Raw genomic sequence first — 54562 nt, forward strand, 5'->3', positions numbered from 1 at the left:
CCTATAACGGCACGTCCTGCCCGGCCGTGGTGGAACTGGAGACCTGGTATAACGCCGCGACTCCGGCACCGGCACCGGCCCCTGCGCCGACTCCGACCCCGGCACCGGCACCAGCCCCGACGCCCGCACCGGCCCCTCAGCCCGCTGGCGGATGCCCGACCTGGGCGCAGCCTGGCCAGATGGTCTACATCACCGGTCAGCAGCTCTACAGCCCGACCAGCTACAACGTGCAGGCCGGTGGCAACACGAACATCTCGTCCTGTGGCGTTGGTGGTCGTGGCTATGCCTATCCGACCCCGCATTATTCCTACATGCTGTCGGGAATGGAGGGCTATGGCCGCCTCGAGATCGAAGTGACCAGCGCTTCCTGTGACACCACGCTTCTGGTGAACACGCCGAACACCACCTGGTATTTCGACGATGACAGCCGTGGCAACCTGCAGCCGCTGCTGAACATCCCGTCCTCGGCGTCGCTGAACGGTCGTCTGGATCTTTGGGTGGGCACCTATAACGGCACGTCCTGCCCGGCTGTGGTGGAACTGGAGACCTGGCACAACGCCGCGACTCCGGCACCGGCACCGGCACCGGCACCTGCGCCGACCCCGGCACCGGCACCAGCGCCCGCACCCACTGGCGGATGCCCGTCCTGGCAGCAGCCCGGTCAGATGATCTACATCACCGGCCAGCAGCTCTACAGCCCCACGAGCTACAACGTGCAGGCCGGTGGCAGCACCAACATCTCGTCCTGTGGCGTGGGTGGCCGTGGCTATGCCTATACCAACCCGCACTACTCGTTCATGCTGTCCGGTATGGAAAGCTATGGCCGCCTCGAGATCGAAGTGACCAGCGCGTCCTGTGACACCACGCTTCTGGTGAACACGCCGAACACCACCTGGTATTTCGACGATGACAGCCGTGGCAACCTGCAGCCGCTGCTGAACATCCCGTCCTCGGCGTCGCTGAACGGTCGTCTGGATCTTTGGGTGGGCACCTATAACGGCACGTCCTGCCCGGCTGTGGTGGAACTGGAGACCTGGCACAACGCCGCGACTCCGGCACCGGCACCGGCACCGGCACCTGCGCCGACCCCGGCACCGGCACCAGCGCCCGCACCCACTGGCGGATGCCCGTCCTGGCAGCAGCCCGGTCAGATGATCTACATCACCGGCCAGCAGCTCTACAGCCCCACGAGCTACAACGTGCAGGCCGGTGGCAGCACCAACATCTCGTCCTGTGGCGTGGGTGGCCGTGGCTATGCCTATACCAACCCGCACTACTCGTTCATGCTGTCCGGTATGGAAAGCTATGGCCGCCTCGAGATCGAAGTGACCAGCGCGTCCTGTGACACCACGCTTCTGGTGAACACGCCGAACACCACCTGGTATTTCGACGATGACAGCCGTGGCAACCTGCAGCCGCTGCTGAACATCCCGTCCTCGGCGTCGCTGAACGGTCGTCTGGATCTTTGGGTGGGCACCTATAACGGCACGTCCTGCCCGGCTGTGGTGGAACTGGAGACCTGGCACAACGCCGCGACTCCGGCACCGGCACCGGCACCGGCACCTGCGCCGACCCCGGCACCGGCACCAGCGCCCGCACCCACTGGCGGATGCCCGTCCTGGCAGCAGCCCGGTCAGATGATCTACATCACCGGCCAGCAGCTCTACAGCCCCACGAGCTACAACGTGCAGGCCGGTGGCAGCACCAACATCTCGTCCTGTGGCGTGGGTGGCCGTGGCTATGCCTATACCAACCCGCACTACTCGTTCATGCTGTCCGGTATGGAAAGCTATGGCCGCCTCGAGATCGAAGTGACCAGCGCGTCCTGTGACACCACGCTTCTGGTGAACACGCCGAACACCACCTGGTATTTCGACGATGACAGCCGTGGCAATCTGCAGCCCGAGCTGAACATCCCGTCTTCGGCGTCGCTGAACGGCCGTCTCGACCTGTGGGTGGGTACCTATAACGGCTCAACCTGCCCGGCCGTGGTCGAGCTGGAGACCTGGTACAACTAAGACCGGACCGAATAAGGGGAGGGCCGCCAGAATCGGGCGGCCCTTTCCACCTCTGACACCCAATCACCGTGCGCCCCCGGAATTGACCCGACCGGCGCCAATCCCAGAACCGGAGCGTGTTTGCTTGCGCTTGCCAATATCCGGAGATTTACCGTGAAACCTATTTTCCTTTCCGCAGCACTGATGATGTCCGCCGCCGCCGCGGCCCAGGCCTGCCCCGACTATCGCCTCGGGGGGGATGTCGATTACAGCTATACCGGCGATATCCTACTTCGCGAGAGGGAGTATTCCGTTCAGATCGGAACCGATTATTCCCTTGTGGGCTGTGGCTACCAATATCCGGGCTACGTGTCCGCCGCACCTACCACGTCCTTCCGGCTGGCCCGGATGGACCACTACCCGTTGGAGATCAGGGTCGAAGCGCCCTGCGATTCGGTGCTGCTCGTCAATGCCGCCAACGGAGACTGGTACTATAATGATGATGGTCCTTACGGCCATAATCCCCAGATCAATCTGCGCGGTTCGGCCACTCTCAACGGCCGCGTGGACATTTGGGTTGGCAGCTATGATGGCCAAAGCTGCTTTGGCGATCTGATCCTTGAAACGGAGCGCTGACAAAAAAATCGCCGGATCACCAAAAAAAGTGTAGACATGACACTAAGGTTGATCTAAACAGACTGTGCATGACACATTAAGGAGTTATCAAAATGCGCACTATCCTTTCCGCCTTCCTAGTATTGATCTCGTTGACGGCAGCCGCCTCGGCCTGTCCGACCATTACCCAGGGCCGCCAGTCCTTTTCCGTGACCGGTCAGTACCTCTACACCCCCCGTTCCTACGGCGTTGTCGCAGGTGGTGGCCAGTACCTGCGGAACTGTGGGTTCAACCACACCGGTTACGTGATCTCGCAGCCCGACTTCTCGTTCTACACCTCGGGCATGGCCCCCTATGGCCGTCTGGAGATCGAAGTGTCCCAGGCTGCTTGTGACACCGTCCTGCTGGTGAACTCGGCCAACGCCTCCTGGTTCTTCGACGATGATTCCGGCGGCTACCCGAACCCCCGCATCAACCTCTACGGCACCTCCAACACCCAGGGCCGCATCGATGTGTGGGTTGGCACCTACGGTCCGTCGACCTGCTCGGCCACGCTGGAAATGGAAACCTGGTACAACTAAGTCAGGTTCCGATCTGAGACGACAAGGGAAAGGCCGTCACGCTGCGGCCTTTCCGCTTTCCCCGGCCCCGGCCTGCCCACGGCCCGGCCCCTTTTCCGAAGCCCCGTTCACTGCCGATATGGGAGTTCCCCGCCATGAAAACTCTTCTGACCTCTGCCGCCATTCTTCTTGCCGGAAGCGCCGCCGCGCTGGCTTGCCCCAGCTTCATGCAGCCCGGCCCGTCCTATGAATTCACCGGCGACATGCTGACCACGCCGCAGACCGCCCCGACCATCGCTGGCGGCCAGTTCTCCGTTCAGGCCTGTGGCCTGCCCGGACTGGGCTATGCCAGTGCCGTGCCCGCCTATTCGCTGATCCTGAGCGGTATGGACAACTACGCGCTTGAAATGAGCGTCGTGTCCGAATGCGATGCGACCCTTCTGGTCAACACCGTCAACACCACCTGGCTGTTCGACGACGATTCCAACGGCAACCTCGACCCCCGCCTGACCGTGTCCGGGGCCGAGAACCTGAACGGCCGCGTGGATGTCTGGATCGGCACCTATAACGGCACCAGCTGTAACGCGCAGCTGACCATCCAGACCATGCCCGTCGCAGGTGGCGCAGCCCCCGCACCGGGTGGCGGCTTTGCCCCGACCGATACGCCTGCTCCGGCCCCTGCGCCCGCTCCGGCACCCGCGCCTGCACCGGCACCCGCGCCTGCACCGGCACCCGCGCCTGCACCGGCACCTGCGCCCGCTCCGGCGCCTGCACCCGCTCCGGCACCTGCACCTGCACCCGCTCCGGCCCCTGCGCCTGCGCCCGCTCCGGCACCCGCGCCTGCACCGGCACCCGCGCCTGCACCGGCACCGGCACCGGCCCCTGCGCCTGCTCCGGCACCCGCTCCGGCCCCTGCACCGGCACCTGCTCCGGTGGACGACGGCAAGTAAGCTCGCGCGCGCCAAACACATGGAAGGCCCGTCCCGAAAGGGGCGGGCCTTTTGCTTTGCCTGACATCATTGCACATAAAAAAACCGCGCCCCGAAGGGCGCGGTCATCACTGTCCCCGAAAGGGGGTACGGATCAGGCCTCTTCCGAGCCTTCTTCCGATTCGTCAGCGGCGGGGGCTGCGTCGCCCTCGTCATCGTCCAGGGCGGCAGATCCGATATCGTCGAACAGTTCGGCGATTTCGAAATCGGCAGCGGCTTCCGCTTCGGCAGCCAGTTCCTGGATCGACTTGCCGGAGGCCTGAAGCTCGGCTTCTTCGACCGAGCGGGCCACGTTCAGTTCGATCTCCACCACAACCTCGGGGTGCAGGTTCACCAGAACGGTGTGCAGACCCAGTTCCTTGATCGGGCGGGTCAGGGCAACCTGCTTGCGGTCCAGCGAGAAGCCGGACTCGGTGGCGGCATCGGCGGCGTCACGGGTGGTGACGGAGCCGTAAAGCGCCCCGGAGTCGGAGGCCGAGCGGATCACGATGAACTGCTGGCCAGCCAGACGGCCCGCCAGATCCTCGGCTTCCGCCTTGGTTTCCAGGTTGCGCGCTTCGAGCTGCGCTTTCTGGGCCTCGAAGGCGTCGATATTGCTTTGGCTGGCGCGGAGCGCCTTGCGCTGCGGCAGCAGGTAGTTGCGCGCGTAGCCTTCCTTGACGGAAACCACATCGCCCATCTGACCAAGCTTGGCCACGCGTTCCAGAAGGATAACGTCCATTGGTCAGTTCTCCTTACTTGACGGCGTAGGGCAGCAGAGCCAGGAACCGGGCGCGCTTGATGGCGCGGGCCAGTTGACGCTGGTTCTTTGCCCCTACGGCGGTGATACGGGACGGCACAATCTTGCCACGCTCAGAGATGTAGCGCTGCAGCAGACGGGTGTCCTTGTAGTCGATCTTCGGCGCGTTCTCGCCCGCGAACGGGTCGGTCTTGCGGCGGCGGAAAAACGGTTTTGCGGCCATTTTGAAAGTCCTTCCCTATGGGTTAGCGGCGCTCGCGGCGACCATCACGGTCGTCCCGCTTCTGCATCTGGGCCGAGGGGCCCTCTTCGTGGGCGTCGACCTTGACGGTCAGGACGCGCATCACGTCGTCATGCAGGCGCATCAGGCGTTCCATTTCCTGAACGGCGGCCGACGGGGCGTCGGTGCGCAGGAAGGCATAGTGGCCCTTGCGGTTCTTGTTGATCTTGTACGCCATGGTCTTGACGCCCCAGTATTCGGAATCGACGACAGAGCCGCCATTGTCCGACAGGATTGCGCCAAAATGTTCGATGAGCCCTTCGGCCTGCGTGTTGGACAGGTCCTGACGCGCAATCATCACATGCTCGTAGAGAGGCATGTCATCTCCAGTCTTGTTTCAAGGCGTGTTTCAAAGGCCGGGGCGTTGTCCTCCGCCCCCCGGACCACGAGAGACCACGCCGGTGCATAGGCAACGGCGGAGGAAGCCCGCCTTATAGACGGTTGGGGCAGGGGATCAAGGGCAAATCCACTTGCGGACCTAGCCGGGCAGAGACGGCCGGTGCCGACACGCCCTGTTGCGCGGATCAGGCCCGGAATGATCACGCTGTTGTCTAAAATACACCCAATTTCAAGCGCATATCGGCCGCTAGCGTTTTATTGATCGTAGTTGGCTCAGATCATGTTGTGCCTGAAACAGTTTGCTCGCAACGAGGGTGGTGCCGTGACCGTGGACATGGTGCCGCTCATATTTGTGGGTGTGGCCCTGTCATTGGTCGTGTCTGGCCAGATCATCTCCGGCGTGGCCGACCTCTCTCAGGACTCTGCTGATCATCTGGACGGAAATTCGATCATCGTGGTCTCTTTCAACGATACGCCCGACGATGAGCCCGGTGGCGGCATCGATGGCATCGATGACATCACCGAAACCAACGATGATGTCGAAGGTGACGAGTCCGATGCGGAAGATGATGGATCCGAGGATGAGGACGCCACCGGAGAGGATGAAGACGCCACTGGGGGGAGCGACGACAACCAGAGCGACGATCGGGACGATGGCGAAGACCGCGATGACGGAGATGAGGCTGACGATCGGGACGACCGGGATGACGGTGACGACCGGGATGACCGGGATGATGGCGACGACCGGGACGACCACGACGAGGGTGACGACCGGGACGACCACGACGAGGGTGACGACCGGGATGACCGGGACGATGGCGACCACAGCGATGACCGGGATGACGGTGACGACCGGGACGACCGGGATGATGATGACGACCGGGACGACCGGGACGATGATGACGACCGGGACGACCGGGACGACCGGGACGATGGCGAAGATAGGGACGACCACGATGAGGGTGACGACCGGGATGACCGGGACGATGGCGACGACAGCGACGACCGGGATGATGATGACGACCGCGACGATGATGACCACGGCTCGAGTGGCAACGGCAATGGAAACTCAAACGGGAACAACGGCTTCGGCAACGGGGACCAGGATGCGCCGGGGAATTCGGAGTACAACAACAATGCTGAGAACGCCGGTGGCAATCATGATGGAACCTCGGAACAGGGCAACGGCAATGCCAATGGCAGCCTGATCATTACCGATGACTCCGAGGATGATGGTGACGATACGGGACTGACCATCACCGAAAATTCGAGCGGGTCCGGTAGCGGTGGATCCGGGGTGATCCTGACGATCGAGTCCAGTGATGACCAGAACGATCAGAATGAAGATGGCGCGGTGCTGATCATCACCGGCGGGTCCGCCGGAGACGGGAACGGCAACAGCGGCAACGGAAACGGCAACAACGGCAACGGGAACGGCAACAACGGCAACGGGAACGGCAACAACGGCAACGGGAACGGGAACGGGAACGGGAACGGAAATAACGGCCATGGCAATGATAGCGATGGTTGTGATGCCTCGAACCCTGGCAATGCGCCTCAATGTGCCGGGGACACCACGGATGATGATGGTCCCGCAGGCAATGGGAACGGTGGTGGCAATGGCAATGGAAACGGCAATGGAAACGGCAATGGCCGAAACTGATCTGCCCGTCCGGGCGGGTCCGCCGCATTCCTTCATTGTATGACAGCGAGTCGTCCGAACTGCGGGCATTCGGGCTTTTCCCCTCCAAAATCAGTGCAACACAACCGGCATCATTTACATTTTCCTGAATTGACCTAAGGTAAACCTTGGGGAGCGTCGGAGTTTCTTTTGACGTGGCTAAGGAATTCCTTACCTTCGGGGGGTAAAGACATGGGGCCGGCGGCGATGCTGGATTGGACTCAGACGAAGCGACTGGCGCGCAGCCTGAACTTGCCGAATGTTCACGAAGGCATTCGCAGCGATGGGTTGTGCTGCCTTTATGCCCATGACCGCCTGTGGACCTGGTGGGACAGCCGGGTGGATGCGCCCGGGTTTCGCCTGCCCGCCGGGGAACGCGACTTCCTGATCGCCGCCGATCCCGAAATCTTCTTCGTGACCGAGGCGGAGGCGCCGTTCAACCATGTTCTCGCAAATCCCGCGCGGGTCAGCCCGCGATGGATTCTCGGCAATCTGAGCCTCAGCTGGCGCGCCCTCGCACCCTCGATCTTCGTGCAGCTCTTTCCCGGCGAGGGGCCTCCCGTTCCCCATTTCATGGAACATTAGCGATACCTGCCGGGAGCTTGGCAATTGCGCCGGACCAGCGGTTGCGGTAGCCCCTTGGGCAACAACAGCTTGAAACGGAGCGCTGACGCGGATGACACGAGCCTTCCTCTTCCCGGGCCAGGGGGCCCAGACCATCGGCATGGGCAAGGCCCTGGCCGAGGAATACCCGGCCGCAAAACTGGTCTTCGACGCGGTAGACGAGGCCCTGGGCGAGAAGCTGTCGGCGCTGATCTGGGACGGCGAGCAGGATCAGCTGACCCTGACCGCAAATGCGCAACCTGCGCTGATGGCAACCTCCTTGGCCGCGATGGCGGCGCTGGAGGCCGAGGGCGTGACAGTCGAGGCGGCGGCCTATGTGGCGGGCCACTCGCTTGGGGAATACTCGGCGCTCTGCGCGGCAGGGGCGCTGTCGCTGGCGGATACCGCCCGGCTGCTGCGCATCCGCGGCAAGGCAATGCAGGAGGCGGTTCCGGTGGGCGAGGGCGCGATGGCGGCGCTGCTGGGGCTGGATTTCGAGACCGCGATGCGCGTGGCAGAGGCCGCGAGCCAGGGGGCGGTCTGCCAGGCCGCGAATGACAACGATCCGGGTCAGGTGGTGGTGTCTGGCCACCGCGAGGCGGTGGAGCGGGCTGTCGAGATCGCCAAGGGAGAGGGTGCGAAACGGGCGGTGATGCTGCCGGTCTCTGCCCCGTTCCATTGTGCGTTGATGCAGCCCGCGGCAGACGCCATGTCCGAGGCGTTGAGCCATGTGGAGCTGAGTGCGCCGCGCGTGCCGGTGGTGGCGAATGTGGTGGCGGCGGCGGAAAGCTCGGCCCCTGTGCTGCGCGGTCATCTGGTCGATCAGGTGACGGGATCTGTCCGGTGGCGCGAAAGCGTGATGTGGATGGCCGCCCATGGTGTGACCGAGACATGGGAAATCGGCGCGGGCAAGGCGCTGACCGGCATGATCCGGCGCATCGACCGATCGCTGGCGACCCGGCAGGTGGGCACGCCCGACGAGGTCCGCGCCGCGGTGGCGGCTTTGGCCGAGGGCTGAGCGGGGCGGAAGGCTCTTGCAAGAGCCTTGCAAATTTCTTCGAAGAAATTTGGCGCCCCTGTCGGGCGTCACGATATAAGGGAAGGACGAGACATGTTTGATCTCACAGGGAAAAATGCGCTGATCACCGGCGCATCGGGGGGCATCGGCGCCGATATCGCGCGCGCATTGCACGCCGCGGGCGCCACGGTTGGCCTGTCTGGCACGCGGGTGGAGCCGCTGGAGGCGCTGGCCGCAGAGCTGGGCGACCGCGCGCATGTGCTGCCCTGCAACCTGTCGGACCCGGAGGCGGTCGAGGCGCTGCCCAAGCAGGCGGCCGAGGCCATGGGGTCGGTCGATATTCTGGTCAACAACGCGGGCATCACGCGCGACAACCTGTTTATGCGCATGTCCGACGAGGAATGGCAGTCGGTGATCGACGTGAACCTGACCTCCACCTTCAAGCTGTGCAAAGGCGTGTTGCGCGGCATGATGAAAGCGCGTTGGGGCCGGATCATCAACATCTCGTCTGTCGTGGGGACCACCGGCAATCCGGGGCAGGGCAACTATGCCGCTTCCAAGGCCGGCATGATCGGCATGTCGAAATCGCTGGCCTATGAAGTGGCCAGCCGGGGCATCACGGTCAATGCCGTTGCGCCCGGTTTCATCGAGACCGCGATGACCGACAAGCTGACCGACGATCAGAAATCCAAGATCCTGACGCAGATTCCGGCGGGGCGCATGGGCAGCCCGGCAGAGATTGCCAGCGCGGTTCTGTTCCTGGCCTCACCTGAGGCGGGGTACCTGACGGGCACGACGATGCATGTGAATGGCGGCATGGCGATGGTCTGAGCGGCCAAACCGTGCCGTTGCGACCCGCCACAGGCGGCGGCCGGGATGCACCCTGAGCCGCCGCGCCACGCGCGCCAGGGCGATTCCCGTCAGGAACGCAGCACTGCCAAAGAGCAGCGCTTGCAGCCCGGACATGTGATGCAGGGCGCGCAAGAGCAACGCAATATAGCCGATGAATTCTGTCAACTGGTCCTCCAGCCCATTGTTTCTCAAGGTCATCTGAGAGCAGTCTACCGAACGGATCATTCCGAAAGGTTAAGGCGTGGCGCTGCGGGAAATGGCAAAAACGGATCAAACCCCGTTGCCTTCGATTGCGGATGTGCTATAGGCGGCGCAGATTTTGCCGGGGGGCGCTTGCGCCAGACGGTAAGGGGCCTTTGCCGGTCCCGTCAAACCGCCGATACCGGCGCATTACAGATCGAGGGCTGAAAAATGGCTTTCGACCAAACTGGATGAGGATCGAAAAGATGAGCGACATCGCAGATCGCGTGAAGAAAATCGTTGTCGAGCACCTGAGTGTGGAAGAAGACAAGGTGACCGAAAACGCCTCCTTCATCGACGACCTGGGCGCAGACAGCCTGGACACCGTCGAGCTGGTCATGGCTTTCGAGGAAGAATTCGGCATCGAGATCCCCGATGATGCGGCCGAAACCATCCAGACCTTCGGCGACGCGTGCAAATTCATCACCGACGCCTCCTGAGCCCTTCGCTTCAGGTCCAGAATTCGCAGACGGCATCCTGATAGGGTGCCGTTTTGCATTGGCGGCAGGTGGCGGGGTTGGGGCAAAACCCCTGTCAAGGGATTGCCCAAGCCCCCCGCTTGACGCTATCAAACCGCGATAAGCTCTCATCCGGAAGGGGCAGGAATATGCGTCGAGTTGTTGTCACGGGTCTGGGGATCGTGTCCCCCCTGGCCTCTGGTATCGAGGAAACCTGGAGCCGCCTGTTGGCCGGGGAATCGGGGGCAGGGACGATCCAGCGCTTCGATGCCTCGCATCTGGCCACCAACTATGCCTGCGAAGTGCCGCTCGGCGATGGCTCTGACGGGACGTTCAACCCCGATGACTGGATGGCGCCCAAGGAACGGCGCAAGGTCGATGACTTCATCCTTTTCGGCATGGCCGCCGCTGCGCAGGCCGTGGCTGACGCGGGCTGGATGCCCGAGGACGAGGAAAGCCGCCTGCGCACCGGCGTTCTGATCGGATCCGGCATCGGCGGGCTGTCCTCGATTGCCGACACCGCCATTCTTCTAAAAGAAAAGGGCCCGCGCCGCGTGTCGCCCTTCTTTATCCCCGGCTCTCTGATCAACCTGATTTCCGGTCAGGTCAGCATCCGTTATGGCTTCAAGGGGCCGAACCATGCCGTTGTGACCGCCTGTTCGACCGGGGCGCACGCCATTGGCGACGCGGCGCGGCTCATTCAGTGGGGCGACGCGGATGTGATGATTGCAGGCGGGGCCGAAGCCGCGATCTGCGAGATCGGCATCGCGGGGTTCAACGCCTGTAAGGCGCTGTCGACCAAGCGCGCGGACGATCCGCAGCGCGCCAGCCGCCCCTATGACGCGGACCGCGACGGGTTCGTCATGGGCGAGGGTGCGGGCGTTGTCGTGCTGGAGGATTACGAGCACGCCAAGGCGCGTGGCGCCAAGATCTACGCGGAGATTCTGGGATACGGCCTGTCGGGCGACGCCTATCACATCACCGCGCCCTCCGAGGATGGCGATGGTGGCTACCGTGCCATGGAGGCGGCGCTGAAGCGGGCCGGGCTGACACCCGACGCGGTCGACTACATCAACGCCCATGGCACCTCGACCATGGCCGACACGATCGAACTGGGCGCGGTGGAGCGGCTGTTGGGCGACAAGGCGGGTCTGGCCACCATGTCCTCCACCAAATCCTCCGTCGGGCATCTTCTGGGCGCGGCGGGCGCGATCGAGGCCATTTTCTCGATCCTTGCGATCCGCGATCAGGTGGCGCCGCCGACGATCAACCTCGATAATCCGGCGGTGGAGCCGAAACTGAACCTCGCCGCCAATGGCAAGCATGAGCGTGAGATCGACGTGGCGCTGTCGAACAGCTTTGGCTTTGGCGGCACCAATGCGTCGCTGGTCATGGGCAAGGTCACAGACTGATGTGGAAACATGTCGCTGCCAACGGGATGAGCCTGCTCATCGTCGGCTTCATCGCATTCGCGGGGGCCGTGGCCTGGGGGCAGCGGCAGTTCACCTCTGCGGGACCTCTGGCGGAGCCGACCTATTTCGAGGTGTCGCGGGGCGAGAGTCTGGTGTCTGTCTCGGAGAACCTGGAAGCGGCGGGGGTGATTTCGAGCGCCACCATCTTCCGGCTTGGCGCGCGCTACACGGAGCGGGCCGAGGACCTGCGGTTCGGCAATTACGAGATTCCCGCAGGCGTGTCGATGGACGAGGTGATGGAGATCCTGTCCTCCGGCGGGCCGTCCACCTTCCGCTATACGGCCACCTATGTGATCCGGGGCGGTGCGGGCGGCGGCGAGATGCGGCTGCGCGAACGGGTGCCGGGCACGGGCGAACAGGTGGAGCTGGCGACCTTCGAGGGCGGTGCGGAGCTGCCTGCGGACTATGTGGCGCTGGTCGAGGCGGGCACGCCGATTGTCTACCGGGTGTCTGTGCCGGAAGGGCTGACCGTCTGGCAGATCGTCGAAGGGCTGCGCGGCGCGGATTTCCTGGAGGATGACGTGGTTGACCTGCCCGCCGAGGGCACGCTGGCGCCTGACACCTATGAGGTGGCGCGCGGCACGCTGATTTCCGAGATGCTGACCGATATGGCCGATGCGCAGACCGGTATCCTGCTGGCCGCCTGGGCGGGGCGTGCCGATGATCTGCCCTATGATACGGTCGAAGAAGCGCTGATCATGGCCTCGCTCATCGAGAAGGAAACCGGGGTGGCAGATGAACGCGGCGAGATCGCGGGGGTCTTCGTGAACCGGCTGGAAGCAGGTATGCGGCTACAGACCGACCCGACGATCATCTATGGCGAATCCGAGGGACGCGGCTTTCTGGGCCGGGGGATTCGGCAAAGCGAGCTGATCAACGACAACAACCCGTGGAACACCTATCGCATTGACGGGCTGCCGCCGACGCCGATTGCGAACCCCGGTCGCGCGGCCATTGAAGCGGCTATGAACCCGGCCACTACCGACTATCTGTTCTTCGTGGCGGATGGGTCGGGGGGTCATGCCTTTGCGTCGAGCCTGGCCGAACACAACGAGAATGTGCAGGCCTGGCGGGCAATCGAGGCGGCGCGGGCGGCGCAGGAAAACTAGGGGTTTCGCCGCGCTTCGCGCGTCGACCCGCGCGGCCCCGGTGGGGCCGCGTTTTGCGTAGTGACAGGTGGTAAGGTCCTTGGGGGCGCTGCCCCCGTCGCCTTTCGGCGACTCCCCCGAGGTATTTGGGCCAAGCTGAAAGGGGGTTAATTGTTTATTGCTGTGGGGTATGATCGTTAACCCTTTGAAAGTAATAAAGTTATTGACTTACCGAACGGTCCCGTGTACACCTTGTGACATGCTGGAAGAAGTGGGCAAGCGGCCCCGGGGGTGACCTCGGAGGTCGCTTTTTCATTTCTGCTCGTGCGGGTTCATTTTTGAAAGCACGGGGATTTTCTTATGACCGATCAATTGAACGAAGATCAATCGCCGTTCCAGGAGATGCTGGACGGTGCATTGGAGGCATTTGCCACGGCGCGTCAGGTTCTGAGAGGGACGCTGAAACGTCTGAAGGCCGAGGAACCGGTCGACGCCTCGGAGGTGTCCAAGCATGTCCGGGAGATGAACAACGCACTCATCTTTGCGATGGGTCTGGAAGGGAAGGCACGCGATGCGACAGGACAGCGGACGGGAGAGATCGGGGCAGGGCAGCTCGACCTCGATGCGGCCCGGACTGAGATCGGGCTCCGCCTCGCTTGCCTGCGTGCCGCAGGAGGCGGTGGAGCGCTTCCTGACGGGTCTGAGTGACAACGCGCTGGCGGCACTGCCCTGGCTCTTCGAGTTCTGGGCATTGCCGCATCAGATGCCGCCGGAGAGCCTGTGGCGGGCCTGGGTGGTGCTGGGCGGGCGCGGCGCGGGCAAGACGCGGGCCGGGTCCGAATGGGTGAGGTCGATGGTCGAGGGGACGACGCCGCTGGCCCCCGGCCGCGCCCGGCGTGTTGCGCTGGTGGGCGAGACCTATGACCAGGCGCTGGCGGTGATGGTGAAGGGGGAGAGCGGGCTTTTGGCCTGTTCCCCCCCGGACCGGCGGCCGCGCTGGGTGGCAGGGGAACGGATGCTGGTCTGGCCAAATGGCGCGGAAGCGCGGCTTTACTCGGCGCATGATCCGGAGGCTTTGCGAGGCCCGCAGTTTGACGCGGCCTGGGCCGATGAGCTGGCGAAATGGCCGCGCGCGGAAGAGACCTGGGACATGCTGCAATTCGGGTTGCGGCTGGGGGAGCATCCGCAGGTCTGCGTGACCACGACGCCGCGCAATGTGGGGGTGCTGAAGGATCTGTTGGCGCGGGACAGCACGGGAGTAACCCACGCGCCGACCGAGGCGAACCGGGCGTTTCTGGCGGACTCGTTTCTGGAGGAGGTGCGGGCGCGCTATGGCGAGACGCGGCTTGGCCGACAGGAGCTGGATGGCGAGCTGATCGAGGAGGCGGACGGGGCGCTCTGGACGCAGGCGATGCTGGATGTCGCTCGGGCGGATGTGGTGCCGGAGCGTATGCGGATCACGGTGGCGGTCGATCCGCCGGTGACGGGGCATTCGGGATCGGACGCCTGCGGGATCGTCGTGGTTGGCGTGGTGCAGGACGGGCCGCCGCGGGATTGGCATGGCGTCGTCATCGAGGATTGCTCGGTTCAGGGCGTGTCCGCCTCTGGCTGGGCGGAGGCGGCGGTGGCGGCCTATCATAGGCACGGGGCCGACCGGATGGTGGCCGAGGTCAATCAGGGCGGCGATCTGGTGCTGGATGCGGTTCGGATGGTCGATCCCTTGATCAATGTGCACTCGGTCCATGCCTCTCGTGGCAAGGTCGCGCGGGCGGAGCCGGTGGCGGCGCTTTATGAACAGGGGCGGGTCGCGCATCTGCCGGGGTTGGCAGCGCTGGAGGACCAGATGTGCCGCATGACCATCACCGGGTTCGAGGGGCGCGGCAGCCCCGACCGGGTGGATGCGCTGGTCTGGGCGCTGACCGACGGGATGATCCTGCCCGCGCGCAGGGCGTTGGCGAAGCCGGGGATCCGGCAGATCTGAATTTGTGACGCAAGGGGCGTTCATCCGCCCTTTTTGAGAGCGTTTTCGCGGGCTTCGCGGGGGCGCTCTTTTGACATGGACCAAGGAGACAAGCGGATGGTGTTGGATTTCTTGCGGAGATCGCAGCCGGAGGTGCCGGAGGCCAAGGCCTCGGCCACGGGGCGGGTGGTGGCCTGGGCGGGCGCGGGGCGCGTTGCCTGGAGCCCGCGCGATACGGTGTCGCTGATGAAAACGGGCTTCTCGGGTAACCCGGTGGGGTTTCGGTCGGTCAAGCTGATCGCGGAGGCGGCGGCGGCGCTGCCGGTGATCTGCCAGGACGTGGAACGCCGCTATGAGGTGCATCCGCTGCTGTCGCTGCTGGCGCGGCCCAATGGGGCACAGGGGCGGGGCGAGTTCCTGGAGGCGCTGTTCGCGCAGCTTCTGCTGTCGGGCAATGGCTATGTGGAGGCGGTGAGCCCCGATGGCGGCATGCCGGGGGAGTTGCATGTGCTGCGGTCGGACCGGATGAGCCTGGTGCCGGGGGCCGATGGCTGGCCGGTGGCCTATGAGTATGCCGTGGGGACCAGGAAACATCGGTTCCATGTGCAGGGGGCGAGCCCCATTTGCCATGTGCGGCTGTTCCATCCGCAGGATGACCACTACGGGCTCAGCCCCATGCAGGCGGCGGCGAATGCTCTGGACGTGCATAACAGCGCCTCGCGCTGGTCGAAGGCGCTGCTGGACAATGCGGCGCGGCCTTCGGGGGCGATTGTCTATCGCGGGGCGGACGGGGCCGGGACCATGACCGCCGAGCAGTTCGAGCGGTTGCAGGCGGAGATGGAGAGCCACCATCAGGGGGCGCGCAATGCCGGGCGGCCGATGCTGCTTGAGGGCGGTCTCGACTGGAAGCCAATGGGGTTCAGCCCGTCTGACATGGAGTTCCAGAAGACCAAGGACGCCGCCGCGCGGGACATCGCGCTGGCCTTTGGGGTGCCGCCGATGCTGCTGGGCATCCCCGGTGATGCGACCTACGCCAATTATGCCGAGGCGAACCGGGCGTTCTATCGCCTGACGGTGCTGCCGCTGGCCTCCAAGGTGCTGGCGTCGCTGGCGCATTGGCTGGCGGGCTATTCCGGCGAAGTGGTGGAGCTGCGCCCCGATCTCGACCAGGTGCCGGCGCTGGCCACGGAACGCGACGCGCAGTGGCGGCGGGTGGCGGAGGCAGAGTTCCTGACGCCCGCAGAAAAGCGCGCCATGCTGGGGCTGCCGCGGCTGGCGGAGGATGAATGAGCGACCGGGGGACGGGAGGCGGGTCGCGCTTTCTCTATGCCCCCTTCGACGCGGCCAATGCCCGTATCGAGGCCAATGAACGCGTGGCCGAGGAACGCTGGCAGGCGCTGGAATACCGGCTGAACGCGATTGAGACGGCGCTGGAACGGGTCGAGAGACGGCTGTGGCTGGCGGTGTTTGGCGTGGTCAGCGTGGTGCTGGCGCAGGCGATCAACGAGATCATTCAGATGAGCTCTGGTGGATAGGAGACGGAAATGTATGGATTTTCCCCAAGCGGACTGGAAGTGAAATTCTGCCGCTTCGACGAGGCGCTGACGGTTAGCGACGGTCATGTGATCGAGGGCTATGCGAGCCTGTTCGGGGCCTGCGATCAGGGCGGCGATGTGGTTCAGAAAGGCGCTTATTCCCGCAGTCTGAAGGGGCTGTCGGATCAGGGCCGCCGGGTGAAGATGCTGTGGCAGCACGATCCGGCGCAACCTATCGGCGTCTGGGATGAGCTGCGCGAGGACGGCAAGGGGCTTTGGGTCAAGGGGCGCATCCTCGATGCCGTGGAAAAGGGGCGCGAGGCGGCGGCGCTGATCGGAGCGGGCGCGATAGACGGGCTGTCCATTGGCTACCGCACGTTGCGCGCGACCAAGGATGACAGGGGCCAGCGGCTTCTGAACGAGGTGGAGCTTTGGGAAGTGTCGCTGGTGACTTTCCCGATGCTGCCGCAGGCGCGGGTGGGATCCCAGAAGGCCGACGAGGCCAAGGGCGACTTCCTGCATGAACTGGCGACGGTGTTCCAGGACGCCCGCCGCAAACTGGCGGCGCGTTAAGGCCCCGCATTTCTCTCAACAATCAGGACGATGTGATGACCGAGACCGAGACCAAGTCTTCGGGCGGCTCCGCTGTGCCCAATGCACCGGATGCCACCACAGAAGTGAAATCAGCGCTGGCAGGGTTTCTGAACGAATTCAGTCAGTTTCAGGACGACATGACCACGAAGCTTCAAAAACAGGAAGAGCGTATTTCCATGCTGAACACCAAGACCATGACCCATCTGCGCCCCGCGCTTTCCGCCGCCACTGAGGACGGCGCCCCTCACAAGAAGGCCATCGGAGCCTATCTGCGCACCGGCGATGATGACGGGTTGCGCGGGCTAGAGCTGGAGGGCAAGGCGCTCAACACCGCTGTGAATGCCGAGGGTGGCTATCTGGTCGACCCGCAGACTGCCGAGATGATCCAGGGTGTGCTGCGCGGGGCCTCGTCGCTGCGGGCGGTGGCCAATGTGGTGAATGTCGAGGCCACCTCGTTCGACGTGCTGGTCGACCATACCGATGTGGGGGCCGGCTGGGCTACGGAAACCGCGTCGACCACGGAAACCGACACCCCGCAGATCGAGCGCATTTCGATCCCGCTGCACGAGCTGTCGGCGCTGCCCAAGGCGTCTCAGCGGCTGCTGGACGATACCGCGTTCGATATCGAGGGTTGGCTGGCGGGCCGGATCGCCGACAAGTTCGCCCGCGCCGAGGCGTCGGCGTTCGTTTCGGGGGATGGGGTGGACAAGCCCACGGGCTTCCTGACCCACACGACCGTGGATGATGCAAGCTGGAGCTGGGGCAACCTGGGCTATGTCATCACCGGCACGGCGGGCGATTTCGCGGCGGTGAACCCGGCCGATGCGATTGTCGATCTGGTCTACGCGCTGGGGGCGCGCTACCGCGCCAATGCGTCTTTCGTGATGAATTCGAAGACCGCAGGCGCTGTGCGCAAGATGAAGGATGCCGATGGCCGCTTCCTGTGGTCGGACGGTCTGGCTGCTGGCGAACCCGCGCGGCTGATGGGCTATCCGGTGCTGATCGCCGAGGACATGCCTGATATCGCCACCGATGCCATGGCGATTGCCTTTGGCGATTTCGGCGCGGGCTACACCATCGCGGAACGCCCGGATCTGCGGGTGCTGCGCGACCCGTTCAGCGCCAAGCCGCATGTGCTGTTCTACGCCACCAAGCGCGTGGGCGGCGACGTGAGCGACTTTGCCGCAATCAAACTGCTGAAATTCGGCACCTCCTGATCCCTCGTCAGAGGCACGAGACCCCGTCCCGGTTCCTCGGGGCGGGCGGCATGGGCGGGCCTTTGCGGCCTCCAGCCAAATTGACCTCCGCCCGAGCGGTGCGGGGCCCGGCCATGCCACCCCTAGAGAGGCAGTCCTTTGCGGAGAAAAAACAACATGATGATGGTCGAAATGTCTTCGGTGTCCAGTGCCCTTCTGCCGATAACCGAGCTGACCGATCACCTGCGCCTGTCCTCCGGCTTTGCCGATGACGGCAGCCAGGACGCGCAGCTGGAAAGCTGTCTGCGGGCGGCGCTGGCCGCGATCGAGGCGCGGATTGGCAAGGCGCTCTACCGGCGCGGGTTCAGCTGGCATCTGAGCCACTGGCAATCGGTCACGGCGCAGGTGCTGCCGGTGGCCCCGGTTTCGTCTGTCGACACGGTCAAGCTGGTGTCGCGGGCGGGGGCCGAAACGGTGCTGGACCCGGGCAGCTATAGCTTGCGCGTCGACAGCCACCGTCCGGCCATCGAGGCCGTGAGCAGCCTGCCGAACCCGTCATCTGGCGGGTCCATCGAGATCGAGTTCACGGCAGGCTATGGGCTGGACTGGCACGGCATCCCCGCAGATCTGCGCCAGGCGGTGCTGCTGCAGGCGGCTGAACTGTATGAGGCGCAAGGCACCGGCGAGGCAGGCATGGCCTGCGGCGTGGCGGTGCTGATCGAGCCCTATCGCTCGGTCCGCATGCGGGGGCTGAGCGGATGAACGGGCATCCGAAACTGACGCGCCGCCTGTTGCTGGAAGGGCCGGTTCGGGTCGCCGACGGGGCGGGGGGCTTTACCGAAAGCTGGTCGCCGCACGGCACGGTCTGGGCCGAGGTGTTGCCGCGCACGGGGCGCGACGCGGCGGGGCTGTCGCGGGTGGGCTACAAGATCACCCTCCGCTCGGCCCCGCAGGGCGCGCCGTCGCGGCCTAAACCGTCGCAACGGTTCCGGGACGGGGCGCGGATCTTCACCATCGACGCAGTGACCGAGAGCGCCCCGGACGGGCGCTTTCTGATCTGCTTCGCCACCGAGGAGGAGGGCACATGAGCTATGGCATGACGGCGGCGCTGCAAACGGCGGTCTACGGGCGGCTGAGCGGCGATGCGGCGCTTGCGGGGATCGTCGGAAGCAATGTGTTCGACGCGCTGCCCCAGGGGCCGCTGCCGCCGCTTTACGTGACCATCGGGCCCGAAAAGGTGCGCGACCGGTCCGACGGCAGTTTCGGCGGCGCGCTGCATGATTTTAGCGTGACCGTGACCAGCAGCGCCGCTGGCTATCACCAGGCGAAACAGGCGGCCTCTGCCGTGTCGGACGCACTGCTGAATGGCGGGCTGAGCCTGGCGCGCGGGCGTGTGGGCCGGGTGCAATTCCATCGCGCCCAGGCCGGGCGCAGTGGCGCGGACCGGCGGATCGAGATGTGGTTCCGGGCCCGGCTGGATGAGGATGACAGCTGATAATCAACATCAGCTTTCACGTGTAATATGCAGATTTAACTGGAGAATGACATGGCAGCGCAAAACGGCAAGGATCTTCTGCTGAAGGTCGATCTGGATGGCAACGGGTCGTTCCAGACCATGGCGGGGCTACGCGCCTCGCGGCTGAGCTTCAATGCAGAAACGGTGGATGTGACCAGCCTGGAGTCGACGGGCGGATGGCGCGAATTGCTGGGCGGCGCCGGGGTGAAAACGGCGGCGATCAGCGGATCGGGCATCTTCCGCGACGAAACCACGGATGAACGCGCCCGGCAGATCTTTTTCGACGGCGAAGTGCCCGATTTTCAGGTGATCATCCCTGATTTTGGCACCGTGGAGGGGCCGTTCCAGATCACCTCGATCGAATATGCGGGCACCCATGATGGCGAGGCGACCTATGAGGTCTCGCTGGCCTCAGCCGGTGCGCTCACCTTCACCGCTGCGCTCTGATCATGGCGAACCCCTACGCGGGCGAGGTGGCGCTGGTGCTGGACGGTGACCGACGCGTGCTGAAGCTGACGCTTGGCGCATTGGCGGAGCTGGAGAGCTGGTTGCAGGCCGATAGCCTGCCTGCGCTGGTCGAACGGTTTGAGGCCGGCGGCTTCACCGCGCGCGATGTGCTGGCACTGGTCTGCGCGGGGTTGCGGGGGGGCGGCTGGCAGGGCGAGCCCGCGGATCTGGCCAAGGCCGAGATCGACGGCGGGCCGCTGGAAGCCGCGCGCGTGGCGGCGCAGCTGCTGGCGCTGTCCTTCCGGCCGCCCCAATGAGCAGCGACCCCCGCCCGTTCGACTGGCCCGGCCTGATGCGGGCCGGGATGCAGGGGCTTGGTCTGACGCCGGGCGAGTTCTGGGCGCTGACCCCTGCGGAGCTGCTTTTGATGCTGGGTGAGACCGGCGGCGCGGCACCGATGGGACGGGCGGGGCTGGAGGCCCTGGCCGCCCGTTTCCCCGACCACAAGGACACATCCGATGGATGAGGAACTGAACGATTTCGACGCGGAACTGTCGGCGCTGGAGGCCACTTTGGGATCCACTAGCCAGATGGTGGCGACGTTTCATGCCGAACTGCGGACGATGCAGGACTCGATGCTTTACACGGGCCGCGAGGTGCAGGGCCTCAGCCGGTCCCTCGGCGGCGGGCTGCGGCGCGCGTTTGACGGGGTGATCTTCGACGGCATGCGCCTGTCGGACGCTCTGCGGACGGTGGCGCAAAGCATGGTGGACGCGGCCTATAACACCGCGATCCGGCCGGTGCAGAACGCGCTTGGCGGGGCATTGGCCAACGGGGTGAATTCGCTGGTGTCAGCGGTGTTGCCGTTTGAGCGGGGCGGCGCGTTTTCGGGTGGCCGCGTGACGCCCTTTGCCCGTGGCGGCGTGGTCAGTGGCGCGACGCCTTTTGCCATGCGGGGCGGTACCGGGTTGATGGGCGAGGCCGGGCCGGAGGCCATCATGCCTTTGACGCGTGGCGCGGACGGGCGGCTTGGCGTGCAGGCGCAGGGCGGCGGGCGTCCGATCAACGTGACGATGAATATCTCGACGCCGGATGTGCAGGGGTTCCAACGCTCGAAAAGCCAGATCGCGGCGCAGATGAGCCAAGCTCTCGCGCGTGGTCAACGCAACAGGAAAAGGGGGCAAGGGTATGAATTTTCACGAAATTCGCTTTCCGGCCAATCTGAGCTTCGGTTCGGTCGGCGGGCCGGAACGGCGCACGGAAGTGGTGCAGCTGGCCAACGGTTTCGAGGAACGCAACACGCCCTGGGCCCATTCCCGGCGGCGCTATGATGCGGGGGTGGGCATGCGCTCGCTTGACGATATCGAGACGCTGATTGCCTTTTTCGAGGCCCGTCGCGGGCAGTTGCACGGGTTCCGCTGGAAGGACTGGTCGGACTACAAAAGTTGCGCGCCCTCGAAAGAGCCGGGCTTTCGCGATTGCGTGATCGGGACCGGGGATGGCGAGACAAAGGCGTTCCAGCTGGCAAAGCTCTATCGGTCAGGCGAGGAGAGCTATGCCCGCCCGATTACCAAACCCGTTGCTGACACAGTTCGCGCGGGCGTCGATGCGGCCGAACTGGTGCAGGGTGTGCATTTCGAGGTCGATACGGTCACCGGGATGATCACCTTCGAGGATGCGCCCGATCTGGGGGTTGAGGTGAGCGCCGGGTTCGAATTTGACGTGCCGGTGCGGTTTGACACGGACAGCATCCAGACCTCGGTGGCCAGCTTTCAGGCGGGCGACGCCCCTGCGGTGCCGGTGGTGGAGATCCGGGTATGAGCGGGGCGGAGCAATTTGCCGCGCATCTGGCCGGAGGCGTGACCGAGGTGGCGCGATGCTGGCGGGTGATCCGTCGGGACGGGCAGCGCTTCGGGTTCACGGACCATGATTGTACGCTCGTCTTCGACGGGACCACCTTCAAGGCCGATACCGGGCTGACGGCCTCTGCTCTCAGCCAGTCAACGGGGCTATCTGTCGACAACACAGAGGCCGTCGGCGCGCTGTCCGATGCGTCGATCACCGAGGCCGATATCGAGGCGGGGCGCTTCGACGGGGCCGAGGTGGAGGCCTGGTTGGTCAATTGGCGCGCGCCGGAGAACCGGGTTCTGCAGTTCCGGGGCAGCTTTGGCGAACTGGAACGGCAGGCGGGCGGGTTCCAGGTAGAATTGCGCGGGCTCGCGGAGGCGATGAACCGGCGTATGGGCCGGGTCTATCAGCGCGGCTGTTCGGCGGTGCTGGGGGACGGGGCCTGCCGGTTCGATCTGGCGACGCCGGGCTATGCGTATGATGGCGCTGCGGATCGGGTCTCTGACGGGCGATTCCTGGAGTTCGACGGGCTCGACAGCTTTGAGCCGCGTTGGTTCGAGCGTGGGCGGTTGCGGGTGCTGTCTGGGGCGGCTGAGGGGCTCGTGGCGGTGATCAAGAATGACCGGTTCTCGGATGGCATCCGCAAGGTGGAACTGTGGGAGGCGCTGCGGGCGGATCTGCTGCCGGGCGACCTGCTGCGGCTGGAGGCGGGCTGTGACAAGCGGATGGAGACCTGTCGGCTCAAATTCTCCAACCTGCTGAACTTTCAGGGATTTCCTGACATTCCGGGCGATGACTGGGTGATGGCCTATCCGGGGCGCGGGACGGCCAGCATGGATGGGGGCAGCCTGCGATGAGCGTGGTCGTTCAGGCCGCGCGGGGCTGGATCGGCACGCCTTACCTGCACCAGTGCTCGACCCGTGGGGCGGGGTGCGATTGCCTCGGGCTTCTGCGTGGCGTCTGGCGCGAGGTGATCGGGGCGGAGCCGGAAGCGATCCCCGCCTATACGCAGGACTGGTCCGAGCCGCAGGGCGAGGAACGGCTGTGGCGCGCGGCGCTGCGTCATCTGACACCGAAACCGCTGGCCGAGGTGGCCCCGGGCGACGTGCTGCTGTTCCGCATGCGGGCAGGCGCGGTCGCCAAGCATCTGGGGGTGCAAGCCCGGACTGGGCCGGAGGCCAGCTTTGTCCATGCCTATAGCGGGCATGGCGTCGTGGAAAGCGCGCTGACGCCGCCGTGGGAGCGGCGGATCGTGGCGCGGTTCGCATTTCCCGAAAGGAACTGAACACAATGGCAACCATCCTTCTTTCTGCCGCCGGTGCCGCGCTTGGTGGCTTGAGCTCGGGCACCTTCCTGGGGCTGACCGGCGCCGTGATCGGGCGGGCCGTCGGGGCGACCGTGGGCCGGGTCATCGACCAGCGGCTCCTGGGGGCCGGGTCCGAGGTGATCGAGCAGGGGCGGCTGGACCGGTTTCGCCTGTCGGGTGCCTCGGAAGGGGCGTCAGTTGCGCGGCTTTACGGGCAGATGCGCCTTGGCGGGCAGGTGATCTGGGCCACGCGGTTCAAGGAGCATGTGACGGTGACGGGGGGCGGTGGCAAAGGCGCACCGCCAACCCCGAGGACCGCAAGCTATTCCTACAGCGTCAGCCTGGCTGTGGCGCTTTGCGAGGGCGAGATTTCGCGGGTCGGGCGGGTCTGGGCCGATGGCTCGGAACTGGCGCGGACGGACCTGACGATGCGCGTCTATCGCGGCACCGATGACCAGATGCCGGACCCGAAGATGGAGGCGGTCGAGGGCGCGGGGCAGGTGCCTGCCTATCGCGGGATCGCCTATGTGGTGATCGAGGATCTGGATCTTTCCCCCTATGGCAACCGCCTGCCGCAGTTGAGTTTCGAGGTGTTCCGCCCGGCGCGGCCTGAGCATCTGGACAGCCCCCCGCAACCCTCGGAAGCCATCCGTGCGGTGGCGATGATGCCGGGCACGGGGGAATATGCGCTGGCGACGACGCCCGTCAGCCTCGCGCAGGGTTTCGGCCGGTCGGAAAGCGCCAATGTGAACACGGCGGCGGGCGTGGCGGATTTCGCGGTGTCGCTGGAGGCGCTGGAGGGTGAGCTGCCCAATTGCGGGGCCGTGTCGCTGATTGTCAGCTGGTTCGGGGATGACCTGCGTGCGGGACAGTGCAGTGTGAAACCGAAGGTGGAGCAGCAGCAGGCGGATGGGGCAGAGATGCCGTGGACCGTTGCCGGGCTGACGCGGGATGGTGCAGATCTGCTGGCGCAGGTGGAAGGCCGCGCGATCTATGGCGGGACGCCCACGGATCAGTCGGTGATCGAGGCCATCGAGGCGCTGAACGGGGCAGGGCAGGAGGTGATGTTCTACCCCTTCCTGCTGATGGAGATCCTTGCCGATAGCGGCAAGGCCGACCCGTGGGCCCTGACCGGCGATCAGCCGGCTTTGCCCTGGCGGGGACGGATCACCGGGGAGAAGGCGCCTGGCGTGGCGGGGTCTCCTGATGGAACCTCTGCTGCCGAGGCTGAGGTTTCGGCGTTTTTCGGTACGGCCAGTGCGTCGGATTTCAGCGTCTCGCCGGGGACAGTCAGCTATTCCGGCCCGGCAGAATGGAGCTATCGCCGCTTTATCCTGCATAACGCGGCGCTCTGCGCGGCGGCGGGCGGCGTGGAAAGCTTCTGCATCGGGTCCGAAATGCGCAGCCTGACCCAGTTGCGGGGGGAGAGCGGCTTTCCCGCTGTGGATGCGCTGATCGCGCTGGCTGCCGAAGTGCGGGCGTTGCTGCCCGATGCGAAGCTGTCCTACGCGGCGGATTGGTCTGAGTACTTTGGCTATCACCCCCAGGATGGGTCGGGGGACGTTTATTTCCACCTCGATCCGCTATGGGCGGATGCCAATATCGATTTCATCGGGATCGACAATTACATGCCGCTCTCCGATTGGCGCGACGGGCGGGACCATGCGGATATCGGCTGGCGGTCGATCTATGAGCTGGACTACCTGCGCGCCAATATCGAAGGCGGAGAAGGGTATGACTGGTACTACCCAAGCGAAGAGGCCCGCGCGGCGCAGTTGCGCGCGCCGATCACGGATGGGGCCTTCGGCGAGGATTGGGTGTTTCGCTACAAGGATCTGCGTGGGTGGTGGGAAAACCTGCACGTGCATCGGCGTCGAAGCTTTCGCTTTGATGCCCCGGATGCGGTGAATCCGCAAAGTTGGGAAGTCATCGGCGGATCAGCCACACCGGAGACCGGGATCGTGGAAGAGACCTTCGATCGTCCGATGCGCATGACGTCCGGTGGCGCGACCTGGCATAGGCTTCGGCGAGTTGTCGATCTGAAGGCTGCTCAGGTCTATGACGTGGAAGTAGTTTTCACCAAGGGCAGTTCAAGCGGCTTCCGCTGGTTCGTCTACTCTCAGGACGGGGCCTATCACTATGTTCAGGGCACCATCGGCAACTTGTACTTCGGAAATGGCGTGTTGGAACTCGAGCAAACCGAGATCGCGCCCGATACATGGCGACTGCGGTTCAGCTTTATTGTCGCGCAAGACACGCCGGGGGCACGGCCTTCGGTCGGGCCGTTCTCGGCGACGCCGGGCGACGATGTGATCCTTTGGGGCATGGCGGTGTTGCCGCGCGGGCTGAGTTCAACGGGGTGGATCCCCCGCTCCAAACCCATCCGATTTACCGAGATGGGCTGCGCGGCTGTGGACAAGGGGACGAACCAGCCCAACAAGTTTCTTGATCCGAAATCCTCGGAATCGGGCTTGCCCCATTTCTCGAACGGGCGGCGCGATGACCTTATCCAGATGCAGTATCTGCGGGCGATGACGAGCTATTGGCAGGACCCATCGCATAACCCGGTGTCCGAGATCTATGCCGGGCCGATGCTGGATATGGACCATGCCTATGTCTGGGCCTGGGACGCGCGGCCTTGGCCCGCCTTTCCCAATGCGCTGGAGGTCTGGTCCGACGGGGAAAATCACGCGCGCGGGCATTGGATTTCGGGCCGCATGGGGGCAGAGCCGCTTGCCGATGTGGTGGCCGCGATTTGTGAGGAGGCGGGGATCACCGACTATGATGTGTCGGAACTCTACGGCTTCGTGCGCGGGGCCATGTCGTCCGACGTGGAAAGCGGGCGGGCGCGATTGCAGCCCTTGATGCTGGCCTACGGATTCGAGGCGGTGGAGCGGGACGGTGTTCTGGTCTTCCGGTCCCGCACTGGACTGCCGGATGCACTGGTTGTCGAGGGCTTGATGGCGGTCGACGAGGATGGCGCCTCCGCGCCTCTGAGAACCCGTGCGCCGGAAGCCGACAGGGTGGGGCGCGTGCGCCTGACCCATGTGGAAGCGGCGGGCCAGTTCGAGGCGCGGGTTGCGGAAGCGGTGTTTCCCGATGATGGGGCCGACACGATCAGCGAAAGCGAGCTGCCGCTGGTGCTGACCGGAGCGGAGGGGCGCGGCATCACCGAACGCTGGCTGGCCGAGGCACGGGTGGCGCGCGATACGATCAGCTTCGCCCTGCCGCCATCGCGACGGGATCTGGGGGCGGGGTCTGTCTTCGAGATGGAAGATGGCTCCACCTGGCGGATCGACAAGCTGGAAGATGCCGGTGCGCGCAAGGTGGAGGCGGTGCGGTCGGAGGCGGAGATCTACGAGCCGTCGGACACGGTCGAGGAGGCGGTGAGTGCGGAGCCTTTCGTGCCCCCCCTGCCGGTGAGCCCGGTCTTCATGGACCTGCCGCTGCTGACCGGGGACGAGGTAGAGCACGCCCCGCATCTGGCGGTCGCGGCAGAGCCCTGGCCGGGGTCGGTGGCCGTCTATAGCTCGCCTTCGGACAGTGGTTATACGCTGAACACGCTGGTCGATGTGGTCTCGGCGGTTGGCGTCCTGGAAACGCCGCTCTTTCGCGCCACGCCGGGGCTTTGGGATCGGGGCCCGGTGATGCGGGTGAGGATGAGCACCGGAAGCCTCAGTTCCGCCAGTATGGAGGACGTGCTGAACGGCGCCAATGCCGCCGCCGTTGGGGATGGAAGTGGCGCGAACTGGGAAGTGATCCAGTTCGCCAATGCCACGCTGGTGGGGGAGGACCTGTGGGACATCTCGCTGCGCTTGCGCGGGCAGGCGGGGTCAGACGGGATCATGCCTGACGATTGGCCCATCGGGTCGCTCTTCGTGTTGCTTGATGGACGGCCGGGACAGATCGAGCTGCCTTTGTCTGCGCGCGGGTTGCAGCGGCACTACCGTGTCGGACCCGCTGGGCGGCCCTATGATCACCCGGTCTATGCCCATGAGGCGCTGGCCTTCGACGGGGTGGGGCTGCGCCCCTATGCCCCCGCGCATCTGAGGGCACCGAAGGTCGGGACGGACCGCCAGATCAGCTGGATTCGCCGCACGCGGATCGACGGCGACAGCTGGCAAGGCACCGAGGTGCCGCTGGGCGAGGATAGCGAGGCGTATCTGCTGCGCATCCGCGATGCGGGGGGTCTGAGACGGGAAGAGACGCTCAGCGCACCTGCCTTCACCTACACCGATGCCATGCAGGTCAGTGACTCCGTCACCCTGCCTTATACAATTGAAATCGCGCAGATTTCTGCGCGGTTCGGACCCGGGCCCTTTGCAAGGATCGAGATCAATGACTGACACGACAAACCTGACCCTGCCGCTGCTGGCCGCCAGCCAGGCGCAAAAACATGTGACCGTGAATGAGGCGCTGACGCGGCTCGATGGCGTGGTGCAGCTGCGCTTGCGGTCGCGCAGCCTGACCACACCGCCGGGCGCGGTGCTGGACGGCGAATGCTTTGGCGTGCCGCCCGGGGCGGTGAATGATTGGGCAGGCCATGAGGGCGAAATCGCGCAGTATACGGGCGGTGGCTGGGCCTTTTTTGCCCCGCAGCGGGGGTGGCGCGCTTTCGTGGACGATACAGGCAGTTGCGACCTGCATGACGGCAGCGACTGGCGGGCGGGCGGGTTGTCCCTGTCGCCGGGCGGAGGGGGACTTGCAGCGCGGAGCATTGAGGCCGACGTGGTGATCGGGGCGGGGTCTACCGTTGCTTCCGGCCTGCTGTTTCCGGCGCGGTCCATCGTTCTGGGCGTCACGGGCCGGGTGACGGATGCCATCAGTGGCGCGCTAACCGATTGGCGGCTGGGCGATGCGTCGTCGGATGACCGCTATGGCAACGGGCTGGGCAAAGCGTTGAATTCATGGATCAGTGGCCCGGCGAACCCTTTCGTTGTCTGGGCGGATACCGAGCTGATCCTGACCGGAAATGGCGGCGATTTCGCCGGGGGAACCGTGAAACTGGTGGCGCATTACCTGAGTTTCGCCATCCCTGACCCGGCATAACAAATCGTGATTATGCGTATCAGGGGTTTCAACTTGGACGAGAGGGGCTATCTGCGCTAGAAAGGGGAACGTGACCGCAGGAGGCCTCTCATGGCAAAGACCCGCACTCATCTGGCCGAGCTCGACCCGGTCTGGAGCCGCATCACCCGCGAAGCCGAAGAGGCCGTGCGCGACGAACCGCTTCTGGGCGGGCTTGTGCATGGCTGTATCCTGCACCACGCGACGCTTGAGGCGGCGCTCGCCTATCGGATGGCGCAGAAGCTGGCCTCTGGCGAAATGTCGGAACAGCTGATTCGTGAAATTGCGGATGAGGCCTATCGGTCCGACCCGTCACTTGGCGCGGCGGCGCGGGCCGATATCGTGGCGGTCTTCGACCGTGACCCGGCCTGCCATCGCTTCATCCAGCCGCTCCTGTTCTTCAAGGGATTCCAGGCGGTTGAGGCCTATCGTGTCGGCCACTGGCTGTGGCAACAAGGCCGCCGAGATCTGGCCTACATGATCCAGATGCGGATCAGCGAGATGTTTGGCGTCGATATCCACCCCGCCGCCAGGATCGGCAAGGGCATCATGATCGACCATGCCCATTCCATCGTGATCGGGGAAACCGCCGTGGTGGGCGACAATGTCTCGATGCTGCATTCGGTGACATTGGGCGGCACCGGCAAGGAAGAGGAAGACCGTCACCCCAAGATCGGCGACGGGGTTCTGATCGGCGCGGGGGCCAAGGTGCTTGGCAATATCAAGGTTGGCTGCTGTTCGCGGATCGCGGCGGGTTCCGTTGTGCTGCACGAGGTGCCGCCCGCGACCACCGTCGCCGGTGTGCCTGCCAAGATCGTGGGCGAGGCTGGCTGCGATCAGCCGTCCCTGTCCATGGACCAGATGGTTCAGGGCTGCGGGGGCAGCAAGGACTGACCCCGTCCGACACATGAGCTTCAACAAGGCCCGCGCCAGACAAGGCGCGGGCTTTTTTCTGTGTTCATCGTAAAAAAAGCCCGTGAAACCAAAGGCTTCACGGGCAGTCCAACAGGGAGGGAGGAAAATGGATCAAGAGGAAAGGACGCGTACCGGGGCGGGCTTGGGCTCTTTGCGCAGGGCAATGCCGCCAAGCGCCATCAGGATGTAAAAACCCTGGATCAAAGCCGCGCTGAGGTTGAAATCGGCCCAGAGGCTGATCATCACGCAGCTGGCGGCGGCGAGGACCATGACAAAGTATTCAGGGCGTTTGCTGTCGAGGCGGCCGGTGCTGAGGCAGAAGAAAGCCGACGCGTAGATCGCAAAGCCCAGAAGGCCGAAAGCGCGGCAGATGAACTGGGCATCGAGGGCGGTGAGGTCAAGGGAATGCATGATCTGTGTCTTACGCTATGGGCTGTTGAAAGTGGGTCGTGACGGGGTTGTGGATCGTTCAATAACTGTATGTGTAAAATAGACACTAAGTTGAGTCAATACCAAATCGTTCGATTTGTCCTTTGCCGCGATCCCGCTTAGGTTGAGGCCGACGCAACAGGGAAGGACAGGGCCATGACACGCCAGACCGAGGGGCGCGGGCGCCTCTATGACAGCATTCTCGACACCGTGGGGGATACGCCCTGCATCCGGATCAACCAGCTCGCGCCAGAGGGGGTGGAGCTTTACGTGAAGGTTGAGGCGTTCAACCCCGGCGGATCGGTCAAGGACCGGCTGGCGCTGAACATCATCGAGGCGGCTGAAGCCTCGGGCGCGCTGAAACCGGGCCAGACGGTGGTGGAGGCGACCTCCGGCAATACCGGCATCGGGCTCGCCATGGTCTGTGCCGCCAAGGGCTATCCGCTGGTGATCACCATGGTCGAAACCTTCTCGGTCGAACGCCGCCGCCTGATGCGCTTTCTGGGGGCCAAGGTTGTGCTGACGCCCAAGGAAGAAAAGGGCACCGGCATGTATAAGAAGGCCAAGGAGCTGGCCGAGGCCAATGGCTGGTTCTTCGCCCGTCAGTTCGAGACCGAGGCCAATGCCGATATCCATGAGGCGACGACCGCGCGCGAGATCATGGCCGATTTCGGCGGCAAAGGCCCCGATTACTTCGTGTCGGGCTATGGTACCGGCGGCACGGTGACCGGCGTGGCGCGCGTGCTGCGCCGCGAAAGCCCGGACACCAAGATCATCCTGACCGAACCCGTGAATGCGGCCCTTGTCGGCAGCGGCCATGCGCAGGCGCGGACGGCCTCCGGCGAGCCCGCCGAAAGCCACCCCGCCTTCAACCCGCACCCGATCCAGGGCTGGACCCCCGATTTCATCCCGCTGGTTCTGCAGGAGGCGCTGGACTCCAATGGCTATGACGAGTTGATCCCGGTCACAGGCCCCGATGGCATCGCCGCCTCCAAGGCGCTGGCAACGCAGGAAGGCATCTTCATCGGCATCTCCGGCGGGTCGAGCTTCGCCGTGGCGCTGGAAGTCGCGAAAACCGCCCCCAAGGGGTCCCGCATCCTGTGCATGCTGCCCGACACCGGAGAACGCTACCTTTCCACCCCGCTCTTCGAAGGCGTGGAAAGCGAGATGACGGAGGACGAGCTGGCCCTTATGCGGTCCACCCCCGGCTATCAGATGGGATGAGCCCTTCTTCTTGGCCGAAATACTCCCGCCGGAGGCATCCGACCTAGCCACCTGGCGCTGGCTTCGACTGGGCAGGACGAACCGTCCCACGTTCCCGTGGCAACGCGGCCCGACGACGGCCCCAAAGGGGCCCGAGGAGGGGCGCTCCCGGATCGACGCCGAAGGCGGCGAAATCCCCAAGAAAAAGGGCGACCCGGAGGCCGCCCTTTTCAATCCTGTGACCCAAAGCCTTACGCCAGCATGGTCAGCGGGTTTTCCAGGTTCTCAACGATCGCTTTCAGCAGTTCCGCGCCGAGCGCGCCGTCGATCACCCGGTGATCCACCGACATGGTCACTGACATCACGGTCGCCACGGTCAGTTCGCCATCCTCGCCCACAACCGGCTTCTTCACGCCCGTGCCCACGGCGAGGATCCCCGCATGCGGCGGGTTCACGATGGCGTCGAAATTGTCGATGCCGAACATGCCGAGGTTGGAGATCGCGAAGGTGCCGCCTTGATATTCACTCGGTGCCAGCTTGCGGTCGCGGGCGCGTTTGGCGAGGTCTTTCATCTCGGCCGACAGCGCCGAAAGCGACTTCATGTCGGCGTCTTTCAGGACCGGCGTGAAGAGCCCGCCCTCGATGGCGACCGCAACGGCCACGTCCGAAGGCTTCAACTGCAAGACCCGATCCCCGGCCCAGACCGCGTTGCAGGCGGGCACCTGTTGCAGGGCATTGGCCACGGCCTTGATGATGAAATCATTCACAGACAGTTTCACGCCGCGCGCTTCCAGCTGCTTGTTCAGCTGGCCGCGGAACTTGAGCAGCGCATCGAGCTTGATGTCGCGGCGCAGGTAGAAATGCGGGATCGTCTGCTTGGCCTCACTGAGCCGCGCGGCGATGGTCTTGCGCATGCCGTCGAGCTTGATTTCCTCGTACTCGCGACCCTCATACATCCGCGCCACCATATCGGCGGTCGGACCGGCTGGCGCGGCGGCAGCAGCCGGAGCGGCGGGCGCAACAGCGGCAGCCGGGGCGGCAGCAGCGGCGGCAGGCTTGGCCTCCGCAGCTTCCACATCGGCCTTGACGATGCGGCCATGCGGGCCGGAACCGGTGATCTGCTTGAGATCCAGACCCTTCTGGGCTGCGATCCGGCGGGCCAGGGGCGAGGCGAAGATGCGGGTGCCATCGCCCGACACCGGTGCGGCCGGGGCCGGGGCAGGAGCCGCCGCAGGTGCGGCCGCTTCGGATGCCTCGGCGGGTGCTTCGGCGGCTTCAGGCGCAGTGGCGGGGGCAGGGGCCGCACCGATGTCATCGGCGCTTTCGCCCTCGGCCAGCAGCATCGCAATGGGCGTGTTCACTTTCACGCCTTCGCTGCCCTCGGCAACCAGGATCTTGCCGATCACGCCTTCGTCGACGGCTTCGAATTCCATCGTCGCCTTGTCGGTCTCGATCTCGGCCAGAAGGTCGCCCGAGCTGACCTCGTCGCCTTCCTTCACCAGCCATTTGGCCAGCGTGCCTTCTTCCATCGTGGGCGAGAGGGCGGGCATCAGAATTTCGGTAGGCATCTCTCGCTCTCCTTACCTGTAGGTGACTTGTTTCACGGCGGCGATGACCTCGTCGGTCGTGACCAGCGCGTGTTTTTCGAGGTTGGCGGCATAGGGCATGGGCACGTCCTTGCCGGTGCAGTTGATCACCGGTGCGTCGAGATAATCGAACGCGTTTTCCATGATATAGGCCGACAGGTGGTTGCCGATGGAGGCCACCGGGAAGCCCTCTTCCACGGTCACGCAGCGGTTGGTCTTCTGGACCGAGGCGATCAGCGTGTCATAGTCCAGCGGACGCAGGGTGCGCAGGTCGATGACTTCGGCGGAAATGCCCTCTTCAGCCAGCTTGTCGGCGGCTTCCAAGGCATATTGCATCCCGATCCCGAAGCTGACGATGGTCACATCGGTGCCTTCGCGCCAGATCCGGGCCTTGCCGAACGGAACGGTGTAATCGTCCAGAACCGGAACGTCGAAGGACCGGCCATAGAGGATCTCGTTTTCCAAAAAGATCACCGGGTTGGGATCGCGGATCGCGGTTTTCATCAGGCCTTTGTAGTCGGACGCCGAATAAGGCATCACCACTTTCAGACCGGGGATCTGCGCGTACCAGGCGGCGTAATCCTGGCTGTGCTGTGCTCCAACGCGGGCAGCCGCGCCGTTGGGGCCCCGGAAGACCATGGGCGCACCCATCTGACCGCCGGACATATAGAGTGTCTTGGCCGCCGAGTTGATGATGTGGTCGATGGCCTGCATCGCGAAGTTGAAGGTCATGAATTCCACGATGGGCCTGAGACCGCCAAAGGCTGCGCCGGTGGCGATGCCGGCAAAGCCATGCTCGGTGATCGGCGTGTCGATGACCCGCTTGGGCCCGAATTCGTCCAGCATGCCCTGGCTGATCTTGTAGGCGCCCTGATATTCGGCAACCTCCTCGCCCATCAGGAAGACGTTTTCGTCGCGGCGCATTTCCTCGGCCATGCCGTCGCGCAATGCCTCACGGACGGTCTGGGTCTTCATCTCGGTGCCTTCCGGGTAGTCGGGTTCGAGATTGGCAGTGACCACGGGGGCGGCTGCGGGGGCAGCGGCTGGGGTGGGGGCAGGGGTCTCTTCGGCGGCGGATGCCGCTTCGGGTGCTGTGGCAGGCGCGGGTGCGGCAGAGGCGTCTTCGCCTTCTTCCAGCAGCACTGCGATGGCCGTATTGACCTTCACGCCTTCGGTGCCTTCCGCCACTAGGATCGGGCCCATTGTGCCCTCATCCACGGCCTCGAATTCCATCGTGGCCTTGTCGGTTTCGATCTCGGCGATGATCATGCCGGATTCGATGGTATCGCCTTCCTTGACCAGCCATTTGGCCAGCGTGCCTTCCTCCATGGTCGGCGACAGGGCGGGCATGAGAATTTCAGTTGCCATATCGTGTGTCCCCCTCGGATCAGGCGTTTGCTTGCGGAACTTCAGCCGCATAGATGTCGGTCCAAAGCTCCTCAAGCGCGGGCTCGGGGCTCTCTTTCGCAAATTCGGCGCTTTCGTTCACCACGGCCTTGATCTCCTTGTCGATGGCCTTGAGGTCATCTTCGGAGGCATGGCCGCCGGTCAGCAGCAGCTGGCGCACATGTTCGATGGCGTCGCGTTCCTCGCGCATTTTCTGCACTTCCTCGCGGGTCCGGTATTTTGCCGGGTCCGACATGGAGTGGCCGCGATAGCGGTAGGTTTTGACTTCGAGGATGTAAGGCCCCTCCCCGGCGCGGCAGTGGGCGACGGCCTTTTCGCCAGCGGCCTTCACGGCCAGCACGTCCATGCCGTCGACGGTTTCTCCGGGGATGCCGAAGGGGGCGCCACGGGTGTAGATATCGGCGGTAGAGGTCGACCGGTTCTGCGCGGTGCCCATGGCGTACTGGTTGTTTTCAATGACGAAAATTACCGGCAGCTTCCACAGCGAGGCCATGTTGAACGTCTCGTAGACCTGGCCCTGGTTGGCGGCACCATCGCCGAAATAGGTGAAGGTGACGTTGTCATTGCCCCGGTACTTGTCCGAGAAGGCAAGCCCTGCACCAAGCGGCACCTGGGCGCCGACGATGCCATGGCCGCCATAGAAATGCTTCTCTTTCGAGAACATGTGCATGGAGCCGCCTTTGCCCTTGGAATAGCCGCCTTCGCGGCCCGTCAGCTCGGCCATCACGCCCTTGGGGTCCATGCCACAGGCCAGCATATGGCCGTGATCGCGGTAGGATGTGATGCGCTTGTCGCCGTCCTTGGCAGCGGCCTCAAGCCCCACGACGACTGCTTCCTGACCGATATAAAGGTGGCAGAAGCCACCGATCAGTCCCATGCCGTAAAGCTGCCCGGCCTTTTCCTCGAATCTGCGGATCAGCAGCATATCGCGGTAGTATTCCAGCAGGTCTTCAGGCGAAACGTTTGGTTTTGCGGCAGATTTCGCTGTGCTCTTGCGCGCGGCCATGCCAGCCCCTCCTCTCGGTCAAAAGAATAGTTTAACGTTGAACTATTCTTTATCAGAGGAGGCGGAAAAAATCACCCATAGATTTTCCCCCGCGTCAGTTCGCGCGGGAAACCCCGGTATGCAGCAGGGTCATGGATGTGTTCAGGGCAGCACGACCTCATCGGGACGCATGTAGCCTAGCCGCTGACGGGCCTGCTGATCAAGTAGGTCGAGGTCAAGGTAATCATCGGACAGCCGATGCGTCAGCAGCACCATTTCGGCTGTTTCGGCGCGCAGAGCGTCCAGTTCGGCCTGATACACATCGCGCTCGGCCTCGATCTGAATGCGACGGAACAGCCCGTAATCCCCCTGCACGGCGGCAAAGGTGAAATAGGCCCCGATGAACAGGAGCCCCATGGGCAGGATCAGCCCGGAAAACGAGCGTTTCTTTTGCATTGCTCTGCCTTGCCTCTCGCTCCGCCCGTCATGTCGCGGGTGGTTGCGGGGGCAGAGTCGCATATCGCGGCGCAAAAGGGAATCCCCTGATTCGCCCTGAATTGCCTGCGTCATTTCGGCAAGGTGGTTGAACCGGGCAATTGCATACTTAGATTCATTCTAAATCGAAAACACGCTTGAAAGGACAGTCATATGCCCCGCAACACTTCCAGCCTTCCCGCCCTGCAGAAAGCCCTGTCGATGGAACTGGCCGCATCGCAGCAATACCTCCTGCACGCCCATGTTCTGGAAGATTGGGGGCTTGGCAAACTGGCCGCCACGATGCGCGAGGAAATGCAGGAAGAGCTTGGCCATGCGGGCCTGTTCATCGACCGCATCCTGTTCCTTGGCGGTGACCCCGAGATGGTGTCGGCCAAAACACCGGTGCGGGCAAAGACGCTGAAAGAGATGTTCGAGATCGACCGCGCCGATGAGGCGGAGGCGATCGAGGTTTATTCCGCCGCAGCCGCCGAGGCAGGCGCGGCCAACGACATCGGCAGCCGGGTGCTGTTCGAGACCATCGCGCTGGACGAGGAAGGCCATTGGGGCTGGCTCGACCAGCAACTCGACCTGCTAGAGCGCCTTGGCGAGCCGGTCTTCATGCAGACCCATCTGGGGGCTGCCCCCGCTGCGGAAGCTTAACAAAAACCCCCTCCCCGGACCGACCGGGGAGGGGGTTTCTCATGGAACGCTACCCGCGCGGATCAGCCCGCGACAGACGCATCCCGGATCGACTGAATGGACGCGTCCAGCACGGCATTGAACTGCTCATCCGTCTGATTTGCCGAGAGACCCTCGGTCAGGGCGCGGCTGAAGCTCGCGATCATTCCGGTCTGACGTGACAGGCGGTCATTGGCTTCCTCGCGGTTGTATCCGCCCGACAGCGCCACGACCTTCAGAACGCGGGGATGATCGACCAGCGGCTTGTAGAGGTTGTCGACCTCGGGCAGGGTCAGTTTCAGCATCACCATCTGGTCATCCGCCAGCGCATCGAGATGCGCGAGGATCACGTCGCGCAGCATCTCTTCGGCCTCGGACTTGTCGGCGATGCTGATGGTCACCTCGGGTTCGATGATCGGCACCAGCCCCTTGGCGAGGATCTGCTTGCCCACATCGAATTGCTGCTCGACCACGGCCTTGATCCCCGCAGGGTTCGCCGCCGAAATGACCGACCGCATCTTGGTGCCGTAAACGCCATTGGCCACGGCCCGGTCCAGCAGCGCGTCGAGATCGGGCATCGGCTTCATCACCTGGCAGCCGTTTTCCTCTGCCGCCAGACCCTTGTCGACCTTGAGGAATGGCACCACGCCGCAGTCTTCCCACAGGAACTGGGCCGAGGGCTTGCCGCCGATCTGCCGGTCCATGGTCATCTCGAACAGGATCGCGCCGACCACCCGGTCGCCGTTGAAGGCGGGCGATTGCACGATCCGGGCGCGCATGGCGTGAACCAGATCGAACATTTCCGCGTCATTGCTGTAGGCCTCCTCGCCAACCCCATAGAGCCGCAGCGCCTTTGGCGTGGATCCGCCCGACTGGTCGAGCGCGGCGATAAAGCCCTGTCCGTTGCGGATAAGGTCGGTCTGGTCCTGGTTCGGCATGGGTAAATCCTTGGCAATCTGTGAAAGCCCGGGCCCGGGCGTCTTTCTGCCCGGTGATAGGACAGGCCCGGCGCGGCTTCAATTCTGGTTACGCTAACAGGGGGCGATGTCCGCCCCCTGCATTCCCGTTTTCATTCACTGGCGGGGCTGGCGAACCAGACCGTGTTGGCCCGGTCGTGGATGGCAGCCAGCGTTTCGGCCCATTGGGTCGCGTCGGCGTCGGACATCCGGTCGCCCATGGCTTCCAGTTCATCGACGATCAGCGCCGCGCCGGCATCGCCGGAGGCCAGAGCCAGAAGCGCGTAGAAATAGGCATCCGAATAGCGCCGGGGCGCGCCGAGGCCGGACAGTGCCGCTTGTGCCATCTGCCGCAAGTCGCGCCCGGTCTCATCGCCTGTGAGGTTCAGATCGCCGCCATCTTCCTCCTGCAGCTCCAGCATGTCGAGCAGGGGCAGCTCTGCCTCCAGCCGGTCGAGATGGGCGAAGGCCAGCCGGTCCCCCTGAGCCGCCGCATCGCGGGCGATCTGATAGGCGAAGGCGGGGTCGAGCGCGTCGAGCGTGCCAAGCGCCATATCCAGCGCGTCCGGGTTGCCGGTTTCCAGCAGCGGGGTCAGCAGTTCCATCGCAAGGCCCGGATCACGCGGTGCGCCGATACCGGTCAGAAAGGCATGGGCGTAGCGCATCAGGTCCGCGTCGCCAAATTCCACGTCGCCACCGTCGATCCAGGTCTGAATCTCTGCGGCCTCATCGGCGGTGATACGGCTGTCGGGCCGGTCCGCGTCGGTGAAAAGCATGGGTGAGAGGGCTGCAACGAAAGGCCCGAACTCATCGAGCAGGTCTTCATTGAGGCGCACCGGAGCCTCCGGCGCGAATTCCAGCCGCAGGGTGCCGGGGTTCGCGGCAAAGCGGGCGAAGGTGGCGGCGCTGGCCTCGATAAAGGCAAAGGCGGCTTCGTCTTCGGGGCTGTTGATAGGCGCGGGTGCGGGGCTTTCCTCATCCCCTTTGTCATCGCTCGGCGCCTCGGGTGCCGGGGCAGGGGCCTGATCCGGGTCCACATAGCGGGGCAGTAGCTCATCGACCAGTTGCGGAACAACGACCTCGGGCAGCAGCATCATCGGCGGAATCTCGGCCGAGATCACCTGCCAATAGCCCTGATCGGTGACCTCGATCTCTGCATAGGCCAGGTCTGCCACCGGCTCTTCCCGGTCGAAATTCACCGCGAAATAGCTGAACTCCACATGGGCGCGCAATTCTGCCAGCCCGGCGGTGTCGGCCAGAATGTCGAGGGTCAGGCCGGAACTGGCATAGTCATATTCCAGCCGGATCTGCCCCCGGTCCAGCACCATTTCGGTGATGCCGATCTCGGCCAGATCACTGCGCTCCCGGTCGCTCAGGCAGCCATCGCCCATCTCGAAGCCAAGAACGTCGATATCCAGCGCCCCATAGGCGATCTGGTCCAGCGGCGCGGTGGTGATCACGGCGCGATCGAGCGTGATCGTGCAGTCGGGCTCCTCATAGGGCGACACTTCAAGCCCGGTCAGGATCATGCGGCCATCCAGCGGGCGGATATCCATATGGGCATAGGTCACCTCGGCCACGCCGCGCAGCGCATTGATCACGATCTGGCCGCCCATATTCGCCAGCCGGTCGACCGTCAGCAGATCCAGCAGGGTGACAGGCTCGGCGCGCGCGGGGACGGTCAGCAGGGGGACAAGGGCGGTGGCGGAAAGAAGGAAACGGCGGATCATGGTAATATCTCCGGTCGGAAATGAAAGGGACTGGTGCGGACAGGAAACCCCAATTGGCCCGCATCTTGCAACCGGTTTGGATGATTTCCCGGCGGCTCGCGTCGCACTATCCCGAGAGGGTGAAGCGCTGGATCACGCGGAACCTGCCTTGCGCGTCCTCCCCCACAAGGGCGAGATCATCAATCCGGTAGGGCCGCGGCAGAACCGGCGTGAACAAATTGCGCAGGCGTTCGGCCACCCGGTCGGCGTCTTCGCCAAGCCGCCCCGTCAGCGTCATGTGAAAGCGGAACTCTTCCATCACGTAAGGGTAGCCCCATTGGACCAGATTGGCCTCTTGCCGGGCAGAGAGACCCGATTTGCGACGCCGGTCCAGCTCGGCCTGTGATGGGGTGGCGCGGAACCTGTCGAGCCCCTTCACGGTGTCCGCCGCCAGATGCGCAAGCGCCGGTACGGGGGACGCTGGCACCACCGCGACGAACCCGCCAAGGCGGCGCAGGGTCAGGGCCGGAATCTCGACCGGTGCAAGGCCGGCGCACAGCGCCGCCGCAGCATCGCGCAGCGCCGTCTCGGTCATGCCGTCTGCCAGCCGGAAGGGCGGTTTCACCGTGCCGTGAAAGCCGTATTTGCGGGGCGTCGCGGTCATCTCTGCCACCGGGCGGGGCAGGCCCTCGACCGTCGGGGGGGCGACCGTACATCCCGCCACGCTGTCCCATCCCAGCCACGCGGCCCCCCTGGCATAGAAGACACCATGGGGCACGGCATAGATCCCGTAGCGGCGATAGGCGGTCATGGGCCTTTCCTTTCCAGCGTCGAAGAGGCCATCTTCAGATGACAGAAGAGCCGATCCTTGCCAATGCGCGGGCGCGACAGGTTTGCCGATCCGCCGCTCGTCAGAGGCATAAGGCCCCGCGCCGCAAGAGATCGTTGAGGGGCGTGAAACCCAGGGGCCATCGGTGCTGCTTTGCCCGATACCCAGTCGATAGTCTTGGATGCCGTCATGATGTGTTGCCACCGAGCCGATTTCAGATCATCGGCACATGCCACGGAAACATGACAGGTTTTTCCGGCCTCCGGGCCACCGGGTGAATTTTTTGCAATGAAAGCTTCATAAAAACGGCATCCGCCCCACACATCCGCGCGGTCACCAGAACCCGCGGTCAGGGGGCGGTGATGGGCGGCGGTTTGCGCCGTTTGCCGGACAGGGCATTTCCCGCAATCGCCACCAGCAGAACGGCCCCGCCAAGCAACGTGTTCAGGCTGGCCGTTTCACCAAGGAACAGCCAGACCCAGAACGGTCCGAGCAGAACCTCGGCCAGCGACAGCAAGGCCAGTTCTGCGGCAGGCAGACTGCGCGACCCGAGCGTATAAAGGATCAGCCCCGCCCCGACCTGAAACACCCCCATGCCCATGGAGATCGCGCCATCATGTACGCTGATCACAATCGGCAGGCCAGAGACCTTGCAGATCGCAATGGTCACGACGATAGCGAACAGTCCGGACAAAAAGACCGATGGCAACATCTCACCCGTGCGTCACCATCTGAGGGAAACGGTGAAGACCGCGAAGCCGAAAGCCGAGCCAAGCGCCGCGAGACTGCCGTTCAGCGCGACGCTGCCGGACTTGTCGGCGACCATGATGGCGATCCCGCCGATGGCGACGGCAATCGCGATCCATGTTGCGATGCGCACGGGTTCTCTTAGCACGATCCATCCGAGCACCGCAGCCATGAACGGTGCGGTTGCAAACAGAAGCATCGCATTGGCAACCGAGGTGTGCTGGATCGAATAGATGCCGCCGGAAAAGGCCGCCACCAGCGACAGCCCGGCAATCACGGATGCAACGCCCATGCGGCGGATCTGGGCAAAGGGGCTTTCGCCCGATCGCAGCCGAATGACCACGTAGAGAAACAGCGTCATGCTGATGGAACGGTATAACAGGATCTGCCAGACGACCGCGTCTTCGATCATGCGAATGCCAAGCCCGACCGTCGACCACAGAACACCTGCCGCAAAGACGAAGAGCACGCCGAACCTGTGGGCGCCCGCAGCGGCGGAAGGGGGATTCAAAGCTGTCATACCGGGCCGGTCAAAGGGACTTCTCGAAAAAGTCTAGCCGCTTGAAACGCCCCCGTATGCGCCGAAAGCGACATGATCCTCCATTCGAGAGCCTGTTCGCGAAGTCTTTTCCCTGTGGCTCCGACACCTGCCGTTGCGGTCTGCTCCCTCAAGCGAACTGCAACGGTGACGTGCGATGGCGGGTGGCTGCCTGCGCGATCGGGCGATCAGCCCTCCAGCGCGGCCACGCCGGGCAGGGTCTTGCCCTCCATCCATTCCAGGAAGGCCCCGCCCGCGGTCGAGATATAGGTGAAGCGATCCGCCGCGCCCGCCTTGTTCAGCGCCGCAACCGTATCGCCCCCGCCCGCCACGGAAATCAGCTTGCCCTCTTCGGTCAATCGCGCGGCTTCCGCCGCGGCGGCATTGGTGGCGGCGTCGAAGGGCTCGATCTCGAAGGCGCCAAGCGGGCCGTTCCAGATCAGCGTCTTGCACTGGCCGAACACCTCTTTCAGCGCCGCCACCGTGGCGGGACCGGCATCGAGGATCATCGCGTCCTCGGGGCACTGGTCCACGGGCAGGGTGTCATGCGCGGCATTGGCGGCAAATTCGCGGGCCACGACGATATCGACGGGCAGATGCACCGCGCAGCCCGCGGCGGTGGCCTTGTCGAGAATGTCGCGGGCGGTCTCGGCCATCTCATGCTCGGCCAGCGACTTGCCCACGTTCACACCCTGCGCGGCCAGGAAGGTGTTGGCCATGCCGCCCCCGATCACCAGATGATCCACCTTTTCCACCAGATTGCCCAGAAGGTCGAGCTTGGTTGACACCTTGGCCCCGCCCACCACGGCGGCCACCGGTCGCGCCGGGGTGCCAAGCGCCTTGTCCAGCGCCGAAAGCTCCTCCGCCATCAGCCGTCCCGCGCAGGAGGGCAGAAGCCGCGCCACCCCTTCGGTCGAGGCATGGGCCCGGTGCGCCGCGGAAAACGCATCGTTGCAGTAGATATCGCCCAAAGAGGCCAGGAACCCAGCCATTGCGGGATCGTTCTTTTCCTCCATCGGGGAAAAGCGGGTGTTTTCCACCAGCACCACGGTGCCCGCAGGCAGCGCCTCCAGCACCGCGCGCGAGGGCGTCTCGATGAATGTGACCTTGTGCCCCAGCTTCTCTTCCAGCACCGGCAGGGTCACCCGCAGACTCATCTCCGGCACCATCTTGCCCTTGGGCCGCCCGAAATGCGCCAGCAGAACCGGCGTGCCGCCATGGGCAAGGATATCCTTCACCGTCGGCACGATCCGCTCGATCCGCGTGGCATCCGTCACCCGTCCATCTTCCACCGGTACGTTGATATCGACGCGGGTCAGCACGATCTTGCCCGCAAGCTCCATGTCATCGAGCGTTTTCCAGCCCATGGAATCCTCCTGTCAAATGTTGCGCCGCTCATAGCATCCCGAAGGCAAAAGGGCAGCCGCCATCATGCCGCTGCCCCTTCTTCTTGGTCCAAATACTCCCGCCGGAGGCATCTACCCCCTCAACCGGCGCGGAGGGTCATGCCAGCAGACCGCAGCTCACCACGATCTCGTGGCAACGCGGCCCGACGACGGCCCCGCAGGGGCCAGAGGAGGGGCGCTCCCGGATCGACGCCAAAGGCGGCGAAATCCGCTCAAAGATGCTTGCCCATCTCCACGGCGGTATCCAGCATCCGGCAGGAGAAGCCCCATTCATTGTCATACCAGGTCAGGATCCGGCACATGCGGCCTTCCAGCACCTTGGTCTGGTCGGTCGCAAAGGTGGAGCTGTGCGGGTCATGGTTGAAATCCATCGACACCAGCGGCTTGTCGGTCACGCCCAGAATGCCCTTGAGCGGCCCGTCAGAGGCGGCAGCGCGGATCAGCGCGTTGATCTCTTCGACCGTGGTGTCGCGGGTGGCCTCAAAGGTCAGGTCCACGACCGACACATTCGGCGTCGGTACCCGCACGGCAACCCCGTCGAGCTTGCCCGCCAGTTCCGGCAGAACCAGACCCACGGCGCGGGCGGCGCCAGTCGAGGTGGGGATCATGCTCATCGCCGCGGCGCGGGCGCGGTAGAGGTCGGAATGCATCGTGTCCAGCGTCGGCTGGTCGCCGGTATAGGAATGGATCGTGGTCATGAAGCCGCGCGAAATGCCGATGCCGTCATTCAGCACTTTCACCACCGGGGCGAGGCAGTTCGTCGTGCAGGAGGCATTCGATACATGCAGGTCCGCGCCGGTCAGTGTCTCATGATTCACACCATAGACGATGGTCTTGTCCGCGCCAGAGGACGGCGCCGAGACCAGCACGCGCGACGCGCCGTTTTCCAGATGCACCTTGGCCTTGTCGCCCTTGAAGATGCCGGTGCATTCCAGGACGATATCGACATCGCCCCAGGGCAACTCGGCGGGGTTGCGGATGGCGGTGACGGCGATCTTGCCGCGGCCTGCGTCGATCCAGCCCTCGCCATAGGTCACTTCCTGAGGAAAGCGGCCATGGACGCTGTCATATTGCAGCAGATGCGCATTGGTCTCGACCGGGCCAAGGTCATTGATCGCGACGACCTCAAGATCCGTGCGACCGGTTTCGATCAGGGCGCGCAGAACGTTGCGCCCGATGCGGCCAAACCCGTTGATGGCAACTTTCACGGTCATGGCAAATCCTCTTGCTTGAGTCTGGCCCGGGGACCCGCCCACATGGCCATGTTAACGCTAACATGTTCGCTATGTAGCCGATCCGCCCACGAAAGGGAAGCCGGATTTCAGCCTGTGCCGGGGATCAGCGCCAGAACGCCACGGTGTCCAGAAGGCGCAGCATCTGTCTGCCGAGTTCGATATGCAGGTCCCATCCGAAATAGAGAAAGTCGGCCGCGAAAAGCGCCACGATCAGGACGGCCAGCCATAGCGCAATGATGTTGGTCATGTCGGTGCAATGCCCTGCTAGGAAATCGTGGCCAGTCTAGGCAAGCGGGCGCCGCTGCGAAACCCCGCCCGACGTCTCTTGCGTCAGAAATACCGCGTCAGGCCGAGCCGCAACATGCCCACCCGATTGTCCGAAACCGTTTGAACCGGGCCGGAAAGCGTATAGCGCGTATCCTCGAAATCCATGTATTGCAGCTCTGCCCGGAAGGTCCATCCATCTTGCAGCGGATGTTCATAGCCGATCCCGACCAGCCAGCCGCCCAGATCACGTTCCTGCCGGGCAAACCCGACCGGGGCCAGGTCGACGCGGCCCATGGCGAGGCCAGCAAAACCGTAAAGATGCCCGTCCCCCATGCGCTGGCCTAGTTGTGCGCGCAAGGCGGCATAGCTTTGCAGCGTGGTGTCACAGCCTGTGGCGCAGCCACCATAGCCGGTGCCATCCGCAGGGGTCACCGTGATGTCCAGCGCCAGGCCGAAATAGGCCCGCCCCGTTCGCCAATTATACCCGACAATCGCCCCGCCACCGCGCCCGGCAAGGTCAAACACTCCGGTACTGGCGGGGGCAAGCGGATCGGTCCAGTTGGACTGGCCGAACGCGTAGGTCATGGAAAACCCGGCAAAGGCCCCAGAGTAATCGAAGGCCGTGCTGCGGTCCTCGGCATGGGCGGCCATCGTGCTGGCGAGCATGGTCACCATCGCCAGTCCGGTCATCGCAAGACGAAAGTGTGACGTGAGTTTCTTGATCATCTGTTCCCCTCTCGAAGATCGAATCTTCGTTATCCCCGAGGGCAGTAGAGGATAGAATTAACCAATTATCCAGAGGTTTCCGCGACCGCTTGCCCCGCGTCGTCCATGGCACTGTCATGGTCCATGATCTCTTCGATCAGGAGGCTCAGAAGCTCGCCGCGATTGCCCACGCCCGCCTTGCGATAGATGGCGTTGAGCTGCGATTTCACCGTGCCCTCGGCCGATCCGCGCAGCCCGGCGATATCGGTGATCGACAGGCCCTTCACCGTGAAATGGGCCACGTCGCGTTCGGCTGTGGTCAGCGCCCAAGCGGTGAAGCGTTCCTCGATCACGTCATGAAAGGCGCGGGCGGCGAGGCTCACCTGCCGTTCCAGATGGGCCTTGCGCTGCAGAAGCCGCATCAGCACCCGCGCCTCGAAGACGATGCCCGCGATCAGTGCGATGACCGCCGCCGCCTCGACATTGAGATGCATGTCGAGCAAGCCGCTGACCATGGCGGCAATCCCGTCCTCGGTCACGTCCCACAGAAAGACTGCCGCGCAGAGGATCTGCACGGCAATGAGGCCAAGAACGATGGCGGGCTGTTCGGAATAGGGCCGTTTCATGCCTCCGGGTTTAGACCGTCCGGAACGGTTTTCACACCCGAAACCATCGCACGGGGCAGATTGACGCCGGTGCGCAGGCTCTCCCAGATCACCGCCGCGATATGGGCGACAACCGAGATCTCGGCCCAGGTCACCAGCACCTCGTGCAGCTCCTTCACCCATTCGACGCCCCAGTAGGCATTGGTGGTCATCATGTAGCCGGTCGCGCCGATGGCAAGCATTGCCAGCAGCAGGTTGTAGATCATCAGCGCGCCAAGTGGCGTGTGACCAAGGTGCACCCGGCGCCGGCCCGTGGCCAGGTCGGACAGTTGCCCCATCGCACCCGAGGCCGAGGGCAGGAAGCTGGAAAAGCGGGCGTAGTGGCTGCCAACGAGCCCCCACAGGATGCGCAGCGCCACCAGCGCCACGACGGTGTAGCCGATCCATTCGTGCAGGTTGCTCTCGGGGTCGGTCAGCAGGGCATTGGCCCCGAAGGCCAGCACCAGAGACCAATGAAAGACGCGCACCAGCGGGTCCCACACCTTGTATCTTTTCATCGACATCTTGGGTCCTTTCGGTCTTCGGGACGGTCCCGGGGGCGGGGGCAGGGACGGCGCCAACCCCCGGGACGTGCCCTCCCCTCTGGGGGGCGGGGAGGGATCAGTCGTCGCCGTTGACGTCGACGATGGTCAAGGTGTCGTCGAGATAGATCTCGTAACGCAGCCCGTCGCGCATGGCGTAGGCCTCGTACATGCCGTCCTCCATCTGGACCGAGCGCACCTCGTAGCCCTGGTCGGTCAGGAGCGTGCGGATCTGGGCCTGCACGTCCTCTGACACGGCCCCGCCCGAGGCGAGGGCGGCGGTGGCGGGCAGGATCATGGCAAGCGCGATGGCGATACGTTTCATGGGGGATGTCCTTTCTTGGATCAGTCTTGTCTTGGGTCAGTCTTGGGGTCGTCTTGGAGGGCGCCCTTGTCGGGTGCCGCGGAGCCCAGATGCCGCCCACCACCGCCGTCCGCCATTGGCCCCAGGTTGATGCCCGGGGCTTTGCGTCCCCGGTTTAGGACCGTGAACCCCGGTTCATGGCGCTGTTTCGCAACGAAAAACGCCCGGGCGCGGGGCCCGGGCGTTGCAGTGCAGGAAAGATCGGTGGGGGTCAGTTCAGCAGGCGGCCCATATGGGCGGCCACGTCGGCCATGCGCGCCGAGAAGCCCCATTCATTGTCATACCAGGCCAGCACCCGCACCAGACGCTTGCCCGAGACCTTGGTCTGGTCGGGCGCGAAGATCGAGGATTGCGTGGTGTGGTTGAAGTCGATGGAGACCTTGGGCTCGGGGTCGTAGGCCATGACCATGCCCATGTAGCCATTGGCGGCTTCGGCGACGATCTCGTTCACATCGGCCACGGTCACGTCCTTGCCCGCCACGAAGGTCAGGTCAACGGCGGACACGTTCGGCGTGGGCACCCGCATCGCGGTGCCGTCGAGCTTGCCCGCCAGTTCCGGCAGCACCTCGCCAAGCGCCTTGGCGGCGCCGGTCGAGGTCGGGATCATCGCCATGGCGGCGGCGCGGGCGCGATAAAGGTCGCTGTGGCGACGGTCCAGCGTCGGCTGGTCGCCGGTATAGCTGTGGATCGTGGTCATCAGACCGCTTTCGATGCCGATTGCGTCGTTCAGCACCTTGGCCAGCGGCGCGAGGCAATTGGTGGTGCAGGAGCCGTTGGACACCATGGTTTCGCCATCGACCAGATCGCGGTGGTTCACGCCATAGACCACGGTGCGCTGGACGTTCTTGGCGGGGGCCGAGATCAGGACCGATTTTGCACCCTGTTCCATATGGACGCTGGCCTTGGTGCCGTCATTGAACTTGCCGGTGCATTCCAGAACCACGTCGCAGCCCGACCAGTCCAGCTCGCGCGGGTCATAGGTGGAAAAGACCTTCATCGGGCCGCGGCCCAGGTCCATCGTGTCGCCCTCGGTGGTGACGGTGCCGGCAAATCGGCCATGGACGCTGTCATAGCGCAACAGGTGGGCCGAGGTCTCGATCGGGCCGGTGGCGTTGATCTTGACGACCTGCACGTCGTTGCGGGCGCTTTCAGCGATATGGGCCAGCGTGCAACGGCCGATGCGGCCAAATCCGTTGATGCCGATGGTAACAGTCATGGCGCGTGCTCCTTGGGTCTGCTTGCGCCGGTGTATAGGTGTTAGAGGCTGTTCTGAGAACCCGAAAAGCCAAGGAGTTCAAAACTGTTAGCGATAAAAGTGACTGTTAGCGCATGACATTTCGGGGGCTCCTGCTGCGCTGCGGCATGATCTGGCCACGCTGATCCGGTGTCCGGGGCGATTCTGTCGTGGCGGTTGCAGCGAGGGCTGCCGCCTGGCGGATGGATTGTTTCCATTTCCGCACCGATGACGTCGGGCTGGTCCAGCGCCGAATGCGCGACGATCCGAGGGGGCGCCCCCCGCCGGTCAGTGCCGCCTTTAGGCGGGACTACGCGCCGCATAGCGGGATCGACACTCGTCCATCCACCGGTGCAGATCGGCCCGGTCCGGTGCGTCGATGGAACCGGTTCTGCCTTCGGGGTAGAGCGCGTCGGTGGTCTTGCCCGGACCCCAATACCAATGGGCCGCGCGGTTCATGAAAGTATAGGAGGGCACGCCGAACACCCCCGCCACATGCACGGCGCTGTTATCGACGCCGATGACTCCGGCCAGTCCGGATACAAGCCTGGCATAGGATTTGAGGTCTGCCGTGACGTCGAAGGCGGGCAGGTGCATCCCCGGCATGGCCCGCAGCACCCCGCGCTCTTCTTCGGTCAGACTGGGTTGTAGGGCGACAAGCCCGGTGCCGTCCGGCAAAAGGTCCAGCAGGGTGCGCAGGAACATCTGCCGTTCCTCCGTCTGGTTCTGGTGGCTGCCGCCCCGCCAGACCAGCCCGAAGCGTGGCGGCCCGCGCCGCACGGGTGGCCCCAGCCGGGCGGCGGGGGCGAAGCGGCCCGTCTTGAACATCGCCAGCGCCAGATAATCTCCCGAGGCATTGGCCTCTGTCACCGGTTTGCCTGGTGCGGTCGGCATGTCGATCACGCGATCCTCGGGGAACAGCCACGCGATGACCGGCTGCCAGCGTGGCACCACAGCGAAGGTCAGGGGATGCGGGGGATGGTGTGCCCTGATATGCGCCAGATGCAGGAACCGGTCACCGACCCCCTGATCCAGAAAGATCGTGCCAGCCTGTGTCTGCCAGGCAGGACGATAGGAATACACGCGGGTGACATGGCGAAGATAGCCGCTGCCCGCCGCCATGCGGTAATGATAGAAGCGCATTCCCATCCGGGGCTTTCCAGCGGCCAGCAGCGCCAGCGAAGCCGACATCCGACAGGCGGATTGAAAGGCGTCATTGCCACTGCGCGCGGGATGGTGGCGCAGGGTGGCGGCCCGGGTCCAGCAGCCGCAGCCGATCAGGGCCCGATAGCGCAGATCCGGGCGCAGATCCTCCGGGATCACCTCAAGCCAGCTGTCCAGCAACGGGCGCGGCAACGCCCCAAGCGCCCCGGCGGCCAGCAGGTAGGGAAACAGTTGGCTGTGGCCCGCGCCCGGCGTCAGAGCCTGCACAGCCTGGCGTAACCTATCGACCTGTCCCGCCTCGAACAGGGCCGGAATCCGGGACGGGTCTGGCGGGGTGTCTGTCACTCGGGCGGTCTCTGGCAGGGCATGGGGCCGGGCCATCTTCGGGCAGGCGCGCGCGAAGTCAATGATTTCCGGGGCAAGGGGCGAGGACGGAAAACGCCGTCCCGGAGAAGCCCGGAACGGCGGTCTGTGTCATCTCATCCGATCGGGTCGGATCACAGCAAGGCGCGCACCTTGTCGGCCACGGCCTCGGCGGTGATGCCGAAATGGGTGTAGAGCTGATCTGCCGGAGCCGACGCGCCGAAGCTGTCCATGCCCACAAAGCCTGCCTTGGCCTCGCGGCCGCGTTCGCCAAGCAGCCACTGGTCCCAGCCCTGACGCACGGCGGCCTCGACCGCCACGCGCACCGCGCCACCGGGCAGAACCCGCTTGCGATAGGCGTCGTCCTGCGCCGCGAACAGCTCCATGCACGGCATGGACACGACCCGCACGCCAATGCCTTCGGCCTGCAGGATGTCGCGCGCCGCCATGGCGATGGAGACTTCCGAGCCGCTGGCCATCAGGATCGCCTGCCGCTTGCCATCCGCATCGGCCAGAACATAGGCCCCACGCTCGACAAGGTTGGAATTCTTGTGCTCGGTGCGCACCGTCGGCAGGTTCTGGCGGCTCAGTGCCAGGGTCGAGGGCGTGGTTTTCTGGTTCAGCGCCACTTCCCAGGCCTCAGCGGTTTCCACCGCGTCGGCAGGGCGGAAGACCAGCATGTTCGGCGTCGCGCGCAGCATTGCCAGATGTTCCACCGGCTGGTGGGTCGGGCCATCTTCGCCCACACCGATCGAGTCATGGGTCATCACGAACTGCACCGAGATTCCCATCAGCGCCGCCAGCCGCATTGCGGGGCGGGCGTAGTCGGTGAAGGTGAAGAAGGTGCCGCCATAGGGGCGCACGCCGCCATGCAGCGCCATGCCGTTCATCGCCGCGGCCATGCCGTGTTCGCGGATACCGTAATAGACATAGCGGCCTGCGCGGTTGTCCACGTCGAAGACGCCCATGTCGCCGGTCTTGGTGTTGTTCGATCCGGTCAGGTCGGCCGAGCCGCCCATGGTTTCGCCCACCACCGGGTTGATCACCTCCAGCGCCATTTCGCTGGCCTTGCGAGTCGCGACCTTGGGTTGGGTCTCGGACACCTGCTTTTTCAGCGCCTTGATGGTGGCCGAGAGCTTCTTGGGCATGTCACCGGCGAAGGAGCGGGCAAATTCCGCCTGCTTCTGGTTCGACAGCATCGCGACACGGGTTTCCCATTCGCCGCGTTCCGCGGCGCCGCGGGCGCCGATGGCTTCCCAGGCGGCTTTCAGATCGGCGGGGATCTCGAAGGGGCCAAATTCCCAGCCATAGGCCTCTTTCGCGGCCTGCAACTGGCCCGCATCGGTCAGCGCGCCATGGCCCTTGGAGGTGTCCTGCGCCGCGTGGCCGATAGCAATGTGGGTCTTGCAGGCGATCATCGCGGGGCGGGGGCTGGCCTTGGCCGCAGTGATCGCGGCGTCGATGGCCTCGGGGTCATGGCCGTCGCACTCGAACACGTCCCAGCCAGAGGCCTTGAACCGCATCACCTGATCGGTGCGGTCCGACAGGCTGACCTTGCCGTCGATGGTGATGTCGTTGTTGTCCCAGAAGACGATCAGTTTCGACAGCTCATGCCGGCCAGCCAGACCGATGGCTTCCTGGCTGATGCCTTCCATCAGGCAGCCATCGCCCGCGATGCAATAGGTGTAGTGATCCATCACCTTGGCGCCCCACCGGGCGCGCAGGTTTTCCTCGGCCATGGCAAAGCCCACGGCATTGGAGATGCCCTGACCGAGCGGGCCGGTGGTGGTTTCCACCCCTTCCATATGGCCGTATTCCGGGTGGCCTGCGGTGATCGCGCCCAACTGGCGGAAGTTCTTGATCTGCTCCAGCGTCATGTCGGCATAGCCGGTCAGGTGCAGCAGCGAATAGATGAGCATCGAGCCATGGCCCGCCGACAGGATGAACCGGTCGCGGTCGGGCCAGCGAGGGGCGCTTGCGTCGAATTTCAGGTGCTTCTCGAACAGCACGGTGGCGACATCGGCCATGCCCATGGGCATGCCGGAATGGCCGGAATTGGCGGCAGCGACAGCGTCGAGTGTCAGCGCGCGGATGCAGGCGGCTTTGCGCCAGTGATCGGGGTTCCGGGCGGCAAGAGCAGAAAGGTCCAAGGGGCGCGTCCTTCATATGTCATGTTAGCGGGCTCGCGCGCGGTCTTAGCAGAGGGGGGGGCGAGTGCAAGCACGCGCAGAGGCGGAGGACCGCCAAAACCGCGTAAAATCGGCCCAACCCGTGGATTTCGGCCCGGAAATGGTTGCAAATCCGGCCCGGATGCGATTCGCTGTCGGCAGGGGCAGGTGGGCAGACCGCGCCCCTCTATGGCGCGTAAAAAGAACAGCCCGGGATGCGCGCGCGGGCGGTAGAGTAGAAGAGGCGTGGCACAGGATGAACGAGACCACGGATCTGGAACAGATCGCGGCGCTTGAACACCGCATTACAACGGCGCTGGACAGGATTGCCCGAGGGGTGGCGGCTCGGACCGCGGCACCGGCCCCGGCAGCCGCCGCGGATACAAGCGAATTGGAAGAACGTCTGGCGGCCCTTTCGGCGGCGCTTGAGGAAACTCAGGCGGCGCTGCAATCGGAACAAAGCGCCAATGCGGATCTGAACGAACGTCTGCGCGCGGTGGAATCCGCGCGTCAGGCGGATGCGGATCAGGCAAATCGCGACATTGCCGAGTTGCAGGCACAGCTGAATTCGGCCCCCGAGCCAGCCGCGGAACCGGACGGCCCTGATCGGGAAGAGCTCGAAGCGGAACTCGCCCGTCAGCGCGAGGTGGAAAGCGTGCTGCGCCGCCGGATTGCGCGGCTGCGTGAGGAACGCAAGACCGTCCGCGCCGAGTTTAACGAAGTGCGCGATCAGCTTGAAGAGGTCGAGGGCAAGCTTGACCAGCTTCAGGCCCTGACCGATGCCAGCGCGCCGTCCGCCTCCGGTGAACTGGCCCGCCTGCGCGACAGCAACCGCGCCCTGCGCGACACGATCGAGGAGCTGCGCGAAGCCATCGCCGCAGAGGGACCGCCAGATGACGATCTGGTGACCAGTGCGCTGGCGGCGGAACTGGAAAGCCTGAAAGCCGACCGCGCCGCCGAGGCCGCCGAGGCCCGCGCGATCCTGTCCGAGATCCGACCCGTCCTGCAAGGAGGTGCCGCCGATGCCTGAGATCGTGATCCAGATCGGGGGCCGGGACTTCACCGTTGCCTGTCAGGAAGGCGAAGAGCCGTTCCTGCGCGCCGCCGCCCAGATGCTCGATACCGAGGCCAGCGTGGTTCTGGGCCAGATCGGCCGGATGCCATCGGAGCGGATGCTGTTGATGGCCGGGCTGATGCTGGCTGACAAGACCGCCGGTCTGGAGGAAGACCTGCAACGGGCCGAGGAAACCCTGCGCGCCCGCGACCGGGCCCTGGCCGATGCAGAGGAACGGCTGGCCGAACGCGCCCGCCGGATTTCCGAGCTGGAGTCAGCCCCGCCACCGGACCCCGAACAGGTTTCGGTGCCGGTGATCCCCGCCGATGTGTCCGACAGCCTGGCCGAGATCGCCGCGCGGGCCGAGGCGCTGGCGCTGGAGCTGGAAGAGGGTGGAGCCGGGCAGGACGACTGATCCTCATTCAGGAACATCATGCGATCGGCCCCCTATGCGGGGGCCGTTTTCTATTGGAACACCGCATGTGGAGTGGATTAGGGGTTGCCTTTCGATTGTGTTAGCTATTGCCCCTTCAATCATAGGGGGAAATCCATGGCGACGTTTATTCTTACCGGGCGTTATTCGCTCGATGCGGTGCGGGGGTTGATGGCAAAACCCGAAGACCGGACCGGTGCCGTCGCGGCGATTGTCAACGCGGCAGGGGGCAAGATGGTGAGTTACTATGTGACCACCGGCGAGAGTGATTTCATGCTTGTGGCCGAGGCCGATGCGGCGGAGGATTTCATGGCCGGTGTGATGGTCGCGGGGGCCTCCGGGTCGGTCACCGATATGAAAACCGTGCGTGCCTGGAGTTCCGGGGAGTTCGCCAAAGTGGCGGAGAAAGCCGGGAAGATTGCCGACAGCTATCGCACGCCCGGCACCTGAGACATCGGAATGGACACGTATCAGGCGGCCCTTTCGGGGGTCGCCTTTTTCTCATCCATTCGTAGCCACTGGGCTGCTGCCAGCCCGATCAGGCAGGCGGCCAGAAGGACGCTCAGCCAGGTCTCTGTGGCGCGGGCCGGGGTCATCACCGCGCCTGTCAGCCAGCTCAGACCGCCGCCCGCCGCCACCGTCAGCGCTCCGGTGATCCCGGCGATGCTGCCCGAAATCTCGGGCGCGACCGACATGGCGCCCGCATGGCTGTTGGGCATGGTCAGCCCGTTGCCGATACCCACGAACAGCGTCGCCACGAAGACCACCGGCAGAGCGGGGCCGAGGGCGAGGGTCAGCGCCAGCCCCGCCGCAACGCCGGATGTCGCCACGATGCGGCCCGACAGCATCATGCGCGTCACCCCGGCCCGCTCTGACAGGCGCGCCGAGAGGAAACTGCCCATCAGGAAGCCAAGCGTGACGGAGCCCACGGCGAGGCCGACCATGGCGGGGCTGAGGCCGAAAACCTGACCGGCCACCAGCGGCGCGCCGGCAAGGAAGATGAAGAACGTGCCGGTGGAAAACATCATGGTCACGGCAAAGCCCCAGAATCGGGGCAGGCGGAGCAGGCGGCGGAAGGCCTCTGCCATGGCGCGGAACCCGCCGCCGTCGCGGGCGGCGGTTTCTCCCAGATCGTGCCAACAGATCGCCAGCAGAACCGCCCCCGCCAGCCCGTAGCCCAGAAAGATCGCGCGCCAGCCAAACACCGCCTCGATCACCCCGCCCACCATCGGCCCCAGCATCGGCGCGATGGCCATGGACATGGACAGAAGTCCGATCCGCGCGGCAGCCGCTTCGCGGGCGTGGGTGTCGCGGGTGATGGCCAGCGTCATGGCGAAACAGGAGATGATCGCGCCCTGCATCAGCCGTGCGGCCAGGAACAGCGGAAAGCTCTCCGCCAGATAGCACAGGGCCGAGGCGAGCGTGAACACCGCCAGCGCCACCAAAACCACGGGGCGGCGCCCGAACCGATCCGACAAGGGGCCGGCGATGATCTGGATGAATGCGGTCAGGCCCAGATAGCCCGCCAGTGCCAGATTGGCGGTGGCATAGCTGACCTGCATTTCCGCCGCGATCACGGGCAGCGAGGGCAGGATCATATTGAGCGTCAGCGGCGGCAGCGCCGTCAGACCGACCAGCGTCCAGAACCGCGGCGGGGTCCGGGTCGCGGTGGGAATGCTCATGCGCGCCCCCTTGGGAAGTGGGACGCGCTCGGCATGTCAGGCAGGGAAAAGCGGGGCGAGAAGGCGCGCGGCCTCGTCCCTCGGACTTGCCAGCGCATCCCGATCCTCACCGGGATAGAACCGCGCGCGCACGGCGGTCGGCATCGGGTTTGGCTTGAGCAGGGCCACGCGGGGCCCATGCTTGGCGCTTTCCGCCTGCCAGCGGCTGACCAGCGCCCGTTGCGCCGCCTTGGACATGGCATAGGCGCCGCTGTACATCGGGTCGCCCTCGTCATCGAAGAACACCGCCGTTGCGATGTCGGATGGCGTGATCAGCGGCTCGACCATGGCAATCAGCCGCGCGGTGGCGCGGATATTGGTGGCGATATTGGCGTCGAGATCCTTTTCACGGATCTGGGCGGCAGGGGTCAGCGCGGTGGCATGGATCGCCGCATGGACCCAG

General features: G+C 64.6%; 61 protein-coding genes and 1 pseudogene (1 of these 62 cut by a window edge). 34 read left to right on the top strand and 28 right to left on the bottom strand.

From position 1 onward, the window contains the following. The 4 genes from EP237_RS23290 to EP237_RS23720 all read left to right on the top strand — a co-directional run. On the top strand, nt 1-2018 hold a 2018-nt coding region (locus EP237_RS23290), incomplete at its 5' end, for a hypothetical protein (RefSeq protein ID WP_166435162.1). A gap of 153 nt (nt 2019-2171) precedes the next feature. Further along, the gene (locus EP237_RS17220) at nt 2172-2633 is read left to right on the top strand and encodes a hypothetical protein (RefSeq protein WP_127562141.1); all 462 of its coding nucleotides are present in this window, start codon (nt 2172-2174) and stop codon (nt 2631-2633) included. A 92-nt stretch (nt 2634-2725) separates the two neighbouring features. Beyond that, nucleotides 2726-3193 (top strand): hypothetical protein, encoded by a 468-nt coding sequence (locus EP237_RS17225; RefSeq protein ID WP_127562142.1) that lies wholly within the window; start codon nt 2726-2728, stop codon nt 3191-3193. Between the two features lie 134 nt (nt 3194-3327). After that, on the top strand, nt 3328-4122 hold the full coding sequence (locus tag EP237_RS23720; RefSeq protein WP_276317010.1) for a hypothetical protein: 795 nt from the start codon (nt 3328-3330) through the stop codon (nt 4120-4122). 133 nt (nt 4123-4255) lie between these two features. Here the strand turns inward: EP237_RS23720 and rplI are convergent, their stop codons facing one another. The 5 genes from rplI to EP237_RS17255 all read right to left on the bottom strand — a co-directional run bounded on the left by rplI (nt 4256) and on the right by EP237_RS17255 (nt 7218). Beyond that, nucleotides 4256-4882, bottom strand: a complete 627-nt coding sequence (rplI, locus tag EP237_RS17235; protein WP_127562144.1) for a 50S ribosomal protein L9 — start codon at nt 4880-4882, stop codon at nt 4256-4258. A 13-nt stretch (nt 4883-4895) separates the two neighbouring features. Then, nucleotides 4896-5123: a 30S ribosomal protein S18 gene (gene rpsR / locus EP237_RS17240; RefSeq protein ID WP_127562145.1), complete on the bottom strand. Its 228-nt coding sequence runs from the start codon at nt 5121-5123 to the stop codon at nt 4896-4898. Nucleotides 5124-5145: 22 nt separating this feature from the next. Continuing rightward, nucleotides 5146-5499: a 30S ribosomal protein S6 gene (gene rpsF, locus EP237_RS17245; protein WP_127562146.1), complete on the bottom strand. Its 354-nt coding sequence runs from the start codon at nt 5497-5499 to the stop codon at nt 5146-5148. A 387-nt stretch (nt 5500-5886) separates the two neighbouring features. Next, nucleotides 5887-6561: a hypothetical protein gene (locus tag EP237_RS23180; RefSeq protein WP_164744750.1), complete on the bottom strand. Its 675-nt coding sequence runs from the start codon at nt 6559-6561 to the stop codon at nt 5887-5889. A 27-nt stretch (nt 6562-6588) separates the two neighbouring features. Beyond that, entirely contained in the window at nt 6589-7218 is a 630-nt protein-coding gene (locus EP237_RS17255; RefSeq protein WP_127562147.1) for a hypothetical protein, read from the bottom strand. A 189-nt stretch (nt 7219-7407) separates the two neighbouring features. Between EP237_RS17255 and EP237_RS17260 the strand changes: the two genes are divergently transcribed. The 3 genes from EP237_RS17260 (at nt 7408) to fabG (ending at nt 9652) form a co-directional block, all read left to right on the top strand. Further along, nucleotides 7408-7785 carry a hypothetical protein gene (locus EP237_RS17260; protein ID WP_127562148.1) on the top strand — a complete coding sequence of 126 codons (378 nt, stop codon included), beginning with the start codon at nt 7408-7410 and terminating at the stop codon, nt 7783-7785. Nucleotides 7786-7876: 91 nt separating this feature from the next. Beyond that, on the top strand, nt 7877-8821 hold the full coding sequence (gene fabD / locus EP237_RS17265; protein WP_127562149.1) for an ACP S-malonyltransferase: 945 nt from the start codon (nt 7877-7879) through the stop codon (nt 8819-8821). Between the two features lie 93 nt (nt 8822-8914). After that, on the top strand, nt 8915-9652 hold the full coding sequence (gene fabG, locus EP237_RS17270; protein WP_127562150.1) for a 3-oxoacyl-ACP reductase FabG: 738 nt from the start codon (nt 8915-8917) through the stop codon (nt 9650-9652). Here fabG and EP237_RS17275 read toward each other — a convergent pair. Beyond that, complete coding sequence (locus EP237_RS17275) at nt 9587-9871, bottom strand: hypothetical protein (RefSeq protein WP_127562151.1); 285 nt, start codon at nt 9869-9871, stop codon at nt 9587-9589. The genes fabG and EP237_RS17275 overlap by 66 nt on opposite strands. 248 nt (nt 9872-10119) lie before the next feature. On the opposite strand from EP237_RS17275, the gene EP237_RS17280 reads away from it, so the two are divergent. The 22 genes and pseudogenes from EP237_RS17280 (at nt 10120) to cysE (ending at nt 29294) form a co-directional block, all read left to right on the top strand. Then, nucleotides 10120-10353, top strand: coding sequence for an acyl carrier protein (locus EP237_RS17280; protein WP_071691851.1), 234 nt, complete (start codon nt 10120-10122; stop codon nt 10351-10353). Between the two features lie 167 nt (nt 10354-10520). Beyond that, the gene (gene fabF / locus EP237_RS17285; RefSeq protein ID WP_127562152.1) at nt 10521-11783 is read left to right on the top strand and encodes a beta-ketoacyl-ACP synthase II; all 1263 of its coding nucleotides are present in this window, start codon (nt 10521-10523) and stop codon (nt 11781-11783) included. Then, the gene (gene mltG, locus EP237_RS17290; RefSeq protein WP_127562153.1) at nt 11783-12952 is read left to right on the top strand and encodes an endolytic transglycosylase MltG; all 1170 of its coding nucleotides are present in this window, start codon (nt 11783-11785) and stop codon (nt 12950-12952) included. Before fabF ends, mltG begins: the two co-directional genes overlap by 1 nt. Nucleotides 12953-13291: 339 nt before the next feature. Further along, the gene (locus EP237_RS17295) at nt 13292-13639 is read left to right on the top strand and encodes a hypothetical protein (RefSeq protein ID WP_127562154.1); all 348 of its coding nucleotides are present in this window, start codon (nt 13292-13294) and stop codon (nt 13637-13639) included. Then, the gene (locus EP237_RS17300; protein ID WP_206052318.1) at nt 13554-14912 is read left to right on the top strand and encodes a DNA-packaging protein; all 1359 of its coding nucleotides are present in this window, start codon (nt 13554-13556) and stop codon (nt 14910-14912) included. The genes EP237_RS17295 and EP237_RS17300 overlap by 86 nt, the downstream gene beginning before the upstream one ends. A gap of 96 nt (nt 14913-15008) precedes the next feature. Next, nucleotides 15009-16181 carry a phage portal protein gene (locus tag EP237_RS17305; protein WP_127562156.1) on the top strand — a complete coding sequence of 391 codons (1173 nt, stop codon included), beginning with the start codon at nt 15009-15011 and terminating at the stop codon, nt 16179-16181. Further along, nucleotides 16178-16426, top strand: a complete 249-nt coding sequence (locus EP237_RS17310) for a GTA head formation protein, RCAP_rcc01685 family (RefSeq protein ID WP_127562157.1) — start codon at nt 16178-16180, stop codon at nt 16424-16426. The genes EP237_RS17305 and EP237_RS17310 overlap by 4 nt, the downstream gene beginning before the upstream one ends. Nucleotides 16427-16435: 9 nt before the next feature. Beyond that, nucleotides 16436-16999: an HK97 family phage prohead protease gene (locus EP237_RS17315; protein ID WP_127562158.1), complete on the top strand. Its 564-nt coding sequence runs from the start codon at nt 16436-16438 to the stop codon at nt 16997-16999. Nucleotides 17000-17034: 35 nt separating this feature from the next. Then, nucleotides 17035-18237 (top strand): phage major capsid protein, encoded by a 1203-nt coding sequence (locus tag EP237_RS17320; RefSeq protein ID WP_127562159.1) that lies wholly within the window; start codon nt 17035-17037, stop codon nt 18235-18237. Between the two features lie 156 nt (nt 18238-18393). Next, nucleotides 18394-18978 (top strand): head-tail connector protein, encoded by a 585-nt coding sequence (locus tag EP237_RS17325; protein ID WP_127562160.1) that lies wholly within the window; start codon nt 18394-18396, stop codon nt 18976-18978. Further along, nucleotides 18975-19304, top strand: coding sequence for a head-tail adaptor protein (locus EP237_RS17330; protein WP_127562161.1), 330 nt, complete (start codon nt 18975-18977; stop codon nt 19302-19304). Before EP237_RS17325 ends, EP237_RS17330 begins: the two co-directional genes overlap by 4 nt. After that, nucleotides 19301-19711, top strand: coding sequence for a DUF3168 domain-containing protein (locus tag EP237_RS17335; RefSeq protein ID WP_127562162.1), 411 nt, complete (start codon nt 19301-19303; stop codon nt 19709-19711). The genes EP237_RS17330 and EP237_RS17335 overlap by 4 nt, the downstream gene beginning before the upstream one ends. A 51-nt stretch (nt 19712-19762) precedes the next feature. Next, nucleotides 19763-20179 carry a phage major tail protein, TP901-1 family gene (locus EP237_RS17340; RefSeq protein WP_071691863.1) on the top strand — a complete coding sequence of 139 codons (417 nt, stop codon included), beginning with the start codon at nt 19763-19765 and terminating at the stop codon, nt 20177-20179. Between the two features lie 2 nt (nt 20180-20181). After that, nucleotides 20182-20496, top strand: coding sequence for a gene transfer agent family protein (locus tag EP237_RS17345; RefSeq protein ID WP_127562163.1), 315 nt, complete (start codon nt 20182-20184; stop codon nt 20494-20496). Continuing rightward, nucleotides 20493-20705: a rcc01693 family protein gene (locus EP237_RS17350; RefSeq protein WP_127562164.1), complete on the top strand. Its 213-nt coding sequence runs from the start codon at nt 20493-20495 to the stop codon at nt 20703-20705. Before EP237_RS17345 ends, EP237_RS17350 begins: the two co-directional genes overlap by 4 nt. After that, nucleotides 20698-21348: pseudogene (locus EP237_RS17355) on the top strand (phage tail tape measure protein); the annotation flags it as partial. The gene EP237_RS17350 and the pseudogene EP237_RS17355, both read left to right, overlap by 8 nt. A 19-nt stretch (nt 21349-21367) precedes the next feature. Further along, complete coding sequence (locus EP237_RS17360) at nt 21368-22000, top strand: DUF2460 domain-containing protein (RefSeq protein ID WP_127562165.1); 633 nt, start codon at nt 21368-21370, stop codon at nt 21998-22000. Continuing rightward, nucleotides 21997-22884 carry a DUF2163 domain-containing protein gene (locus tag EP237_RS17365; protein ID WP_127562166.1) on the top strand — a complete coding sequence of 296 codons (888 nt, stop codon included), beginning with the start codon at nt 21997-21999 and terminating at the stop codon, nt 22882-22884. The genes EP237_RS17360 and EP237_RS17365 overlap by 4 nt, the downstream gene beginning before the upstream one ends. Continuing rightward, nucleotides 22881-23312 carry an NlpC/P60 family protein gene (locus tag EP237_RS17370; RefSeq protein ID WP_127562167.1) on the top strand — a complete coding sequence of 144 codons (432 nt, stop codon included), beginning with the start codon at nt 22881-22883 and terminating at the stop codon, nt 23310-23312. Before EP237_RS17365 ends, EP237_RS17370 begins: the two co-directional genes overlap by 4 nt. Nucleotides 23313-23317: 5 nt before the next feature. Beyond that, nucleotides 23318-27679 (top strand): baseplate multidomain protein megatron, encoded by a 4362-nt coding sequence (locus tag EP237_RS23565; RefSeq protein ID WP_240661679.1) that lies wholly within the window; start codon nt 23318-23320, stop codon nt 27677-27679. Then, nucleotides 27672-28382 (top strand): DUF2793 domain-containing protein, encoded by a 711-nt coding sequence (locus EP237_RS17385; protein ID WP_164744751.1) that lies wholly within the window; start codon nt 27672-27674, stop codon nt 28380-28382. The genes EP237_RS23565 and EP237_RS17385 overlap by 8 nt, the downstream gene beginning before the upstream one ends. Before the next feature lie 90 nt (nt 28383-28472). Next, a complete protein-coding gene (cysE, locus tag EP237_RS17390) occupies nt 28473-29294 on the top strand; it encodes a serine O-acetyltransferase (protein WP_127562169.1) in 822 nt (273 codons plus the stop codon). Nucleotides 29295-29426: 132 nt separating this feature from the next. Here cysE and EP237_RS17395 read toward each other — a convergent pair whose 3' ends face one another. After that, nucleotides 29427-29726: a CBU_0592 family membrane protein gene (locus tag EP237_RS17395; RefSeq protein WP_127562170.1), complete on the bottom strand. Its 300-nt coding sequence runs from the start codon at nt 29724-29726 to the stop codon at nt 29427-29429. A 174-nt stretch (nt 29727-29900) separates the two neighbouring features. Here EP237_RS17395 and EP237_RS17400 point away from each other — a divergent pair, with 174 nt between their 5' ends. Next, nucleotides 29901-30968, top strand: a complete 1068-nt coding sequence (locus EP237_RS17400) for a PLP-dependent cysteine synthase family protein (protein ID WP_127562171.1) — start codon at nt 29901-29903, stop codon at nt 30966-30968. Between the two features lie 230 nt (nt 30969-31198). Here the strand turns inward: EP237_RS17400 and EP237_RS17405 are convergent, their stop codons facing one another. From EP237_RS17405 to EP237_RS17420, 4 genes are all read right to left on the bottom strand, one after another. Beyond that, nucleotides 31199-32515, bottom strand: a complete 1317-nt coding sequence (locus EP237_RS17405) for a pyruvate dehydrogenase complex dihydrolipoamide acetyltransferase (RefSeq protein WP_127562172.1) — start codon at nt 32513-32515, stop codon at nt 31199-31201. A gap of 12 nt (nt 32516-32527) precedes the next feature. Further along, on the bottom strand, nt 32528-33901 hold the full coding sequence (locus tag EP237_RS17410; protein ID WP_127562173.1) for a pyruvate dehydrogenase complex E1 component subunit beta: 1374 nt from the start codon (nt 33899-33901) through the stop codon (nt 32528-32530). 19 nt (nt 33902-33920) lie between these two features. Continuing rightward, complete coding sequence (pdhA, locus tag EP237_RS17415; protein ID WP_127562174.1) at nt 33921-34946, bottom strand: pyruvate dehydrogenase (acetyl-transferring) E1 component subunit alpha; 1026 nt, start codon at nt 34944-34946, stop codon at nt 33921-33923. Between the two features lie 141 nt (nt 34947-35087). Continuing rightward, on the bottom strand, nt 35088-35381 hold the full coding sequence (locus tag EP237_RS17420; RefSeq protein WP_127562175.1) for an FtsB family cell division protein: 294 nt from the start codon (nt 35379-35381) through the stop codon (nt 35088-35090). Nucleotides 35382-35573: 192 nt separating this feature from the next. Here EP237_RS17420 and EP237_RS17425 point away from each other — a divergent pair, with 192 nt between their 5' ends. After that, nucleotides 35574-36062: a bacterioferritin gene (locus EP237_RS17425; protein ID WP_127562176.1), complete on the top strand. Its 489-nt coding sequence runs from the start codon at nt 35574-35576 to the stop codon at nt 36060-36062. A 62-nt stretch (nt 36063-36124) separates the two neighbouring features. Here the strand turns inward: EP237_RS17425 and EP237_RS17430 are convergent, their stop codons facing one another. The 15 genes from EP237_RS17430 to tkt all read right to left on the bottom strand — a co-directional run bounded on the left by EP237_RS17430 (nt 36125) and on the right by tkt (nt 50933). Further along, complete coding sequence (locus EP237_RS17430) at nt 36125-37018, bottom strand: fructose bisphosphate aldolase (protein WP_127562177.1); 894 nt, start codon at nt 37016-37018, stop codon at nt 36125-36127. 131 nt (nt 37019-37149) lie between these two features. Further along, nucleotides 37150-38766, bottom strand: coding sequence for a hypothetical protein (locus tag EP237_RS17435; protein WP_127562178.1), 1617 nt, complete (start codon nt 38764-38766; stop codon nt 37150-37152). A 106-nt stretch (nt 38767-38872) separates the two neighbouring features. Then, nucleotides 38873-39556 carry a DUF1045 domain-containing protein gene (locus EP237_RS17440; protein ID WP_127562179.1) on the bottom strand — a complete coding sequence of 228 codons (684 nt, stop codon included), beginning with the start codon at nt 39554-39556 and terminating at the stop codon, nt 38873-38875. A 367-nt stretch (nt 39557-39923) separates the two neighbouring features. Continuing rightward, nucleotides 39924-40286, bottom strand: coding sequence for an EamA family transporter (locus EP237_RS23905; protein ID WP_476703635.1), 363 nt, complete (start codon nt 40284-40286; stop codon nt 39924-39926). Between the two features lie 12 nt (nt 40287-40298). Further along, nucleotides 40299-40841, bottom strand: a complete 543-nt coding sequence (locus tag EP237_RS23910) for a DMT family transporter (RefSeq protein WP_476703636.1) — start codon at nt 40839-40841, stop codon at nt 40299-40301. Between the two features lie 206 nt (nt 40842-41047). Beyond that, the gene (locus EP237_RS17450) at nt 41048-42226 is read right to left on the bottom strand and encodes a phosphoglycerate kinase (RefSeq protein ID WP_127562180.1); all 1179 of its coding nucleotides are present in this window, start codon (nt 42224-42226) and stop codon (nt 41048-41050) included. A gap of 251 nt (nt 42227-42477) precedes the next feature. Then, the gene (gap, locus tag EP237_RS17455; RefSeq protein WP_127562181.1) at nt 42478-43479 is read right to left on the bottom strand and encodes a type I glyceraldehyde-3-phosphate dehydrogenase; all 1002 of its coding nucleotides are present in this window, start codon (nt 43477-43479) and stop codon (nt 42478-42480) included. A 124-nt stretch (nt 43480-43603) separates the two neighbouring features. Then, a complete protein-coding gene (locus EP237_RS23185; protein WP_164744752.1) occupies nt 43604-43747 on the bottom strand; it encodes a hypothetical protein in 144 nt (47 codons plus the stop codon). Nucleotides 43748-43830: 83 nt separating this feature from the next. After that, a complete protein-coding gene (locus tag EP237_RS17460) occupies nt 43831-44493 on the bottom strand; it encodes an outer membrane protein (protein ID WP_127562182.1) in 663 nt (220 codons plus the stop codon). Between the two features lie 65 nt (nt 44494-44558). Beyond that, nucleotides 44559-45098, bottom strand: a complete 540-nt coding sequence (locus EP237_RS17465) for a helix-turn-helix transcriptional regulator (protein WP_127562183.1) — start codon at nt 45096-45098, stop codon at nt 44559-44561. Next, nucleotides 45095-45634 carry a cytochrome b/b6 domain-containing protein gene (locus EP237_RS17470; protein WP_127562184.1) on the bottom strand — a complete coding sequence of 180 codons (540 nt, stop codon included), beginning with the start codon at nt 45632-45634 and terminating at the stop codon, nt 45095-45097. Before EP237_RS17470 ends, EP237_RS17465 begins: the two co-directional genes overlap by 4 nt. 103 nt (nt 45635-45737) lie before the next feature. After that, nucleotides 45738-45983: a PepSY domain-containing protein gene (locus EP237_RS17475; RefSeq protein ID WP_127562185.1), complete on the bottom strand. Its 246-nt coding sequence runs from the start codon at nt 45981-45983 to the stop codon at nt 45738-45740. A 250-nt stretch (nt 45984-46233) separates the two neighbouring features. Beyond that, on the bottom strand, nt 46234-47238 hold the full coding sequence (gene gap / locus EP237_RS17480) for a type I glyceraldehyde-3-phosphate dehydrogenase (protein WP_127562186.1): 1005 nt from the start codon (nt 47236-47238) through the stop codon (nt 46234-46236). Between the two features lie 318 nt (nt 47239-47556). Beyond that, nucleotides 47557-48801, bottom strand: coding sequence for a glycosyltransferase family 9 protein (locus EP237_RS17485; protein ID WP_164744753.1), 1245 nt, complete (start codon nt 48799-48801; stop codon nt 47557-47559). A gap of 116 nt (nt 48802-48917) precedes the next feature. Beyond that, complete coding sequence (gene tkt / locus EP237_RS17490; RefSeq protein WP_127562188.1) at nt 48918-50933, bottom strand: transketolase; 2016 nt, start codon at nt 50931-50933, stop codon at nt 48918-48920. Nucleotides 50934-51207: 274 nt separating this feature from the next. Between tkt and EP237_RS17495 the strand changes: the two genes are divergently transcribed. From EP237_RS17495 to EP237_RS17505, 3 genes are all read left to right on the top strand, one after another. Further along, a complete protein-coding gene (locus EP237_RS17495; RefSeq protein ID WP_127562189.1) occupies nt 51208-51981 on the top strand; it encodes a hypothetical protein in 774 nt (257 codons plus the stop codon). Further along, nucleotides 51974-52420, top strand: a complete 447-nt coding sequence (locus tag EP237_RS17500) for a cell division protein ZapA (RefSeq protein WP_127562190.1) — start codon at nt 51974-51976, stop codon at nt 52418-52420. The genes EP237_RS17495 and EP237_RS17500 overlap by 8 nt, the downstream gene beginning before the upstream one ends. A gap of 135 nt (nt 52421-52555) precedes the next feature. Then, nucleotides 52556-52888, top strand: coding sequence for a GYD domain-containing protein (locus tag EP237_RS17505; RefSeq protein ID WP_127562191.1), 333 nt, complete (start codon nt 52556-52558; stop codon nt 52886-52888). A 20-nt stretch (nt 52889-52908) separates the two neighbouring features. Here the strand turns inward: EP237_RS17505 and EP237_RS17510 are convergent, their stop codons facing one another. Beyond that, on the bottom strand, nt 52909-54120 hold the full coding sequence (locus tag EP237_RS17510; RefSeq protein ID WP_127562192.1) for a multidrug effflux MFS transporter: 1212 nt from the start codon (nt 54118-54120) through the stop codon (nt 52909-52911). A gap of 36 nt (nt 54121-54156) precedes the next feature. Then, a protein-coding gene (locus EP237_RS17515) for an SDR family NAD(P)-dependent oxidoreductase (protein ID WP_127562193.1) crosses the window boundary here: on the bottom strand, nt 54157-54562 show its 3' portion. The gene runs 263 nt beyond the window's last position; the window shows 406 of its 669 coding nt (coding positions 264-669); its start codon lies off the right edge, out of view; it ends in the stop codon at nt 54157-54159.

Origin of the sequence: Nioella ostreopsis, from assembly GCF_004000255.1 — a bacterium.
Lineage (GTDB): Bacteria > Pseudomonadota > Alphaproteobacteria > Rhodobacterales > Rhodobacteraceae > Nioella > Nioella ostreopsis.

What these genes read in the sequence shown, in the direction of transcription:
- EP237_RS17225 (WP_127562142.1), top strand. Translation starts at nt 2,726, where the DNA reads ATGCGCACTATCCTTTCCGCCTTCCTAGTATTGATCTCGTTGACGGCA.
- EP237_RS17420 (WP_127562175.1), bottom strand. Translation starts at nt 35,381, where the DNA reads ATGCAAAAGAAACGCTCGTTTTCCGGGCTGATCCTGCCCATGGGGCTC.
- EP237_RS23565 (WP_240661679.1), top strand. Translation starts at nt 23,318, where the DNA reads ATGGCAACCATCCTTCTTTCTGCCGCCGGTGCCGCGCTTGGTGGCTTG.
- EP237_RS17435 (WP_127562178.1), bottom strand. Translation starts at nt 38,766, where the DNA reads ATGATCCGCCGTTTCCTTCTTTCCGCCACCGCCCTTGTCCCCCTGCTG.
- EP237_RS17385 (WP_164744751.1), top strand. Translation starts at nt 27,672, where the DNA reads ATGACTGACACGACAAACCTGACCCTGCCGCTGCTGGCCGCCAGCCAG.
- EP237_RS17485 (WP_164744753.1), bottom strand. Translation starts at nt 48,801, where the DNA reads ATGGCCCGGCCCCATGCCCTGCCAGAGACCGCCCGAGTGACAGACACC.
- pdhA (WP_127562174.1), bottom strand. Translation starts at nt 34,946, where the DNA reads ATGGCCGCGCGCAAGAGCACAGCGAAATCTGCCGCAAAACCAAACGTT.
- EP237_RS17440 (WP_127562179.1), bottom strand. Translation starts at nt 39,556, where the DNA reads ATGACCGCCTATCGCCGCTACGGGATCTATGCCGTGCCCCATGGTGTC.
- EP237_RS17310 (WP_127562157.1), top strand. Translation starts at nt 16,178, where the DNA reads ATGAGCGACCGGGGGACGGGAGGCGGGTCGCGCTTTCTCTATGCCCCC.
- mltG (WP_127562153.1), top strand. Translation starts at nt 11,783, where the DNA reads ATGTGGAAACATGTCGCTGCCAACGGGATGAGCCTGCTCATCGTCGGC.
- EP237_RS17410 (WP_127562173.1), bottom strand. Translation starts at nt 33,901, where the DNA reads ATGGCAACTGAAATTCTCATGCCCGCCCTGTCGCCGACCATGGAGGAA.
- EP237_RS17255 (WP_127562147.1), bottom strand. Translation starts at nt 7,218, where the DNA reads ATGAAGGAATGCGGCGGACCCGCCCGGACGGGCAGATCAGTTTCGGCC.
- EP237_RS17430 (WP_127562177.1), bottom strand. Translation starts at nt 37,018, where the DNA reads ATGCCGAACCAGGACCAGACCGACCTTATCCGCAACGGACAGGGCTTT.
- EP237_RS23910 (WP_476703636.1), bottom strand. Translation starts at nt 40,841, where the DNA reads ATGACAGCTTTGAATCCCCCTTCCGCCGCTGCGGGCGCCCACAGGTTC.
- EP237_RS17335 (WP_127562162.1), top strand. Translation starts at nt 19,301, where the DNA reads ATGAGCTATGGCATGACGGCGGCGCTGCAAACGGCGGTCTACGGGCGG.
- EP237_RS17345 (WP_127562163.1), top strand. Translation starts at nt 20,182, where the DNA reads ATGGCGAACCCCTACGCGGGCGAGGTGGCGCTGGTGCTGGACGGTGAC.
- EP237_RS17360 (WP_127562165.1), top strand. Translation starts at nt 21,368, where the DNA reads ATGAATTTTCACGAAATTCGCTTTCCGGCCAATCTGAGCTTCGGTTCG.
- rpsR (WP_127562145.1), bottom strand. Translation starts at nt 5,123, where the DNA reads ATGGCCGCAAAACCGTTTTTCCGCCGCCGCAAGACCGACCCGTTCGCG.
- EP237_RS17295 (WP_127562154.1), top strand. Translation starts at nt 13,292, where the DNA reads ATGACCGATCAATTGAACGAAGATCAATCGCCGTTCCAGGAGATGCTG.
- EP237_RS17340 (WP_071691863.1), top strand. Translation starts at nt 19,763, where the DNA reads ATGGCAGCGCAAAACGGCAAGGATCTTCTGCTGAAGGTCGATCTGGAT.
- EP237_RS17350 (WP_127562164.1), top strand. Translation starts at nt 20,493, where the DNA reads ATGAGCAGCGACCCCCGCCCGTTCGACTGGCCCGGCCTGATGCGGGCC.
- EP237_RS17510 (WP_127562192.1), bottom strand. Translation starts at nt 54,120, where the DNA reads ATGAGCATTCCCACCGCGACCCGGACCCCGCCGCGGTTCTGGACGCTG.
- EP237_RS17450 (WP_127562180.1), bottom strand. Translation starts at nt 42,226, where the DNA reads ATGGGCTGGAAAACGCTCGATGACATGGAGCTTGCGGGCAAGATCGTG.
- EP237_RS17370 (WP_127562167.1), top strand. Translation starts at nt 22,881, where the DNA reads ATGAGCGTGGTCGTTCAGGCCGCGCGGGGCTGGATCGGCACGCCTTAC.
- EP237_RS17465 (WP_127562183.1), bottom strand. Translation starts at nt 45,098, where the DNA reads ATGAAACGGCCCTATTCCGAACAGCCCGCCATCGTTCTTGGCCTCATT.
- EP237_RS23720 (WP_276317010.1), top strand. Translation starts at nt 3,328, where the DNA reads ATGAAAACTCTTCTGACCTCTGCCGCCATTCTTCTTGCCGGAAGCGCC.
- EP237_RS17330 (WP_127562161.1), top strand. Translation starts at nt 18,975, where the DNA reads ATGAACGGGCATCCGAAACTGACGCGCCGCCTGTTGCTGGAAGGGCCG.
- EP237_RS17260 (WP_127562148.1), top strand. Translation starts at nt 7,408, where the DNA reads ATGCTGGATTGGACTCAGACGAAGCGACTGGCGCGCAGCCTGAACTTG.
- gap (WP_127562181.1), bottom strand. Translation starts at nt 43,479, where the DNA reads ATGACCGTGAAAGTTGCCATCAACGGGTTTGGCCGCATCGGGCGCAAC.
- EP237_RS17495 (WP_127562189.1), top strand. Translation starts at nt 51,208, where the DNA reads ATGAACGAGACCACGGATCTGGAACAGATCGCGGCGCTTGAACACCGC.
- EP237_RS17470 (WP_127562184.1), bottom strand. Translation starts at nt 45,634, where the DNA reads ATGAAAAGATACAAGGTGTGGGACCCGCTGGTGCGCGTCTTTCATTGG.
- cysE (WP_127562169.1), top strand. Translation starts at nt 28,473, where the DNA reads ATGGCAAAGACCCGCACTCATCTGGCCGAGCTCGACCCGGTCTGGAGC.
- EP237_RS17320 (WP_127562159.1), top strand. Translation starts at nt 17,035, where the DNA reads ATGACCGAGACCGAGACCAAGTCTTCGGGCGGCTCCGCTGTGCCCAAT.
- fabG (WP_127562150.1), top strand. Translation starts at nt 8,915, where the DNA reads ATGTTTGATCTCACAGGGAAAAATGCGCTGATCACCGGCGCATCGGGG.
- rpsF (WP_127562146.1), bottom strand. Translation starts at nt 5,499, where the DNA reads ATGCCTCTCTACGAGCATGTGATGATTGCGCGTCAGGACCTGTCCAAC.
- EP237_RS17505 (WP_127562191.1), top strand. Translation starts at nt 52,556, where the DNA reads ATGGCGACGTTTATTCTTACCGGGCGTTATTCGCTCGATGCGGTGCGG.
- EP237_RS17475 (WP_127562185.1), bottom strand. Translation starts at nt 45,983, where the DNA reads ATGAAACGTATCGCCATCGCGCTTGCCATGATCCTGCCCGCCACCGCC.
- fabF (WP_127562152.1), top strand. Translation starts at nt 10,521, where the DNA reads ATGCGTCGAGTTGTTGTCACGGGTCTGGGGATCGTGTCCCCCCTGGCC.
- rplI (WP_127562144.1), bottom strand. Translation starts at nt 4,882, where the DNA reads ATGGACGTTATCCTTCTGGAACGCGTGGCCAAGCTTGGTCAGATGGGC.
- EP237_RS17460 (WP_127562182.1), bottom strand. Translation starts at nt 44,493, where the DNA reads ATGATCAAGAAACTCACGTCACACTTTCGTCTTGCGATGACCGGACTG.
- EP237_RS17300 (WP_206052318.1), top strand. Translation starts at nt 13,554, where the DNA reads ATGCGGCCCGGACTGAGATCGGGCTCCGCCTCGCTTGCCTGCGTGCCG.
- fabD (WP_127562149.1), top strand. Translation starts at nt 7,877, where the DNA reads ATGACACGAGCCTTCCTCTTCCCGGGCCAGGGGGCCCAGACCATCGGC.
- EP237_RS17305 (WP_127562156.1), top strand. Translation starts at nt 15,009, where the DNA reads ATGGTGTTGGATTTCTTGCGGAGATCGCAGCCGGAGGTGCCGGAGGCC.
- EP237_RS17325 (WP_127562160.1), top strand. Translation starts at nt 18,394, where the DNA reads ATGATGATGGTCGAAATGTCTTCGGTGTCCAGTGCCCTTCTGCCGATA.
- EP237_RS17500 (WP_127562190.1), top strand. Translation starts at nt 51,974, where the DNA reads ATGCCTGAGATCGTGATCCAGATCGGGGGCCGGGACTTCACCGTTGCC.
- EP237_RS23185 (WP_164744752.1), bottom strand. Translation starts at nt 43,747, where the DNA reads ATGACCAACATCATTGCGCTATGGCTGGCCGTCCTGATCGTGGCGCTT.
- EP237_RS17275 (WP_127562151.1), bottom strand. Translation starts at nt 9,871, where the DNA reads ATGACCTTGAGAAACAATGGGCTGGAGGACCAGTTGACAGAATTCATC.
- EP237_RS17280 (WP_071691851.1), top strand. Translation starts at nt 10,120, where the DNA reads ATGAGCGACATCGCAGATCGCGTGAAGAAAATCGTTGTCGAGCACCTG.
- EP237_RS17400 (WP_127562171.1), top strand. Translation starts at nt 29,901, where the DNA reads ATGACACGCCAGACCGAGGGGCGCGGGCGCCTCTATGACAGCATTCTC.
- EP237_RS23905 (WP_476703635.1), bottom strand. Translation starts at nt 40,286, where the DNA reads ATGTTGCCATCGGTCTTTTTGTCCGGACTGTTCGCTATCGTCGTGACC.
- EP237_RS17365 (WP_127562166.1), top strand. Translation starts at nt 21,997, where the DNA reads ATGAGCGGGGCGGAGCAATTTGCCGCGCATCTGGCCGGAGGCGTGACC.
- EP237_RS17425 (WP_127562176.1), top strand. Translation starts at nt 35,574, where the DNA reads ATGCCCCGCAACACTTCCAGCCTTCCCGCCCTGCAGAAAGCCCTGTCG.
- EP237_RS17395 (WP_127562170.1), bottom strand. Translation starts at nt 29,726, where the DNA reads ATGCATTCCCTTGACCTCACCGCCCTCGATGCCCAGTTCATCTGCCGC.
- gap (WP_127562186.1), bottom strand. Translation starts at nt 47,238, where the DNA reads ATGACTGTTACCATCGGCATCAACGGATTTGGCCGCATCGGCCGTTGC.
- EP237_RS17315 (WP_127562158.1), top strand. Translation starts at nt 16,436, where the DNA reads ATGTATGGATTTTCCCCAAGCGGACTGGAAGTGAAATTCTGCCGCTTC.
- EP237_RS17405 (WP_127562172.1), bottom strand. Translation starts at nt 32,515, where the DNA reads ATGCCTACCGAAATTCTGATGCCCGCCCTCTCGCCCACGATGGAAGAA.